The organism is Thalassotalea sp. SU-HH00458 (assembly GCF_040362795.1).
In the GTDB taxonomy this organism is placed as follows: domain Bacteria; phylum Pseudomonadota; class Gammaproteobacteria; order Enterobacterales; family Alteromonadaceae; genus Thalassotalea_H; species Thalassotalea_H castellviae.
On record NZ_BAABWW010000002.1, the window covers coordinates 346,029 to 403,699 of the forward strand.

Below are 57,671 nucleotides of genomic sequence, written 5' to 3' on the forward strand. Positions count from 1 at the left end.
CGTTTTAATATTCCAATTGCTGATGAAGATATTGGCGATTTACCTTATTACAAATTTCCAGAAGATAGTGTTGAATACAAATACATGAAAGAGCGTCGTGAAGCATTAGGTGGTTCATTACCTGCACGTCGTCAACAAGCGGAAGAAACGTTAGAAATTCCACCGCTTAAATCTTTTGATGCGATTTTAAAAGGTTCAGGTGAGCGTGAAGTTTCATCGACGATGACTTTTGTTCGTGTATTAAACAGCTTATTAAAAGATAAGAAAATTGGTAAGCGTATTGTGCCAATTATTCCTGATGAAGCGCGTACTTTTGGTATGGAAGGTTTATTCCGCCAAGTAGGTATTTATGCGAATGAAGGTCAAAAATATATTCCTCAAGATGCCGACCAAGTTGCTTATTATCGAGAAGATAAAAAAGGTCAGGTATTACAAGAAGGGATTAACGAATTAGGAGCGATGGCGTCTTGGGTTGCATCTGGTACTTCATATTCAACTTGTAACGCGACAACGATTCCATTTTATATTTATTACTCAATGTTTGGTTTTCAACGTGTTGGTGACTTAGCTTGGGCGGCAGGTGATTCGCAAGCACGTGGTTTCTTATTAGGGGCAACGGCAGGTCGTACTACGCTAAATGGCGAAGGTTTACAACATCAAGATGGCCACTCACATGTGCAAGCGGGATTAATTCCAAACTGTGTTACCTACGATCCAACATATGGTTATGAAGTGGCGGTTATTGTGCGCGACGGTTTACGTCGTATGTATGAAAACAATGAAAATATTTTCTACTACTTAACGTTAATGAATGAAAATTACCAACATCCTGCTTTCCCTGAAGATAGCAATGTTGCGGATGAAATCATTAAAGGTATTTATAAGCTTGAAACTGTTGCATCTAAAAAATCTGTTGCGAACGTTCAGTTAATGGGCTCAGGTACTATTTTATTACAAGTGCGAGAAGCTGCTCAGATTTTAAGTGCTGATTACAATATCTCAAGTGACGTTTATTCTGTTACTTCATTTAACGAATTAGCGCGTGACGGGCAAGAAGTGACTCGTCAAAACATGCTTAACCCTGAAGCAGAGCAAAAAGTACCTTATATCAGTACCGTTATCACTAAAGAAAATGGTCCTGCTATTGCTGCAACTGATTATGTGAAGTCTTATTCTGATCAAGTTAGAGCATTTATTGATACTGAATATCGTTGTTTAGGAACTGACGGTTTTGGTCGAAGCGATAGCCGTGCTAACTTACGTCGTCATTTTGAAGTTAATGCGGCTTATATTGTGGTAGCGTCATTATTTGAATTAGCCAACCGTGGTGACATTAAGTATTCGGTGGTTACTGAAGCGATCAAACGCTTTAATATTGATACTAACAAACTTAACCCACTTTACGCTTAATAAGGACTAGGAGAATAATTATGTCTGATATTCAACAAATACTAGTCCCAGATGTTGGTGGTGACGAAGTTGAAGTTATTGAAATTTGTTTTGCGGTTGGCGACACCTTAGAAGCTGATGAAGGTATTGTTACCGTTGAAACCGATAAAGCCTCTATGGATATTCCGGCACCCGTTGCCGGAGAACTCACTGCGTTAAATGTTGCCGTTGGCGATAAAATCAAAGAAGGCGACTTAATTGGTGAAATGAAAGTTTCTGGCGGTTCATCACAAGAAGCGCCGGCAGCTGAACCAGAGCCGGCTCCTGCAGTAGAAACGCCTGCTGAACCAGCACCAGCTGCTGAAGCGCCAGCCGAAGCACCTGTTGCTGCTGGCGGTAGTGAAGTGATTGATGTTGTAGTGCCAGATATTGGTGAAGATGGCGAAGTAGATGTCATTGATGTCTTGATTGCTGTGGGTGATGAAATTGCAGAAGAAGACGGTTTAATCACCTTGGAAACTGACAAAGCAACCATGGATGTACCTTCTTCACATGCAGGTATTGTTAAAGAAGTGTTAGTAGCTACTGGCGATAAAGTTAAGCAAGGCTCGTTAGTGATTAAATTAGAGACTAACAGTGGAGCTCCTGCAGCAATTGAACAACCAGCGGCGCCAGCACCTGCTGCACAAGCACCAAAAGCTGAAGTTACCGCGCCGGTGGAAAAGAAAGCCGCGCCAGTACCTCATCATCCTCAATCAGGGGTGAAATCTTCAGGCGCAATTTATACTTCTCCTTCTATTCGTCGATTAGCACGTGAATTTGGTGTTGATTTAACGTTAGTGAAGGGGACAGGTAATAAAAACCGTATCTTAAAAGAAGACGTTCAATCGTATGTTAAATATGAATTGTCTCGTCCTAAAGCGAGTGCTTCTAACTCAGTATCGGGTGGCAGTGGTGGTTTACAAGTAGTGGCGAGTAAACCTGTTGATTTTTCTAAGTTTGGTGAAATTGAAACGAAAGAATTATCACGTATTCAAAAGATATCTGGGCCATTTTTACATAAAAACTGGGTGACTATTCCACATGTAACGCAATTTGATGAAGCTGACATTACTAATGTTGAAGCATTCAGAAAAGAGCAAAATGTAGTTTGTGAAAAGCAAAAGCTTGGTTTTAAAATTACGCCGCTAGTCTTTATATTAAAAGCAGCGGCAGATGCACTGAAAACTTTCCCTACGTTTAACTCAAGTTTGAGTGAAGACGGCGAAAGCTTGATTTTGAAAAAGTATATTCACATTGGTGTAGCGGTTGATACACCGAATGGCTTGGTTGTTCCTGTAGTGCGTGATGTTGATAAAAAAGGCATTCATGAATTATCTCGTGAATTACTTGAAATTAGTATCAAAGCACGTGAAGGAAAATTAAAAGCGGCTGACATGCAAGGTGGCTGTTTTACTATTTCAAGTCTTGGTGGAATTGGTGGTACCGCGTTTACACCAATCGTTAATGCTCCTGAAGTGGCTATTTTAGGTGTTTCTAAATCTGAGATGAAACCTAAATGGAATGGTAAAGAATTTGAGCCTAAACTAATGTTACCTTTATCTATGTCATACGATCATCGTGTAATTGATGGCGCGTTAGCAGCACGATTTACGGTACATTTAGCAGGTGTGATGAGCGATATTCGTAAATTAATTTTGTAAAAGTAGTGATAAAAAAGTGAGAATGAGACAATCTTTCTCACTTTTTACTACTTTGGTCAAAGAAGGTACGATAAAAGATAGCGATTTGGTGCGAGTTTAAGTAAAATTCCGCCCAGAAAAATCATAAAAATTTATATTTGCTGCTTAACGTTGTAATAAAGTGGTGAGTGACAAAACAACAAGTTAATTGAGGTTAGCATGAGTAACGAAATTAAAACTCAAGTAGTCGTTTTAGGTGCAGGTCCAGGTGGTTATTCAGCAGCATTCCGTGCCGCTGATTTAGGTTTAGATGTCGTATTAGTTGAAAGCCGCGCTACGTTAGGTGGTGTTTGTTTAAATGTTGGTTGTATTCCTTCAAAAGCATTACTTCACGTAGCTAAAGTAATTGATGATGCAGCGGCAATGGCGTCTCATGGGGTTACCTTTGGTCAACCTAAAATTGATCTTGATAAAATTCGTAGCTGGAAAGAAGACGTTATTGGTCAATTAACGGGTGGCTTAGGCGGTATGTCTAAAGCGCGTAAAGTTAAAACAGTAACAGGTTATGGTAAATTCACTTCAGATAAAACGGTTGAAGTTGAAGGTGAAGACGGCAAGACTACAATCACATTTGATAATGCGATTATCGCCTGTGGTTCATCAGTTATCGATTTACCATTTATTCCAAATGATGATCCTCGTGTTATTGATTCAACGGGTGCATTAGAGTTAGAAGACGTACCGGGTGAAATGTTAGTACTTGGTGGCGGTATCATTGGTTTAGAAATGGGTACAGTTTATAACGCCTTAGGTTCTAATGTATCTGTGGTAGAATTTGCGGATCAATTAGTACCAGCTGCTGATAAAGATATCGTTAAAATTTATACTAATTTTAATAAGAAAAAATTCAACATCATGTTGTCTACTAAAGTGGTTGCAGTTGAAGCGAAAGATGATGGTTTATACGTAACATTTGAAGGCAAGAATGCGCCTGAAAAACAAGTGCGTTATGACAAAATTTTAGTAGCGGTTGGTCGTAAGCCAAATGGTCATTTAGTGGCTGCTGACAAAGCAGGCGTGAATGTTGACGAGCGTGGTTTTATTAACGTTTCTAACGAATTACGTACAAATGTAAACAATATTTTTGCGATTGGCGATGTGGTAGGTCAACCTATGCTTGCACATAAAGCGGTACACGAAGCACATGTTGCTGCTGAAGTTATTGCGGGTAAGAAACACGTATTTGATCCACGTTGTATCCCTTCAATTGCTTATACTGATCCTGAAATGGCTTGGGTTGGTGTGACTGAGCGTGAAGCGAAAGAGCAAGGTTTAAATATTGAAGTTGCTAACTTCCCATGGGCTGCTTCTGGTCGTGCTATTGCTTCAGCGCGTACCGAAGGTAAAACGAAAATGATCTTCGAAAAAGAAACTGGCCGAGTTCTTGGTGGTGCTATCGTTGGTATCAATGCTGGTGAAATGCTAGGTGAAATTTGTTTAGCAGTTGAAATGGGTGCTGACGCTGAAGATGTGGGTTTAACTATTCATGCTCACCCAACGTTAAACGAATCTATTGGTTTAGCGGCAGAAATTTTTGAAGGTTCAATTACTGATTTACCTAACGCTAAAGCCGTTAAAAAGAAAAAGTAATACGTACTTTATCAATATAAAAATAAAAGCCAGCATAACGCTGGCTTTTTATTTTTATTAACTTTAATATATTTATACATATAAATTATTCATGGAAGAATATGAAACTTATCACATACCTAATCGTAGTGATGGCGTTGATGTCAGCCGTTACGTTTGCAAAAAATCCCCCCCTTACTTATAAAGAATTCGGCCATTTACCTATGCTCGAATCACCTACTGTCTCACCCAATGGTCAGCTTATTGCGTCTGTCTTTAATTCTGAAGATGGTCCTAAAGTTGTGTTAAGTGAGTTTGCTTCAACTGAAATCACTACTTTAGTCCAATTGAGAAAGTCTGAAGATAGAATAGAAGATATTTATTGGGCGAATAATAATAGGCTACTTATTTCAGCAAGCTACTCTGAAAAAATAGTTAACAGATATTTTAGAATGAACCGTATTTTTTCTGTTGGAATAGACGGTAAAGAAATACGTGAATTGAAAACAAAAGTTGTTAAAGAGCTTGCTCCTTGGGAAAAAAGAGCGATGGCTGATATTCATTTAGTGTCATTACTAAAAGATGATAAAGAGCATGTTTTACTTCAAATGTATGATGTTAGAGATGAGGCCCAAGTTGTTTATAAAGTAAATGTATATGATGGTAAGTTTACTAAATTATTTGCGAATAGGTATAACGTTTTCAACTGGGTAGTTAATGAAAACGATACAGTAACCTTCGGTTATGGAGCGATGAAAGAAGATCCTGAAATTCGAACGATTTGGCATCGAAACAATGAGAAAGATGAGTGGCAGTTGTTACATAAACAAAAAGCTTTTGAAGGAGAAACTTTTATACCCATTGCTGTAGAAGGTAATAAATTGATCGTTTTAACGGATCATAAAACTCGACGCACGTCATTATGGGAATACGATATTGTTAGTGGAGAATATACTAAGTTAATTTATGGTCATGAAAAATACGACGTAAATAATGTCATTTATAATACTGGTCGTGATGAAATTATTGGTGTCACGTATTTTGAGCACTTTCGTCAAGATCATTATTTCTCTGAAAAAAATAACCAATTAGCAAAAATTGTAAATAATACGTTCAAAGGCTTTTATACCAATATATACAGTAAAAACAAAGATGATACTAAATTGCTTATTTTCGCTGCAAAAGATAATAGTCCGAGCAAGTTTTTTTGGTTAGATCTCGCAAATAAAAAAGGTGGCTTATGGTTCAGCCAGTTTCCATATCTTGAAAATCAACCTCTTGCTAATGTTATACCGATAAATTTTGACGCTCGTGACGGTGTTCCATTAAGTGGTTATTTGACTATGCCAATTAAGAATATGGCAACTAAACCGCCATTAATAATTTGGCCGCATGGTGGTCCTATAGGTATTCGAGATTACCAATACTTTGATCCTTATGTGCAATTTTTTACTAATAAAGGGTTTGCCGTTTTACAAGTCAATTATAGGGGGTCCGGAGGGTTTGGCTCTGATTTCCAGACTTCTGGCTATCATGAGTGGGGACAGAAAATGCAAGAAGATCTCTATGATGGTATACATTGGTTGCAAACTAAAAATTTAGTTGATGAAGATAATTCATGTTTCGCGGGTTATAGTTATGGCGGTTATGCGGCATTGACTGCTGCTTTTCAACAACCTGATAAATATAAATGTATTATTAGCATTGCAGGGGTAAGTGATTTATTAGAGCTTGCTGAGAAAGATTATAAATGGGAAGGTAGAATTAGAGCTCATATAGTTAACACTATTGGAGACCCCACCAATGATGAAATTGCAAATACTTTAAAAGAAAACTCAGCTATATATCATTTAAATAAAATTAAAGCCCCCATTTTATTGTTGCATGGAACGCACGATACGCAAGTTAGATTAAATCAATCAAAAGAATTTTATGAGAAAGCTAAGTCAGCAGGGTTAAAGGTAAAATATGTTGAATTTAAGCATGGAACTCATTACTTAGACGAGTCTGAAAATAGATTAAAAGCTTTTGGTGAGTTAGATGCCTTTTTATCAAAACATTTATTAAATAAATAAATAAATAAATTAAATCCTGAAAATAAAAGCCAGCATAACGCTGGCTTTTTAATGTCTTAGAAAGTGAGCTTGAATTATCTTTTTATCGCAACTTTCTTAGTCGTTTGTACTTTTGCTTGAATACGTCTGTTTTGAGCATGAGCCGCTGGCGTGTTAGCTTCATTCACTAATTGTGCTTCACCGTGACCAATTGCCGTTAATCGGCTTTGTTCTATAGCAAAGTTATTCACTAATACATCAACGATTGCTTGAGCACGTTTTTCAGAAAGTTGCTGGTTGTAAGCCGCTTCACCAACAGCAGAGGTGTGACCATTGATCGTTAAATCAACATGAGAATATTGCTTCATAAACTCAGCAACTCTAGCAATTTCAGATAAATACTGCTCATCAACATCACTCTTATTGTTAGCAAAGTTAACAATTAAGTTAATGGTTTCTTGTTGCTCTGTAAAAATAGTACAACCGTTAGCATCAACTTTGTCAGTCATTGGAGTATTTGAACATTGATCGTTTGCGTCAAATACACCATCGGCATCTGAATCTTTTGGAGCAGAAACTGCCTTGTTAGTTGGCTGAGCAGCTACTTTTTTAGCGTGTTTAATAGGTGCGGGTTTCGTACCAAAATAATAAACAAAACCAATTTTAGAAGAGTAATCAACATAGTGATCATCGAATTGGTAATGACTTTTTCCTTCAATATAAAGTGCGGTGTTCTCACTTAAGTAATGACGATAGCCCATACCTAAATCAGCAGATAGATTAGAATGATTGATGTCTAAAAAGTCAGCACCGGCAACAAAGTAAAAATTTGCTTTTTTAGGGAAATATAATAAATCAAAGGCGGTACTCGTGCCTGACGGTACATCGAAACCTTTATGACCGGTATCTATGTTTAATTTTGATAATGATAAACGTGCTTCATAAAAAGGGGTGATACGGTAACCGAATTCACCACCAAATCCCGCAGCGCCATCAATAGCTGACTTACTGTCCGAAGTGAATAAACGGTCTAGGTCAGTTTTGAAGTACGTTAAATGTCCACCTAGGTAAGTGTTCCCTACTAATGAATCAGCATCAGGCTGTTCGCTTGCTGAAGCGGTGAAAGATAAGGTTGCAAAACATATGGCTTGGCAAAGCCTTGAAGCATTAAATAGACGCATTAAATATATTCCTTTTTCGTCGTCAAAATGAAGTAAATAATTATGGTGTATTTTACTTTATTCTTTATAGCAAGTGATATAAATATTTCCAAATTGCCGATAAATAGCTGTTAAATTACCGAAAAAGCAGTAGATATTAAGCAATGTGTTATATTCAATGAAGGAAGTTATGAAAACTGAGATTAGTTGAGGAGAGAAAAATGAAGAGAATATTTGTGATAATTTTATGTTTACAAATTTCGTCTTGTACTTTGGTAAAAAATGATTCAAATAACTGGGATTTTGATCATGATTTACAGTTTAATCAACAACAATTATCAGAAAATGTTTACCAAGTCGTGATTCATCGCAAAAAAAATACTCGATTTACTCAGCTTTCCTCTTTTTTACTACGTCATGCTTTAGAGGTGTGTCAGGTGTACGGTTTTAAACTTGAGCTCTTAGAAGGTGTGGAAGGTTTTTATGATAAACAAGTGGCGAAAAGTTACATACAACCGGATTTAAAGGCAATAATAGAGTGCCCTAAAAAATAGCAAAAAAAAGGGTTACTTCTAAATATTTCCAAGAAGTAACCCTTTATTGTTTTTGTAGTGTAAACCTTAGATAAGAGGATTAAACTACTTTAATTGGTACCGCTTGAGCAACGTACTTAGTGCTCATTGCTTGTGTTGGCGGAGCAAAACGTGTCAAATTAATACCTTCAACAGCGGCGAGGTACTCATCCATTGTCGGGAAACGACCTAATACCGATGATAGTACTACAAGCGGTGTAGAGCCTAGTAAAGATTCACCTTTTTTCTCGGTAGTATCTGCCACGACTCGACCTTGGAACAAGCGTGTAGACGTAGCAATAACGGTATCACCTGGTTCAGCTTTTTCTTGGTTACCCATACATAAGTTACAACCTGGGCGTTCTAGATAAAGAATGTTGTCATATTTAGTACGTGCTTCGCCTTTAGGTTTAGCATCATCAAATACAAAACCTGCGTATTTCTCTAAAATATCCCAGTCACCTTCAGCTTTTAACTCGTCAACAATATTATATGTTGGTGGAGCAACCACTAATGGTGCTTTAAATTCAATCGCACCATTTTGTTTCTCAAGATTACGTAACATTTGAGCGATAATTTGCATATCACCTTTGTGAACCATACAAGAGCCCACAAAACCTAAATCAACAGGCTTGCCATTATAGAATGAAACAGGGCGAATCACATCGTGGGTATAACGCTTTGATACATCTTCGTTGTTTACATCAGGATCGGCGATCATCGGCTCATCGATAGCATCTAAATCGACTAATACTTCTGCGTAGTATTTAGCATTATCATCCGGTGATAATGCCGGTTGCTCACCAGACTGAATGCCAGCGATACGCTCATCAGCTAATTTAATAAGTCCTTTCAACATGCCCGCTTCGTTATCCATACCTTTATTGATCATGATTTGAATACGACTTTTTGCAAGTTCAATAGACTTAATTAACGTTTCATCGTTAGAAATACAGATTGAAGCTTTCGCTTTCATTTCTGCTGTCCAGTCTGTGAAAGTAAATGCTTGGTCAGCTAATAAAGTGCCAATATGAACTTCGATGATACGACCTTGGAATACGTTTTCTCCGCCGAACTGCTTAAGCATTTGTGCTTGTGTTGCATGAACAACGTCACGGAAATCCATATGACCTTTCATATCACCTTTAAAAGTAACTTTTACAGATTCTGGGATAGGCATTGCAGACTCACCGGTGGCAAGCGCGATAGCAACCGTACCCGAGTCAGCACCAAAGGCAACACCTTTAGACATACGAGTATGAGAATCACCACCAATAATAATAGCGCGATCATCAATGGTAATATCATTTAATACCTTATGAATAACGTCAGTCATTGCATGGTATTCGCCTTTTGGATCACGAGCTGTGATTAAACCAAATGCATTCATAAAGCTCATTAACTTAGGGATATTCGCTTGTGCTTTGCTATCCCACACTGAAGCGGTATGACAACCAGATTGATAAGCACCGTCTACTAATGGAGAAATAGTCGAAGCAGCCATTGCTTCTAATTCCTGACAAGTCATAGGGCCAGTTGTATCTTGAGAGCCAACGATATTTACCTTAACACGCACGTTTGAACCTGAATGTAGAGGTGTTTCTGAAGCAACTCCCACAGCATTTCGGTTAAATATTTTTTCAACAGCCGTTAAGCCTTGTCCTTCATGTGATATTTCTTTCGAAGGTGCATATACTTGAGGGGCTTCAATTCCTAATGTTTCAGCAGCAAAGGTTTGTAATTTTTTACCAAAAGTAACCGCGTAAGAGCCACCAGCTTTCATGAATTCCACTTTTTGCGGAGTGAATGCTGAAGAAACATCGACTAATTCTTTATCGCCGTTATATAATTTTTTCGCTTTTGTATCGATCGTAAGCACAGTGCCTGTGGCAACTGAATATGCTTCTTCTAATACTGGGTCGCCATTTTCATCTGTAACCGTATTACCGTTCGCGTCTACTTTCTTCACCCAATTTTTAAGGTCAAGACCAATACCGCCCGTGACATCAACGGTAGTTAAGAAAATTGGAGCAATACCGTTAGTACCAGCAACAACCGGTGCGATGTTAATAAAAGGCACATACGGACTTGCTTGCTTACCCGCCCAAAGTGCAACGTTATTGACACCAGACATACGTGATGAACCTACACCCATAGTACCTTTTTCAGCAATAAGCATGACTTTTGCATTTGGGTGCTTGGCTTGTAACGCTTGAATTTCTTCTTGAGCTTCTGGAGTGATCATACATTTACCATGCAATTCACGATCAGCTCGAGAGTGGGCTTGATGACCAGGAGAAAGTAAATCAGTTGAGATGTCACCTTCACCAGCAATGTATGTTACTACATCAATTTTCTCTTCAATATCAGGTAATTTAGTGAAAAACTCTGCTTGAGCAAAGCTTTCTAAAAGTGCTTTAGCAACAAGGTTGCCTGCTTTGAAAGCTGCTTCGATACGCGCCATGTCAGCGTCGTATAAGAATACTTGAGTTTTTAACACGTCAGCAGCTGGGTTTGCAACCGTAGGGTTATCGCTTAAGGCAAGATCAAGTAGTACTTCAATTGAAGGACCGCCTTTCATATGTGAAAGTAATTCAAATGCGAACTCAGGCGTGATTTCGGCTACTGATTCTTGACCTAAGATGATCTCTTTTAGGAATTTTGCTTTGACACCAGCAGCACTGGTTGTGCCTGGTAATGTGTTGTAAATAAAGAAGTTCAGTGAATCTTGGCGATACTGATTTTCTTTATCTTTAATTTGCGTGATAATTTCTGATAATAAATCTGCGCTATCAATTGGTTTAGGAGCTAGGCCTAGCTCATTTTTACGATTTTCAATTTCTTTGATGTATTCCAAATAAAGACTCATTTAATACTCTCTTTAGGATTGATATGCTAATGTAAATTTAACGAGGGGATAATTTATCTCCCTAGTTTACCTTATTTCCTATCTGACATAAATCATTTGCTTTAATACACGCTATTCACGATATTTATATCAATAACAAAATATAGTCATGCAATTTATATACTCTTGACTTTAAAATAAGAATAAAAAGCAGTAATTTTTATCAGTTACTTTGTCATTATTAACTCTTTAGTATTGATGAAAATTGTCTGGGATCAAATAAATCGTACAAAAAATCATCAAGATGTTTTTACTTTAAACGTGACTGTTTGAAAGTGGCTTTAACGTAAGAATATATAAAGGGTTTGAAGCAAGATACCATCAACTTTTTATTGGTCATAAAAAACCACTGATAACAGTGGTTTTATGAAGATAATAAAAAGTACCGATAAAAATTAATCAGTTCTTTTCGTTACTTCGACTAAATGATAACCAAATTGGGTTTTAACGGGTCCTTGTACTTTATTGAGTTCAGCGTTAAATACCACCTCTTCAAATTCTTGCACCATTTGTCCTTTTCCAAATGAACCTAGTGCTCCGCCTTGCATTTTTGATGGACAGTTAGAATGCTCTTTGGCAACTTCAGCAAAATCGCTACCTGATTCTATCTCACTTTTTAATGCTAGACATTGTTCTTCTGTATCGACAAGAATGTGTCGGGCTGATGCTGTTACCATTATTCACCTTTAATTTGAACTAAAATATCGGCTAACAATATCGTATTATTCACGTAAGGAATACTGGTTTTTCATTATAATTTATTCTTTAGTTTGTTTGTTGATTTTTTGTACTAATTAATTGTTATTTATGAACATTATCGGGATTTAGTCAGTTGACTAATCACGTGTTTTTTAATTACTTGATATCTAAATAAAATGTATTCACACTTTTAATCATTAAAATATTTAAAAATTAATGTAAATATTTTCAAACTATTTTCACTTCGTACTCTACTTTAATAATAACGAACAAGTTATTTAACAAAAACAATAGGACATTGCGTGTTTGAACGAAGCGATGAAACGCTAGTAAAGCAAGCGCTTAACGGGAAAAAGTCAGCATGGATAACGCTGGTTAAGCGTTATGAAAAGCATTTATTTAATTACACCTTGCGAATGGTCAGTAATAGAGAAGATGCGATGGATCTGATGCAAGATGTGTTTGTCGCAGTCTTTCGTAATTTGTCATCTTTTCGTGGCGACAGTCCATTTAAAGGTTGGCTCTTTAAAATTGCTCATTACCGCTGTATTGAATTTTATCGCCGGAAAAAACCGATGCAATCTCTTGACGATACACCGGAACAAGAAGAGGTAGATGATAGTACATGCCCAGAGTTTAACTTTTCATCTGGACAACAAGCGCAAGATATTCAAAAAGCGTTACAACATTTACCTTTTAATCAAAAAATAGTGGTTGAGTTAAAGTTTTTTCAACATGCAACATTTGAAGATATTTCATATCAGTTAGGAATTTCGATAAATACCGCTAAATCGCGACTTTATAGCGCGCTAGATAAATTAAAAGATCATTTGGAGTTGGATTATGTCTGAAAATAAAGATACCGACCTTGAACAAAATTTTGCTCAGTGGTTAGCCAGAAAAACGAGCGATAAAAATAAGCAAATCGATGATGTAGAGTTCGAGCAAGATAGCCAATGGCATGACAGAATGGCCACCGTTAATAAGCTTGCGCATTATGTTGATATTGCGAATGAACACAATGTGCCTCATTGGGACAGAGGCTCAACATTTACGTCTGATAAAAAGCCTTGGTGGCAATGGAGTGCTTTACCTGCCATGTCATTTGCTTTTTCGTGTTTTGCCATAGCGTTAGTGTTATTAAAAGTAGAATTAATTGTAAAACCGGAAGGTGTGATGTTGAGCTTTGCCGACAATTACCAAGCAAGTCATCAAGCGAGTCAGGATGAAAGAATTGCTCAACTTGTTGATCAAAAATTGCAGGCATTTGCCAGCGAACAACAAGTGATTCTTGCGAATTATGCTGCGGATATCAAGGTAAAGCAGCAAGAGAGTAATTTACAATTGGCCAGTTATGTTATTGGCGCATCGCGTCAGGAACGTAAAGAAGATCTGTCTGATTTTATTAAATATATAAACGAGCAACGTGCTGACGAGCAATTTCAGCAAAAAATGAAATTTAAAGAGTTAGAGCAAACGATTAACTATCGCACAACTCAATTAGATAAGCGTTTAGATAGAAATTTACCAAATTTAGGTTTGCAGTCGACACCTGCAGACTGGACAACAGAGGAATGATCATTATGAAAAAATTAACACCCTTAGTTTCCGCGTTAGTTCTAGCTTTTTCTGGCAATGTAATTGCTAGTGAATTTGACACTATGCACAAACAACTCAATATTATGAGCAAGATTATTACCTCATCAGTTGCAGTTCAAGAAGGACGGAAAAGTTCGAAAATAAACAGTGTAGAAAGTACTTATTTGAAAGGCCAGGGCGTTGTTTTTACCATAAACTCAAGCTCACGTTCAAATAACTGGGGCAACTATAAATTTGATTTTGTCATGCCTGATCTACCGCCGGTAGCGCCATTACCACCTACGGCTGAAATTGCGAATTCCGTGATAGTTGAAATGTCACATGACGAAGAGTTTCAAGAAAATATCAGTGAACAGGTTTCAAATGCCATGGAAATAGCGGCAGAAAGTTATGAACGTGCCATTGATTCACTAAATAACGATAGAGAGCTTTCCCGAGAATTACGAGATCAGCAACGTGATTTAGCTTATCAAGTAAGAGATCTTGAACGTGAAAAGCGTGACTTGGAATATCAGATGCGTCGAGCTGATGAAAATTCTAAAGAAGAGTTAGCCGAAAAAGTGAAAACGCTAAAAGCAATGGAAAAAGAAATCGAGAAAGAGCGTTTGAAGTTGACTGAAAAATCCAATGCTTTAAGCAAAAAACAAAAGGAAAAGAAATTAGCGCAAGAGCAAGAACGTGTTAAATATTATCAAGGATTAACCGCTTCTTTAGTCGATACTTTTTGTTTATACGGGAATGGTTTAAGGGCTGTACCAAAAAATGAAAACGTCAGTTTGATTATTAAATCAGCGGGTGATAAAGAAGCTCGTCGTTATAAAGATAAAATTTATGTATTTAGTAAACAAGACATAAGTGATTGTGCTGCGGATAAGATCAACGTGGCAAAATTGCTAGAAAAGGGCAAAGGATATCAATTTTAAATCAACAGGTTAATTTAAGAATCTGAAGTAAAAAGCCGTTCATTGAACGGCTTTTTTAGTATTCGATTTTGTGAATCTAGGCGACATAAAAATTAACAGTGTTAATAAATTCGAACGTTATTGTTGATATTTAAATCATCCGTTGAATCTTTTTTTTCGGCGATGGGATAGTCTTTAGCATTATCAATATACGATAAAAACATCTGTAACTTATCGTTAAATATGGCAGAAAGTTCGTAAAGTTCGTTTTTCTTCTTTGACTGACAGCTTTTATAGGTGACTTTTTTCGATGAAATACTCGGTAAAATAAAGTTTTTATGAGTATACGCTATTTTTTTTGTTGCAATTTCTACTGATTTTTTAGCGTTGTTTTCTACGTTTACCACAAACATGAGTAAATCGTCTTGTTGAATAATTTTCTCGTTCACCGTAGTTATTTTATGGTTTGTTGCATTGGCAACAGTACATGCAAGCGTAAATACGCCAGTTATCAGTAGAGTTTTCCCCAGTGATATCATTGTTCCATCCTCGCCCAAGTTTCACTATCTATTGCTACATTTATTTAACATATGAAACAACAGTAGTTGCATTTTAACTGTAAATGCAAATTGATGCTATTGCTATTTTTATGGGATAAGAGGTCAGTTTTATGGGATTAAATGCTTATAACGATGTCTTTCTTCAGCTAAAAAGCGTGGATTGATATGTTTATAGAGTGTTAATTATAGATTTACTTTGACATCACAAAATGTAAAAAATCCGTTTTTTACATTTTGAAAGTCAGTTGGTCAGCTGTTATATCGAATTGCTTTGCTTTTTCTTTAGTCTAAATTGATGTAACAGAGGCTCTGTGTAGCCGTTAGGTTGAATTTCACCTTTAAAAACTAAGTCACAGGCTGCTTGAAAAGCAATGCTGTTGTCTAAATCGTCAGACATCTTAGTATATAGAGGATCTGTACTATTTTGTTCATCAACGATTTTTGCCATTTTGCTAAGGCTCGCCAAGACCATTTCTTTGCTACATATATTATGTTTTAACCAATTAGCCATATGTTGACTTGAGATCCGAAGTGTTGCTCTATCTTCCATTAAACCAACATCGTTTATATCTGGCACTTTTGAACAACCAACACCTTGGTCTATCCATCGTACAACATAACCTAGAATGCCTTGGGAGTTATTATCTAGTTCATGTTGAATTTCACTAGTAGACCAGTGGGTATCTTTGGCTAAAGGTATAGTTAAAATATCATCGACATTGGCAGGTGTACGTTTTTGAATCTTTTTCTGTAAATCAAATACATTAACCCGATGGTAATGCAGTGCATGAAGCGTTGCTGCTGTCGGTGAAGGAACCCAAGCAGTATTTGCACCAGCTTCAACATGATTAATTTTCGTCGCTAACATATTTGCCATTTGATCTGGTATTGGCCACATACCTTTACCTATTTGGGCTTTGCCACTAAAACCGCAGGCTAAACCTACATCAACATTATTATCTTCGTATGCATTGATCCAAGGTGTTAGCTTTATGTCGGCTTTACGTTCCATAGCACCGGCAGACATAGACGTATGTATTTCATCTCCTGTTCTATCTAAAAAGCCTGTATTAATAAATACCACTCTTTCTTTTGCGGCAAATATACAAGCTTTTAAATTCACACTGGTACGTCTTTCTTCATCCATAATGCCAATTTTTATGGTGTTTTTGGCTAAAGATAAAGCTTGTTCAACTTGTTCAAATAGTAAGTTTGCAAAGGCAACTTCTTCAGGGCCGTGCATTTTAGGTTTAACAATATAGATTGATTGTTCGGCACTATTGCTTAATTGAGTTTTTTCTTGAATATCGTAAAGGGCGATTAATGAAGTGATCATCGCGTCTAGAATACCTTCAGGTACTTCTTCGCCAGTTGATGTTAAAATGGCATTATTCGTCATTAAATGGCCAACGTTTCGAATAAACATTAAGCTTCGACCTTTTAACTTCAGCTCGTTGCCGTCAGTTGTTTTGTAGTAACGATCTGGCGCCATGGCACGAATAAAACTTTGACCGTTTTTAGAGATGTTTTCAGTTAACTCACCTTTGTTTAAACCTAGCCAGTTTTTGTAGGCAAGTACTTTATCTTCGGCATCAACCGCTGCAACTGAGTCTTCACAATCCATAATGGTGGTTAACGCAGATTCTAAAGTAATATCACTGATTCTTGCTTTATCACTTTGGCCAATAACACTTTCTTTATTGAAATTTATTTCAAAATGCAGGCCGTTATTCATAAATAACAGGCATGAAGGATCACTGGCTTCTCCTTGAAAAGCTAGGTATTGTTGAGCTGATTGTAGGAGAGTTTCATCACCATTATCTAAGGTAATGGTTAACGTGTTATTCTTTAAACCATAATGTTTAGCTTGATGATGTGAGCCAGATTGTAATGGTAAATGTGTGTCAAGAAAGTCGCGTGCGAAAGCAATCACTTTAGTGCCGCGAACCGGATTATAATTGCCTTGTCGCTCTGCACCATCGTCTTCTGAAATGATGTCTGTACCATATAAAGCATCATATAAACTTCCCCAACGCGCGTTCACGGCATTGAGTGCAAACCTTGCATTCATTATAGGTACGACTAATTGTGGTCCTGCCATGGTTGCTAATTCTTTATCAACATTTTCTGTTGAGATGTGAAAATCTTCTACCTGAGGTACTAAGTAACCAATTTCAGAAAGGAAGGCTTTATATTCTGAAAAATTAAATGCTGGCCCTTGATGTGACTGATGCCATTGATCAATTTGTAATTGCAATGTATCTCGTGTGGTAAGCAATTTTTTATTTACCGGCATTAAGTTTTCTATAATCTTGGCAAAATTGTGCCAAAAGTTATTAGAATCAATAGATAAACCAACCAGTACGTCTTGCTCAATAAAATCATAAAGGCATTGTGCTACTTGTAAATTGGCTATGTTTTTTCTTTGAGACATAAATAATTCCTTTAATGATTTGAATTGGAAAGTTTTCATTATTCGTTACAGTTTCTAGCGATGAATGTAAAAATTTTCTGGCAAACAAGCAATAGCTCTAACTAGTCAAAAAAAATTATAATGAGTATTTCCAAGTAAGTGATTTTTTAAAGTGTGTATAACTTATTGTAAAATATGTGTTTATCTTTGGTGTTTTTATTTTTTGTGCTTCATTGAGCATTGTATTGTCATTTTCAATATCTACTATTGATTTTGTGAATATTGATGGTTTTAACGGTTTTTCATATGAATATGAGTTTTAAGAAAGGGATAAATTAGAACAACAATAAATCAAGCTGATGGATCAATGAAGGAGAAACGATAGCTGTGATTGTTGCTGAAATAATTAACGCTAACGAACTATAAGCGGCATGTTGATAACTTAATTGACTAACGGTTGCTGTACCTAGAGCGTGACTTGCCGTTCCTATCGCTAATCCTTGTGCTTTTGGAGAAGATACCTTGATAAATGTTAACCATTTTATGCCAAAAATAGCGCCAAAAAGCCCGGCTAAAATTATTGCAAATGCGGTGATCGCCGAGTTGCCATTGAGCTGTTCTGTTAAAGCTATACCTACAGGTGTAGTTATAGATTTGAATGATAATGACACGGCGATTGACGGTGATTTTATCAATAGCATGGTCAATATATAGCTTATAGAGAGTAATAAACTGATTGATATGGTTAAAAAACTGACTATTTGTTTCCATTGTGACTTCATCGAATTTAAGTGTTGATAAAGTGGAAAACCAAGGGCAATTACAGCAGGTTCTAATAAATTACTCAAAATACTGGTGGATTGGCGATATTGTTGAAAATCTATTTCAAAGGAAGTGATCATGAAAATAAGCACAAATATACATAACAACATGGGGTTTAGCCATATTTTTCCGGTTTTCTGTTGCAGTCGAACAAAGCTGTGATACACCGCTAATGTAAGGCCACTATATAGAAGTACATCAGTGAGTAATGATAAATTAATCAACTGCATTGCCTTTATTTTCAAGGTGTTGAAATAACAATCCAACGAAAGTTAATACCATCAAGGTGCCGATAAAAGTAATGGTGACTAGCATCAAACCATGAGTTTTTATTAATTGATAATGGTTGATAATACCTACCCCTGCCGGGACAAAGCATACCCCCATATTTTTAATGCCCCAGGCAATTGATGCTTTAACTCGACTGGCTTCACAGACACGAAAATGTAGCAATAAAGTAAAAACTACCATGCCATATAAACTGGCCGGTAAACCGCCTAAAAGATGATTAAGGAAATAACCAATTATTAGACAAATTGAAATGCATAATATTGTATAAATAGAGTTCAGCATAAGTAGGCGCTAACTATTTTCATGTTCTTTAGCCGCTTCTATCACTAACTGTCTGAACCAGATATGACTAGCATCGTGATGTAATAAAGGGCTCCAAATCATTTTTAATTCGATATCTGGGATCTCAAAAGGAGGCTTTAAAATAGTGTAATTTACATCATCTTTATGCAACATGGCGGCTTTGGTGGGTAACGTGGCTACTAACCCGTCTTCGTGGGCAAGCTTCATCGCAACATGGTAATTACGCGTAAAAACTTTAATATCACGTTTTTTACCTAAGCGTGCTAAGGCTTCATCTACCCAACCAAGTTTTTGAATATCTTTGGGATCCATACCAACGCCAATGCCAAAACCAGTTTTAGACACCCACACATGTTTAGACGCTAAGTAACTATTAAGGTTAAACTTAGTTACTACTTCATTATCAGCACTGAGTAAGCAAGCAAAAGTATCGCGCCAAATTGTTTTCTGATGAAAAGACTGGGGTAAATCATCAAAACGATTAATGGCCATATCAATTTTTCCCGCCTCTACGTCATGAAAATTAACATCACTTGGCGTCATAATATCGATGATCACATTTGGGGCTACCTGATTTATTTTTCTTAATAAGCCAGGTAGAAGCGTTGATGCCGCGTAATCACTGGCCATGATTCTAAAGACACGTTGACTGTGTTGTTCATTAAATTCTTCTTCGCCTTGCAGGGCTTCTTCTAACTCTAATAGAATTTTTCTGATGATAGGTGATAAAGCACGCGCACGTTCGGTAGGAACCATGCCATCTGACGTTCTAACCAAAATAGGATCATTAAAAAGCGTTCTTAAACGTTTTAAGCCATTACTCATGGCCGGTTGAGTAATATTCAGTTGGCTAGCTGCACGGGTAACATTTTTTTCTCTTAATAAAACATCCAAATAAATCAAGAGGTTTAAATCGATCTTAGATATATTCATGTACTAAATGCTCTTCATAAAAATCATAAATTTAGTATATGTCATTGTTGGCTGACGTTTGCAAGTAGAAATTAGTACTAGAGGGGACTAATTGAGGTAAATTAAATTTTTTTAAATACTAATTGTGTTTATTACTTATTGAATTAAAAGCATTAAATTAGCATTGTTAACCTCACTATTTATGTTGTGAATACTGGCGATAGGAAATATATATTTCATTAATGTTGTTTAGATCGATTAACCTTTTTGTTGTTCGGTATGACAACTTACCAATCGAATTACAAAAACTGGAAAGCTTATTGATAGCGCACTGAAGTGCCGGGAGAAATGAAATGACTAATTATCGCGAAGAAATAGCAACAATAGAAAACCAAATTAATTCACAAAATAACTGGCAAGCCATTGACGCTGAATCAGTAGCGCGTATGCGTTTACAGAATCAATTTAAAACCGGTTTAGACATTGCAAAGTATACTGCGGCAATCATGCGTAAAGATATGGACGCCTATGATAAAGATTCGAGTAAATACACGCAATCACTTGGTTGCTGGCACGGTTTTATTGGTCAACAAAAAATGATTTCTATTAAGAAGCATTTTGAAAATACTGATCGTCGCTATTTATATCTTTCCGGTTGGATGGTCGCCGCATTACGTTCTGAGTTTGGTCCATTACCTGATCAATCAATGCATGAAAAAACATCGGTTGCGTCACTTATTGAAGAATTATATACCTTTTTACGTCAAGCAGATGCTCGTGAATTAGGCGGTTTATTTAGAGAATTAGATGCCGCTAAAGAAGCGGGTGATCAAGTAAAAGAAGCGGAAGTGCAAAGTAAAATTGATGGTTATGTAACACATGTTGTGCCAATTATTGCTGATATTGATGCCGGTTTTGGTAACGCAGAAGCAACATATTTGATGGCCAAACAAATGATTGAAGCGGGCGCTTGTTGTATTCAAATTGAAAACCAAGTGTCTGACGAAAAACAATGTGGTCATCAAGACGGTAAAGTAACGGTGCCTCATGCTGACTTTTTAGCAAAAATTAATGCTGTACGTTATGCCTTTATGGAGCTTGGTATTGATGATGGTGTTATTGTAGCTCGTACTGATTCTTTAGGAGCCGGATTAACCAAGCAAATCGCTGTTACTAAAGAGCCAGGTGACTTAGGTGATCAATATAATAGCTTTTTAGATTGTGATGAAGTCTCTGAAAGTGAGTTAGGAAATGGCGATGTAGTTATTAAGCAAAATGGTAAGTTAGTTCGTCCTAAACGTTTACCAAGTAACTTATTCCAATTTAAAAAAGGAACCGGTGAAGCACGTTGTATTCTTGACAGTATCACTTCTTTACAAAACGGTGCTGATTTAATTTGGATCGAAACAGAGAAGCCTCATATTGGTCAAATTGGCGGCATGATTGACGAAATTAAAAAAGTAGTGCCGAATGCTAAACTCGTTTATAACAATTCACCTTCATTTAACTGGACGTTAAACTTCCGTCAGCAAGTATTTGATGCCATGGCAGAAGCAGGAAAAGATGTGTCTTCTTACGATCGTGACCGTTTAATGAGTGAAGAGTATGATAATACAGAATTAGCGAAAACCGCCGATGAAAAAATTCGTACTTTCCAAGCGGATGCAGCTAAAGATGCAGGAATTTTCCATCATTTAATTACCTTACCTACTTATCATACTGCAGCATTATCAACCGATAATTTAGCCAAAGAGTATTTTGGTGACCAAGGCATGTTAGGTTATGTGGCAGGTGTTCAGCGTAAAGAGATACGTCAAGGGATTGCATGTGTTAAACATCAAAACATGGCGGGCTCAGATATGGGAGATGATCATAAAGGTTACTTTGCTGGCGAAGCAGCTTTAAAAGCTGGCGGTAAAGACAATACAATGAATCAATTTGCCAATATTGCTTAATTGAAAATTAACCAAAATAAAAAGGAAATACACCTTTTTTGATAAAGAACTTTGTTCTTTTTAATGGTCACTTGTTCTCTTTAAAGTCGATTGAATATAAATTCAATCGACTTTTTTATTATCATGGCTTTTCAATACATGAGACTTAACCATCAAAAAACTTTACCGTTTTAATAATTTTTTATTGTATTTATGTATAAAAGAATCTGAAAAATCGCGTTAAATCAAATACAAAAAATATCATAGATGCTATGTTAATTATGTGGATGTTAATTTATCTACCCACCTTTCATATTTACCAGCTTGTTTAATTTTGTATACAACAATTATTCTTCATTTAGGGATGAATCATGGCGCTTTCAGATGTTTCTTTTAAAAATAAAATTCTATTATTACTTGCTTTACCGTTAATTGGTTTTGTTTGGTTAAGTATTTCTTCAATTTCACAAAGTTATTATGTGAACAAGGAAATGGCACAACTTTCACAATTAACTGAGTTATCAGTAACCTACAGTAAATTGGTCCATGAGTTACAGAAAGAGCGGGGCATGACGGCAGGTTTTCTTGGCTCAAATGGATCGAAATTCACTTCAGAGATAAAAAGCCAGCGCATTGAAACTGATAATAAACATGCTATTACTCAACAATTTCTCAATAAGAATGAGTTTGAGCAAGCTGGGGTGATTCAGTTAAATCAACACATTCAAACCGAATTAAATCAACTGAATCGGATCAGACAACAGGTAAGTAGTTTAAATATAGCTGTTGGCGATGCGATTGGCTTTTATACTGGTTTAAATGCAAAGTTATTAAAAGTGGCTAGTTTAATTGCTGAGTCGAGTTCCGATGCCGATGTGACAAAATCAATCACAGCCTATTATAATTTTTTACAAGGTAAAGAAAGAGCGGGTATAGAAAGAGCAGTATTGAGTAACACTTTTGCAAAGGATGAATTTTTACCAGGAATGTTTGTTAAATTTATTGCTTTAGTGACCCAACAAGATACTTACTTTGCTAATTTTATTGCTTTTTCAAACGCAGAAGAGATTGCACTGTACGAGCAAAAGTTAGCACATTCTTCCGTGTCTGAAGTGGATAGAATAAGAGAGGTTGCGAAGAAAACACAAAGCAATTTTTCTATCGATGCACTCTATTGGTTTAAACAGTCAACCCAGCGTATTGGTCAACTTAAACAAGTAGAAGAAGGGTTAACAAACCGCTTGTTAACCATGAAAAAAATGAAAAAAACAGATGCCTTTAATACTTTAATTATCAATATATTATTCAGCTTTTTATTAATTACTTTTGCCGCAATTATCAGTTTTTTTACTATTAAAGACTTATCGTCAAGAGTTAGCGCTTTAACGCAGGTCATGACGAAAGTGAGAGTTGATAATGATTTAACGGCACGAGTTGACGGTGAAAGTGACAGCGAGTTAGGACGAATTGCTTCAGGGTTAAACTTAACCTTAAGTACATTTTCTGGGGCAATTAATGAAATATCTACATCAAGTTTAACCTTAGCCTCTGCTGCCGAAGAAACGTCACAAACTTGTGAATATAACTCTGCATCTATGTTAGATCAGCAAGAAAGAATTGGACTTATCGCCACTGCGGTAGAAGAATTATCCGCGTCAGTAAAAGAGGTGGCAAGTAATACTCAACTAACGGCTGATTCCGCGCGAGATGCAGATTCCCAAGCACAAAGTGGCTTGGCGGTTGTGCAACAGTCGTATCACTCTATTGAAGATCTAGCGCTTGAAATTGACGGTTTAGCGAAACAGATCACCAGTTTACATGAGAGTAGTAAAAATATAACTAACGTGGTTGATGTCATAAAATCTGTTGCTGAACAAACGAATTTACTGGCATTAAATGCTGCTATTGAAGCGGCAAGGGCTGGCGAGCAAGGACGAGGTTTTGCCGTTGTTGCGGACGAAGTAAGAACCCTTGCCCAACGTACTCAACAATCAACTGCTGAAATTGAAGGTTTCATCACTTCACTACAATCAGACGCAAATGCCGCCTTTAATGTTATCGAACACAGTCAGCAAAAAGCAGCTGATGCGGTTGAAAACTCTAAAAATGTTGAACATACCTTAGAGGGAATTTCCGAAGCGGTTAGTCATATTTTCACTATGACAGAACAAGTGGCGACGGCGATAGAAGAGCAATCGGTGGTGACTGAAGATGTCGCGCAAAATGTTGTTTCAATTGAAGAAAAGTCAACAGAAACGACAACAGGTGCTGCTCAAATTGCTGCAACAGCCAAAGAGCAGGCGTTACTAGCCACAACCTTACAAGATATTGCGAAAACCTTTAAAGTTTAATTGCTAACCTTTAACTAGTTTTACTTACATAGTGAAAGGGAGTCATCAGTAAATTTTATTAACCTTGTTTACGTATTAATTTAAAAATTATGAGCATGTGACGTTTTGGAGTATTACGAGAATGATATACTCTTAAACGTTAAACGCTATTTAGATTATTTCATATGAGTGAAGTGACGACAAAAAATATACCTGATGGGAAATTTAGTGCCCATGGGCGAGTTTCATTAGAAGTGATAAACAGTAACATTATTGTGTATCACTCAAAGGGGCCATTTAATCTAGAGCTACTAACAGCTTTAGAAGAAGTGGAACAAAATACCTTACAAGATTTAAAAAACAATGCGATAAATTGGTGCGAGATTGTAGTGTTTGAAGAATCATGTATGGCTTTAGACGAAGTCATTTTAGGCCTTACTGATTATTTAAAGGAGTTAAAGGCTAATCGTTTATCTCCATTAGCTTCGGCATTTGTTATTTCAGAAGGTGTTGAGGGCGAATACGTGATGAAAGATAAATATGAAGCATGTTATCGTGAAGCTAACATTGACTTCACTGTGTTTAATACTATACCTGACGCGATGCAATGGGTAGGTAAGTATTTAGAAAAACACTAAACAGTGATAGTGTGGCACTGTGATATTTAGGCTCAGTTTCGCTGCTATTCAGCCGTTAATCAAATAATATAATGTTAACTTACTTTTAAAGGGATAGGGAGTTAACTAAGCATGGAGTGCAAATGAAAAATAGTTGGACAATGATAGCGCTTTCGTTATTGGGCTTGTTTGCTTGTGGTGGCTCTGAAGAAGACTCTGAAACTGGGGCCTCGATAGACAACTCTAAAACATCGTTATTTAATACATACCGGGAAAAAGGTTGCTCCCCATACAATAAACTTGCAAGTGACGAATTAAAAGATGCTTGGAACGTAAAAATTGAACTGAGTATAGACTCTTCACTGAAAGCAACATACCGAACAGAGTACTTCCATCCCACTGATAAAACATGTGACTTAATGATGTTTGATACGCTGGATATGTCAAAATTTGATATTAAGGGGAAAGTAACAACTGATGAAGGCATTAAAGTTAACGCGTTAAATGAGACGTTTACTTATAATTCAGATAATCGAGATCTTCCGCCGAATTATACGTTAATTTACATTGCGAGTGAGAAATTATATTTTGGTTATCAGACGCCAGAAAATTCAGGTGAAACGCTTAAAAAAAGGCATTCGTCTATCTCTCTTGAAAATTATTTCAGACAAGTTTTAAAGTAATAATTAACACGAGCATGAGGCAGGGCGAAAGCAATTTGCTGTATTGGATTTTCAATCGTTTCAAACTATTATAATTTTTCGGTACTGATAGCTTTTTGTATAAGGAAATAGCTATGTTTAAGTGTATCCTAATAATGTTCTCTATATTGCTGTGTTCTTGCACTTCATTAACTTTTATGAATGAAGCAGGTGTAATTACAGTCGAAAAAGAAAAACCGTTTTGCGATATTAAGAAAGTTGACCCTAATTGTAAGCTTGAAAAGGAAGTAAAATAGACTCGCTCATCATTTATCATACTGTCAAAATTAGTTAAGTCTGTCTGATTTAGCTAAACCTTGATAGCTAAACCACCAACTCAACCTTGATTTCATGTATCTTTATTTGTTCATATATGTCGCATATTTCTCAATGTTTTCTCCAGATCATTAAATAGTTTCATACTTTAGACTGAGGTTGTTATACGGTAGAATCACGGTTAACTAATGTGCAATATTTTTGTGGCAATGATGAACCAAGCGTTTAATTTTCAAATCAATAATCAATTTACCCTTCAATTGCCTGCAGATACACAACAGCAGGTATTTCCTCGTCAAGTTGAAGGGGCAGCTTTTTCATATGTTTTACCACAAAAAACGCAGCACCCGTCACTTGTTTCACTGAATGAACCTTTAGCATTGGCATTAGGGTTTACCTCAAAAGATTTATCTAATAACGAGATTGCCGAAGTATTAACGGGCAATAAAATTATTGATGGTATGCAGCCTTATGCGATGAATTATGGTGGCCACCAGTTTGGTCAGTGGGCAGGTCAATTAGGTGATGGCAGAGCGATTAACTTAGGGCAAATTCAAACAGACAATAGTGGTTTACAAACGTTACAATTAAAAGGCGCAGGAAAAACCCCTTATTCTCGCCATGCTGATGGTTTAGCTGTGCTTCGTTCGTCCATTCGTGAATATTTATGCTCTGAAGCTATGTTTCATTTAGGCATACCAACCACTCGTGCATTAAGTTTGTGTTTAACGGGGGATAAAGTAACCCGAGATATGTTTTATGATGGTAATCCTCAAGAAGAGCTAGGTGCTGTGGTTTGTCGAGTATCGTCTTCATTTATGCGCTTTGGCAGCTTTCAATTGCCTGCAATGCGAGGGGATAAAACGTTATTAAAACAAATGGTTGATTTCTCTATTAAACAAAATTTTCCACATTTAGGAGAACCTTGTTCTAAGGTTTACATAAAATGGTACCAAGAAATTAGTGAAAGAACTTGCCAATTAATTGTTGATTGGATGCGAGTTGGCTTTGTTCATGGAGTAATGAATACTGACAATATGTCAATTATTGGCGAAACCATTGATTATGGGCCATATGGTTGGATTGATGCGTTTGATTTAACTTGGACACCAAACACCACCGATGCTCAAGGTAAACGCTACAGTTTTGGTCGCCAACCTGAAATTGGTCAATGGAATTTATTTCAATTAGGAAATGCAATTTATACCTTAATTGATGATGCCGAACCACTGAATAAAATTTTAAATGATTATGCGGTAAAGTATCAAAGGTTGTGGCTAGAAATGATGCAAGCCAAATTGGGACTTGATAAGTTAATTGAGGAAAGCGACGCGCCATTATTTAATCGCTTAGAAAAACTCATGATGAGTATTGACGTTGATATGACGCTATTTTATCGGGCCTTGTCATCTCTGCCTCAACATGCTCATTTATGGCAAGCTCATTTTTTAGATTGTTTTTATCAAGATGAACCTTTAGTTGAACATTATTTTGAGCCATTTTCATTGTGGTTAAGCGATTATCAACAACGACTGACATTAAATAGCAGCACACAACAAGAACGCCAGCAGGCGATGAATTCGGTAAACCCTAAGTTTGTATTGAGAAACTACTTAGCTCAGCAGGCAATTGAAAAAGCCGAGCAAGGTGATTACTCGATGATTGAAGAGTTGTTACAAGTATTACAACGACCTTATGACGAACAAAAATCATACGAACAATATGCTGTAAAACGTCCAACATGGGCGAAGAATAAAGCTGGCTGTTCAATGCTATCGTGTAGTTCTTAATAGGTAATTGTGTTTAATTGTGTTGATTTGCTAATTTCATACGATATTGCAAAGCAATGATCTTAATAATGTCACGCCATGAAATAATGCCGATAGGCCGAAAGTGATCATCAACAATCGGTAAACATGAAATGTGATGATCATGAAACAATAACACCGCATCATTTAAGCTGGTGTTTTCTTTTGCGGTGATTAACTCTCTACTCATGATCAAGTTAATTTTTTTACTGAGTAAGAAGGTATCTTTGGGAGTTTCTTTTTTTGTACCAATATTTGGACTTAAATGTTTATACAAATCTCGATCTGTGATGATACCTGAAAGCTCTTTACCGTTTTTTATCAAAATATGGTGGATATTATATTTATCGAAAGCTTGTTTCGCTTTCGATAAATTATCATCAATTTCTAGCGAAATAATTTCTTTTGTCATAAATGCGCTTAACGACATAATTCACCTCAAATATATTGACGGTTTTATATCATTTAACGATAAACAAATTTTTGCTATTAAACAATAACCTCCGTAATCATCGAGCAAACTTTGCTTTTATCTTGCCGGAAATATTGATGGAAAAAATACGCTGTCACAAAAGTGTCACATAACTGTCTTATACTTGCGCCAATTGGATAATTTCTATCTTTTAAGGTGTTTATCAGTGTCAATCGCGCTTCAATCAGTCGGCATACGTCAGGTTAAGAATTCATTAGCCAAATGGTTAATAACACTCGGTGGTATTAGTGTGTTATTTACGTTAGTGCTGATTTTTATGTACTTACTTTATGTAATAAAACCAGTTTTTGAATCAGCCAAAATCTCACCGGTTGTATCTTTTGCTATAGAAGATCAGCAACAAGTACTCGCTACTGGTTTAGATGAATTACAGGAGTTAGCTTATACCATAACGACCAATGGTAAGATTAATTACTACCCATTAAAACCAGCACATCAGTCAGTTACGGGTGATAAAAAGGTTGCTCGAACTTTTCAAGAATCGGTAATTGACAGCAAAATAAAGCATGTGATTAAAGCGAGTGAAAATTATAAACTGTTACTCGATGAAAATAATCATGTCTTTTTAATTTCGCCTAAATTTCAATCCAGTTATGACTCGGGAGTAAGAGAAGTTATCCCGCATATTAGCTATCCGTTAGGTGAAGCGTTTATTGCCGTTGATGAGCAAGGCGCTGAATTTACACATTTATCATTTGCCATGAATGATGAACGAGCGGTGTTTGTTGGTTTTACAAAAGATAAACGATTAATTAAAACCATCTTAGTTGCTGAAGATGATTTTAACTATGATCCTGCTTATGAAATTGAATACCAAGCGATCGATCTTTCGACAAATCAAGTCGATGAAATTCTTGTCACGCCTGATCTTTCCATGGCATTTATTCAAAGTGGCGATCAAGTCTTAGTTTTTGATTTATCAGATGACAGTGAAGTCACGTTAAAAGCGACAATTATTCCACAGCTTGCTCAAGGTAGAGAAAACCCTATGCATATTACTGCCATGGCATTATTGTCAGGCGGAAGTTCAGTGCTGTTGGGTGACAGTAATGGTGTTGTGAGTCAATGGTTTGAAGTGGCTACAGATAATGGTCGTCAGTTTAAACAAATCAGAACTTTTAATGTCAGTGATTCGGAAGCTGTTCGGCAAATTCACACGGAACAATATCGAAAAAGTTTTTATACCCTGACCGATTCTGGCGAAATGGGCACTTTTTATACCACCAGTGAAGCCGATTTATGGCGTGGCAATTTAACAAATAATATTCCTGATGCTTTGGTCATTTCACCAAGATCTGACGGATTATTAATGTTTACGGATAATCAATTTCAATTATTTTCGGTTGTAAATGAACATCCAGAAGTGACATGGCAGGCTCTTTGGCAAGAAGTTTGGTATGAGGGTTATCCTGAAGCCGAATATATTTGGCAATCAACCTCAGGTTCAGATGATTTTGAAGGCAAATTTTCGTTAGTACCAATCTCTTTTGGTACCATGAAAGCAGCACTCTACGCGATGTTATTTGCGGTACCTATTGCCTTAACTGCGGCAATTTATACAGCGTATTTTATGACCCCAGGTTTACGTAAAAAAGTGAAACCTACTATTGAATTAATGGAAGCTTTACCAACTGTTATTCTTGGGTTTTTAGCTGGTTTATGGCTTGCACCAATCATTGAAACGAATTTACCTGCGATTGCGCTATTGTTTATTATGTTGCCCATTTCTGTGTTTATTACAGCGTTTGCTTGGCATAACTTACCTAAAGAAATAAAGTCTCGAGTACCTGAAACTTGGGCTCCAATCATTTTAATACCCGTATTAATTTTAGTGGCATATCTTGCATTCTCGTTATCGCCTGTCATGGAAACGTATTTTTTTGGTGGTGATATTCGACAATTTATTACTAATGATTTAGGGATTAATTTTGATCAACGAAATGCTTTAGTCGTTGGTATCGCAATGGGTTTTGCTGTTATTCCAACTATTTTTTCGATGGCTGAAGATGCTATTTTTAGTGTTCCTAAACATTTAACCAGTGGCTCTTTAGCTTTAGGTGCTACCCAATGGCAAACTTTAATAAAAGTCGTGTTGTTAACTGCCAGTCCTGGGATTTTCTCTGCAGTAATGATGGGGTTAGGTCGGGCTGTAGGCGAAACAATGATAGTGTTAATGGCAACAGGTAACACACCTATTTTAGATTGGAGTATTTTTCAGGGAATGCGTACTTTAGCGGCGAACATTGCGGTTGAAATGCCTGAATCTGAAGTTGGTAGTTCTCATTATAGAATTTTGTTCTTGGCAGCATTTGTCTTATTTGTATTTACTTTTGTGTTTAACACGCTCGCTGAATTTATACGTCAGCGTTTACGTGAAAAATATAGTTCGTTATAGGTTGAGGTCTGAAAAATGAATAAATGGTTTAAATCAGGCTCACCCTGGATATGGTTATCAGCGGGTGGTGTAAGTTTAAGTTTAATCTCAGTTTTGGGATTGTTATGGCTAATCGCCTCTCGTGGTCTGTCGTATTTTTGGCCTGCACAAGTGCATCAGTTTGAATTGATGGATAAACAAGGGAATGCAAGTATAGTTATTGGTGAGATTTATGATCGAGAACATATTCCAACTCAACAACTTGTACATTTAGACTTGGATTTAGATCCTAGCGAAGAAACGGTTGAGCGATTATTAATTAAAACCGGTAATCGTGAGCTTGTTAGCTTAGATTTTCGTTGGATATTAGTCCCAGAAATTACTCAGCAATCAACCCCTGAAAAGCTGGTTGTGGTTGAACGAAGAACCAATGGTAATTTTTATGGTTATATCGAATCTGTGATCCAAGACGGAAATGTCGTATCAACAGATAAATTGCCGGAACTATTAACGCGTGTTATCGAAATTCAAGATAAAATCGAAACGCTTCAAAAAGTAGAGATTGGTGCCGTAAATTACCAACTTGAACGGTTACGATTACGCGAGCGTAAACATAGGTTACAAGAAACGTTAACGCCGGATAAAGCACAAGATATAGCGAAAGAAGTCGCAGGCTTACAAACTAAGTATCAAGCGCTGGAAAAAACGTTATTAGCATTACGCGATAAAACTGAGCGTGATCAAATTACACTACGTGCAATGGATGATCAGGTTGTTACAGTGAGTTTTGCCGATATTTTAAAAGTCACCAATAATAATCAGATGAACTTTTTTGAAAAGTTAATGATGTTTTTCAGTCAAATTGCTGTGTTTGTTAGTGATGATCCCAGAGAAGCAAATACAGAAGGAGGCGTTTTTCCTGCTATTTTTGGTACTGTTTTAATGGTGTTACTAATGACAATCATTGTTTCTCCGATGGGGGTGATTGCGGCGATATACCTACATGAATATGCTGGAAATAATGCCTTAACTAAACTGCTAAGAATAGCGGTGATTAATTTAGCAGGTGTACCTTCTATTGTTTATGGTGTTTTCGGATTAGGCTTTTTTGTATATATGGTCGGGGGGAGTTTAGATCAGATCTTTTACCCTGAAACTTTACCAAGCCCAACCTTTGGTACACCAGGTGTTATGTGGTCTGCGATAACGTTAGCGATATTAACTTTACCTGTGGTGATTGTATCTACTGAAGAAGGTTTATCGCGTATACCGGCTGCTATGCGACACGGGAGTTTGGCTTTAGGGGCGACCAAAGTTGAAACCCTTTGGCGGATCATTTTACCGATTGCAAGCCCTGCGATCATGACAGGTATTATTTTGGCTATTGCCCGCGCTGCAGGTGAAGTTGCTCCTTTAATGCTCGTTGGAGTAGTTAAAATGGCGCCGAATTTACCGCTTGATGGAAACTTTCCATTCTTACATTTAGATAGAAAGTTTATGCATTTAGGCTTTCATATTTACGATGTTGGTTTTCAAAGCCCGAATGTTGAAGCTGCAAGACCATTGGTATACGCAACGGCATTATTATTAGTGACAATTATCATTTCATTAAATATGACCGCAGTATCCATTCGAAATAAATTACGTGAAAAGTATCGAATGTTGGAACATTAAACTGATTCAAACATGTTACTTCGAGTCGATTAACGATCAAATGAAACGATTAAAAAATAATGAATAGTAGAGAAAAATATGATTTCTGTTAGCCCTAAAACAATATTAGATACCACAACTAAGATTGATTTAAATAATATGTCTGCAGAGCAAAAAGCGCTAGATATTAAAAATTTAGATTTATACTACGGTGATAAACAAGCGTTACAAGATATCACTATGTCTATTCCTAAAGGACAAGTGACAGCCTTTATCGGGCCTAGTGGTTGTGGTAAATCAACCTTACTTCGCTGTATTAATCGCATGAATGATCTAGTTGATCATTGTCGGATTGAAGGCGAGATCAACCTACATGGTGAAAACATATATAACAAACATATCGATGTTGCTGCGCTTAGAAGAAAAGTAGGTATGGTGTTTCAACGACCTAACCCGTTTCCGAAAAGCATTTATGAAAATGTTGTATATGGTTTACGTATTATGGGTGAAAATAATCGCCGAGTTCTCGATGAAGCGGTTGAAACGGCGTTAAAAAGTGCTGCGCTGTGGAATGAAGTAAAAGATCGATTACATGACAGTGCTTTAGGTTTGTCAGGTGGTCAGCAGCAACGTTTAGTTATTGCCAGAGCAATAGCGATAAAGCCAGAAGTTTTGTTATTAGATGAGCCAACATCAGCGCTTGATCCTATTTCAACGTTGACCATTGAAGAATTAATTAATGATTTGAAGAAACAATTTACGGTCGTGATTGTTACGCATAATATGCAACAGGCTGCTAGGGTTTCAGATCAAACGGCGTTTATGTATATGGGGGAACTGATAGAATATAGTGACACCAATACCTTATTTACTACCCCCGTTAAAAAGAAAACCGAAGACTATATTACTGGGCGTTACGGCTAATTAAAGCGTTAGGAGAATTATATGGATAACATGAATATTGGCCGTCACATTTCCGGGCAATTTAATGAAGATTTAGAGCGTGTGATAAATCATGTCATGCAAATGGGTGGTTTAGTTGAAAAACAATTAAACGATGCATTAACCTCAGTTTGTGATGCTGATGAAGATCTTGCTAAGAAAGTATTAAAAAGTGATGAACCAATCAATGAGTTAGAAGTAAGCATTGATGATGAATGTACCCGTATTATTGCAAAACGTCAGCCAGCAGCTGGTGATTTGCGATTAATAATGGCCATTGTTAAAACTATCGCGGATCTAGAGCGGATAGGTGATGAAGCTCAGAAAATTGCGCAAGTTGCGTTAGAAAGTTTAACTAAAGATCATAAAGAATTACTTCTGAATTTAGATAATTTAGGCCGCCGAGTATTAGAATATCTTCAGTTAACACTTGACGCATTTACACGAATGGATGTTGAAGCGGCTATAAAAGCGCACAAAACCGATGATAAAATTGACCGTGAATATGAAGCAATAATGCGGCAATTAATGACATATATGATGGAAGATCCACGTTCTATCCCTCAAATTATGAGTGTTATTTGGTCTGCTCGTGCGCTAGAGAGAATTGGTGATCGTTGTCAGAATATTTGTGAATACATTATTTATTTTGTCAAAGGAAAGGTGGTTCGACATTCGGCTCCCGAATAACTAGTAAACTTATCGTATAACTTTTAATCAAAATCCTGCTTGAGCGTTTGTCTTCTTTGTGTTTTGATTAGAAAGTTTTAAAGAAAAAGGCTATGTTTTATACATGAGTGTACATAGCCTTTTTTATATGCGGAAATAAATATCAAATTCGTCATTATTTCTTTTGTTAATTCTGAGAAATGAGTTAATATCCGCGCGAATAATAACAAAGAGCGAAATTGCTCCTGGAAAACTATTATGGCCAGAAATTCAATTCTTGGTGTTTTTGCAAAATCACCACTAAAACCATTAGAAAAACATATTCGAATGGTTTCAAAATGTTCTAAACAACTTGTTCCATTCTTTGAAGCAGTAACCGAAGAAAACTGGAGCACAGCGGGAAAAATTAGAACAAAAATATCAAAATATGAGCGTGATGCTGATGATCTAAAGCGACAACTTCGTTTAGAGTTACCCGGCGGACTATTTATGCCGGTGGATCGAGCTGATTTATTAGAGCTACTTTCACAACAAGATAAAATTGCCAATAAAGCGAAAGATATTGCTGGGCGTATTTTAGGGCGTAAACTTATTTTGCCTGAAGTACTTCATGAAGAATTTAAGCAATATGTCAAACGATGTATCGATGCTATTGAAAAAGCCGCAGAAGCAATTAATGAGTTAGATGATTTACTTGAAACTGGTTTTAAAGGCCGAGAAGTAGAGTATGTTGAGAAAATGATCAGACAATTAGATACGATTGAAGATGATACTGACGCCTTACAAATTACTATTCGCAAAAACTTACTGGCAATTGAAGACGATTTAAAACCCGTTGACGTAATGTTTTTATATCAAATTATCGATTGGGTAGGAGACCTAGCAGATTTAGCCGAAAGAGTCGGTGCTCGATTAGAAATTTTATTGGCTAGAAAATAAGGCTCAGTCATGGATATTTTAGTACAACATGGTTCAATATTAGTCATGCTCGCCGCTGTAGTCGGTTTTTTTATGGCTTGGGGTATTGGTGCAAATGACGTTGCAAATGCAATGGGCACCTCAGTTGGTTCAAAAGCATTAACAATTAAACAAGCGATTATTATCGCAATGATTTTCGAATTTGCAGGTGCATATTTAGCGGGTGGAGAAGTAACTTCTACTATTCGTAAAGGCATTATCGATCCTGGTTTATTCGTTGATATTCCTGAATTACTAGTTTTCGGTATGATCTCGGCACTGTTTGCCGCGGCAACGTGGCTATTGGTTGCGTCAATATTAGGTTGGCCGGTTTCAACAACACATTCTATTGTCGGCGCTATCATTGGTTTTGCTGCAATTGGCATAAGCCCTGAAACGGTTGCTTGGGGAAAAGTCGGCGGTATTGTTGGTAGTTGGATTATTACACCGCTTATTTCAGGTGTTATTGCTTTTATTATCTTTAATAGTGCTCAAAAACTTATTTTTGATACGGATAAACCTTTAGATCAAGCAAAACGTTATGTGCCTTTTTATATGTTTTTAGCGGGCTTTGTTTTATCGTTGGTAACTATTAAAAAAGGCTTGAAACATATAGGTTTAGAGAATGTAAACTTTGGTTTTTATAATTTTGAAATTAAAGGTGCTGGTGGTTATTACTTAGCAATTCTTGTCGCCATCTTAGTCTCTTTGATTGGTAAATATTTCATTACTAAAATAAAGTTCGATGAAAAAGCCGATAAAAATACTCAATATGGAAATGTTGAGAAAGTATTCGCTATATTAATGGTTGTTACCGCTTGTTGTATGGCTTTTGCCCATGGTTCAAATGATGTTGCAAACGCGATAGGTCCATTAGCAGCCGTCGTAAGTATTGTTGATAATGGTGGCGAAATAGCGAAGAAAGCAAGCTTGGTTTGGTGGATATTACCTTTAGGTGGCTTAGGTATTGTTGCTGGTTTGGCTTTATTTGGTCATCGAGTAATCGCTACTATAGGGAATGGCATAACACATTTAACGCCAAGTCGAGGATTTGCGGCTGAGCTTGCAGCTGCTTGTACTGTGGTTATTTCCTCAGGCGCTGGTTTACCTATTTCAACGACACAAACCTTAGTTGGTGCTGTTTTAGGGGTAGGGATGGCGCGTGGTATTGCAGCAATTAATTTAGGTGTAGTACGAAATATTGTTATTTCTTGGGTAATCACTTTACCAGTAGGTGCTGGACTTTCAATTGTCTTCTTCTGGATAATGAAAGCGATATTTTCATAATCTTTATTGTGGAATTTAAATGAAAAAACCAGCAATTTTGCTGGTTTTTTCTGTTTTAAAATAGAGGAATGTTCAATTTTATATTTTATTTACCAAGTTTTTTCAGAACTTTTTTCATGTGTTCTTGAAAGCTTTTATCAAATTTAGATTTACCACAATTAAAACCTTCAACTGATTTAACCCCTTCAATACCGACTGCGGTTAAGTCTCTTACTATGGTGCATCGTCCGTCATCTCCTTTCGTGATAAGGATGTCACTACTGATTTGTTGACTGTTATTTTTCTTAATTTCATCATCGTTTAATTGTTTTGTTGAATGGGGCACTAGGCTTGGCGTGCCATCTAAAATTGATGCTGACTTTTTTTGGCTATAACGATAACTTTCTTGCTCTATTATTTTGTTTTTTAGCTTGTTTTGCAGGTTATTCAGTTGGCCAAAGGCAGAAAAATTTCGTGGCAGTTGGCCGGTTTGACTGCTTTGAGAATTATTATCATTGCTTTTTGTTGTTGTCTTTTCAGGTACTATTTGGGGTAACTCTTCAAGTTCAACAGATTTTTCCGCTATGATGTTTTTTGGTATTTCTTCCTGAATAATAACGCTTGGTTCAGTTTCTTTTGGCTCAGTTGCTTGAGTTTTACTGTCAGCTTTTTTCTGCTCTATGTTGCTTTCTTGCTGAGGTGGAACGTAGAGAAAGCTTTTGATGGCTTGTGGGGAAGTTTTATGTGAAATCGACGGGACGGTTGTTGTTAAACTGAGCAAATAAAAAATAGCAATATGTACAACCAGTGAGAATAATATTGTTTTGTAATATCCCTTTAGCACAACTATTTTTCCAAATGATGAAGCAATAACTTTCTGATGTTTGATAGACCATAGAAAGTATTATTTGTTCAAATGAATTAATTATTGTCTCTAATAGCTTGAATATCACCATTTTTTATAAGTTGATTTTGCATAAGAGAAAATTGTTCAATTTCATTAATAAAAGTGGATTTCTTTGAAAATGCAATATACCCATCTACGGATTTATTATATAAATAATCAGCGAGTTTAATTTTTTGTTTATAATCAACATGGTCAATCCAAGGCTTTACAGACTCTTCTCGTTCTAAGAACGTATCAATACGATCTTTTAACAGCATTTGTATTAATTGATTATAATTGACCACTTCTACCTTATTTAACGATTGGTCATGATCAAAACGATCAAAGTAGGTTGCAGCCCTTAAGGTACCTATACGCAATTTTGCCAAATCTGAATAATTAGCAATATGTAGATCGCTGTCTTGACGGATATAAAACTGTAAAGGAAAGGTTTGTGTACTAATGGGTTGATCTAAATAAGTTAAATATTGAAGTCTTTCAGTTGTCTTTCTAATGCCAATAATAACGTCAGCTTGGCCATTTTCTAAAAAAGATAAACATCGTGCAAAGGGGCATTGAACAAATTTGACTTGCTTGTTTAACTTTTCCGCTAATAGGGTGATAATTTTGACGTGAATGCCTGCAAATTCATCATCAATATAATAAGAATAAGGCGGTTCAATGTAGGTTGCCACAATAAGGGGGGCTTTATTTTCAGCAGACGCTGAAAACGCGATGACGATTAAACACAGTCCCCTTATTAAAATATATTTCACTAAAGCTCCCACCTTTGCGTCTTGTCTAATACATTATAATTTAAATTCAATAATCTGGCGAAACTATGTTGATTTAAGTCACTTCACTCGCCATTTTCTTCTATAATTAAAGCTGAACAATCATTTTATTACTGTGTTCTATCGTATATTTTTCTGAGGTGTTTATGGAATACGAATTTATTCATGATGCAATAACTGGTGGCGCTAAAGCCAAATTTTCATTAGAACATCAAATAGTAGGTCCTTGGTTAGAAATTGAATTAGGACAAAATACAGCTAAACTTGAAGAAATTTTGACTGCGATTGACCAAGTAGAGTCAGGAAAGTGCCAAGAAAAATTGATCACTGGTCATGAGTATTCCTTGGTGGTAAATCAAGATGACGTTCATATTCAGGCAAATGCTTTACTCAATGGTGAGGCTAATTTGCCCGAAGAGTTTAGCGAAGATGGAATGAACTTTGATGGTCAAGATAGCTCCTCTTGTGGGGTTGAAGATTTCCGTACCTTGTTATTATCGTGGGCAAAATTTACTAAAATTTAACGAAGATAAGCGGTTGTTTGTTATGTAACAACGCTGATACTGTTACGCTGGTTATAGTTGCCAAAAACCTATTAAACCTAATGAAAGAATTAAATTAATGTTTATAAAAGCTAACCAATTGAGTTGTTTATTTTTAACAATGGCAGTGATTACTTGTAGCTTATTTGTTGGTTCAAGTTTTTCCTTCGATTCACATCCTTTAAATACTTCTCGATTTTCTGAGCAATATCGATTAGTAGAAGTAAGTCATGGCTTTGATATTCCTTGGGCTATGGTGCAGTTGCCCAATCAGGATATTTTAGTTTCAGAACGTCGTGGTGAACTGCGCGTTATTCGCCAAGGGCAATTACTTAAACAACCGATCAGTGGCTTGCCGACTATAGACAATAATGGCCAAGGTGGTTTGTTAGATTTAGCCTTAGATCCTGATTTTGTTAACAACTCTTGGTTATATTTTACCTACGCAGATGGTTCCGGCCCTGGCAGAGGCAGTAATACAGCATTAATGCGAGCTAAACTCAATATTGCAACCATGTCGTTATCTAATCAAACACGTTTATATAAAGGTAAAGTTAACGCTTCTAAAGGACAACATTACGGCAGTCGTATTGCTTTTGATCAAAAGGGCTATGTTTATTTTTCTATTGGTGACAGAGGGAGTCGAGATGAAAACCCTCAAAATTTAAATAAAGATGGTGGAAAAATATATCGTTTACATAAAGACGGAAAAATTCCTGCGGATAATCCGTTTTTGAATGACAAAGGGGAGAAATCTGCCGTATTTTCATATGGCCATCGCAATCCTCAAGGCTTAGCGTTTGATAGTTCGACAGGAGTATTGTGGTCGCATGAACATGGCCCTAAAGGTGGTGATGAAATAAATGTCATTACTGCAGGGAAAAATTACGGTTGGCCAGTTGTCAGTTATGGAGTGAACTATAGTGGTACTTCATTTACAGAATTAACTGAAAAGCAAGGTATGGAAAACCCTGTATTGTATTGGCTTCCTTCAATAGCACCGTCGGCAATGGTTTATGTTACTTCAGATAAATACCCAAAATTGAAAGGGAAATTTTTATTAGGTTCAATGAAGTTTGGTTATATTGTTGCCGTGAGTATTAATGGCAAAACAGTAGACCAACAATACAAGTTATTCAATAACTTAGGGCGGGTACGCAGCTTGATGCAAGGGATTGATGGTTTCATTTATGTAGGTTTAGACGGCGGAGGGATTAAAAAAATATTACCGATTAACTCTTAAACCTTGCTTGGCTAGTTTTACTCATAGCTCGACAAATTGACGAGCTAGTTTGTACAGCTTAATTGTTTTGCCTAATTCAGCGCTTCATTCGTTAAGAAATTACTCATTAATCTTGAAAATCAGCACTGTCTTCAAGTAAATCTTGATAATCTTCTTCGTCGATATCTAATAAAGTAAAAATTGAATCTTGTAGGTAAGCCCAGTCAGATGCATCCCGAAAGTGCTTATGGTTATGAACAATATTTTCTGCCATTTTAAGGGTAGCAAAGTAATATTGTTCACTTTGATTGGTTAAGATATTTAGAAATGTTCGGTCATGATGACAGAGAATTAACTGACAAATATCTTTTGGTAATCGCCATGATGAAGCAACATAATAACCTAATGTGGCATGATTAACTTGATAAATACTTTCCTCGATGGATGTTAATGTTTCACTAGGCGTTTTCATCGCATGTTCATAGGTTTCAGTGTAATCATCATATTTCATTGCCATGACAGGGATCCCGCAATCATGAAATAATCCGATGGAAAATAACTTATCTGAAGAAAGTGGCTGTTTAATTGATTTGCCAATAAAGACATTGGTATTAGCGATATTACTGGCATTTGTCCAAAATTCTTCTAAAGCAATCCCGCAGTCGTTTTGTTTAAAACTACGCTTGATTAATGTATTTGTCACTAATGAGAGAATACCGTTTACACCAATATAACGAGCGGCTTTGTGAATATCAGCAATTGAACGGGCTAAACCATAGACGGGTGAGTTGATGGTTTTAAGTACCGTCGCAGAAACGGCAACATCCTGAGCGATAGTATCTGCTATCACATTAATATCTGGATCATCCTCTGCCATAAGTGATTGTAATTTTAACAACAACTCAGGCTGTGCTGGCACTGAGAATCCGCGTCCGATATCTGCAATTACTTTGTCATCAATAGTTAGCATTTTTAAGGGGTATTATTTTAAGTTTATTAACTTACTGGGAAAATCAATGTATTAACTATCGCTTAAATCTTGCCAACATACAATGATAACCGCGGTTTATCATTACCATAAGCTTATTTTAAAGCACTAGATTTTTACCGTTCGTATAAAGTAATAAGCTTGTTATTTACGTAAAATTGTTGAATAGTAAAATGGTTTATAATTCATAAAAAATTTTCTATATGTTAAAAAAATCAACAACTAACCGGTTTAAAAGTTATTTCGGTTTGCCATTTCTACTGGCAATCATGTTTATGGGGATTGCTCAATCAGCATCAGCGACAATGTCGATTGATTTACCTCAATGGCAATATATCACAATGAAAGGCAGTCCTTCACTTCGTGGCAGCGCTATGATTGATCATTCATACTGGGTAACTGGTAGCAATAATAGTATTTTTGTTAGCCAAGACGGAGGTAAGACATGGCAAAATAAATCTGTTGACTCAACCATGAAAACAGATTTTAGAGATATTGCTTTATTTGACTATCAAACTGCAATCATTATGGGGGTAGGCAATGGTCAATCTTCGATGTTATATAAAACAGTTGATGGGGGAGAAAATTGGCAGTTACTTTATCAAAATACTGATGAACAGGGCTTTTTTGATTCAATAGCTTTTTGGGATCACAATACAGGATTGTTACTTGGCGATCCTGTTGATGGTTACTATGTGATTAAAAAAACGCTTGATGGTGGAAAAACATGGCGAAGAATAGCCAAACATAAGCTTCCGCCGATATTGGATAAAGAAGCTGCATTTGCTGCCAGTGGCAACACTTTGATTGTGGGAGAAAAGGGCAAAGCTTATTTTACCACTGGGGGATATTCAGCATCAGTTTATGTGAGCGAAGACTTTGGTGAATCTTGGCAACGTCAGGCGGTGCCATTGTATCAAGAAACACAAACGGCAGGCGGCTACGGTTTAGCACTAAATCATAAACAAAAACCTTTTGTTTTAGGTGGAGATTATCTACAACGACCTAAACAATATGCCAATATGGCAAGCTTCGATAATAACGTTTGGGTTACAGTGAATTCAGGTGAAAATGGTTTAAGGACAGCCATGAGTTGCCAAGGTAATATTTGTATAACTACAGGTAAAACAGGGATTGATGTCTCTTTTACTGCGGGGCAACATTGGCAGGTTTATCCTGGTCAAAATACCACAGAAGGTGATAACGGCTTTTATACGATAACTTCGGATAAGTTTGTATTTCTTGCTGCTGGTGCTGATGGAAAAGTAGGGATTTTGTCGTTTCAACGTTAATAAAAAACAAATGTTAAAATAAAAAACGCTAGAAAGTTACTTACTAGCGTTCCATATTTAAATGCTATTTTATTAAAAATAGTTTTTATTATTTTATTTTTCTGCGACGTGATGCTACTAAACCTAACGTCGCTAAACCAAATAATGCGATTGTTGAAGGTTCTGGAACCGTTGCGGTACGTAAATCCCAACCAATAACATCAAATGCCAATAAATCGTAACCAGTGACATCTACAAATTCACCTGGTGCCGCGGTTGGATCTAATGCGCCAATATCCAAATGATCTTTCCAATGACTTGCTTGATTGCCATCACCCGTAACTATGCCGGTAGACATTGGTGCTAAGTTTGTTGCGCCACCATCAATCGAGAAATAGCTATTTCCTCCCGCTCGAAAATCTTTAACGCCCGCACTTACTTGATAGCTTTCCTCTGAGTAACGGAATAAGTCTAAAGTAGCGGCAATCGCATAGTTATCTAAATCGAAAGCATAATCTGAGTTTGGATCGTTATCGTTATATCTATCATATACATCCACACCACTTACAAATCCTAATGCATGGCCAATCTCATGGATTGCTACGCCAACAAAATCCCATTTATCCGAATCAATACCGTCAGAAGGGTCAAAATCAAATGCAAAAGTGTTACTAAAGACAATATAAGCATCAGAGTTTGAGAAAGGATTGCCAAAAAGATCGGTTGTGAAACCTAATGCCTTAGCATTTGCTTGGGTCATATCTAAAAAAAAGTTATCGTTAGAGCCGTCTGCATCATGCTCTGTGATATCATTGCCATTAATATCTTGCTCAGTATCTAAAAAAGTCATCCCGCACATTGGTTCGCCTTGTGGGGCACATTGTAGGTTATTAGTGGCAATTTGATCTCCTACAGATGTAGCATCGTCAATCATTTTATAGGCAGTATCGTGGTACGATTGCAGCGAATATGTTGAACTAGTACCACCTAAAGTGGTTTCTCCAAGAGAATCAAAGGCAATTGTTAAATTAACAGTCACACTGTCGGTAAACATACTTTCCCAAAATGATGCTGCTTGCTGGAAGCCAGCTAAGGCTTGTTGCCCTTTGGTGTCAGCAAATTGACTAGGCTCATAGTCTAAAGCAATGGTAGTCGCATTAGCCGTGGAAGTTGCTAACATTGCGCTTAAAACTGCGCCGGTAAGTAATGAAGTTTTTGACGTAAACATATATCGTATCTCTAAAGTTATTATTTTGATTATTACGGTCTGAAAATGTTAATTTTTTGTTAAGGTAGATGTATGCGATTTTTGTTCCAACATATTTTATTCTTTAAAAACAGGTTGTTAGCATGATGTTGAAATATTGGATTTTAATGTTGTAAAAAAACTCGACACTTAATTGTGATATTTCAGTTACATGTAGAATGCTTTTTATATTCGTTTAACTCAATATCTATAGGTTTTATCGGTTATTTATTCTTTGTTGGTAGTAAAAAGTGAAGAATACATACCACTAATAGAAAATGAACTAAAATTGGCGTAATAATCCAGTAAGAATATTGCGCTAACAAGTCAGCTAAAAACTCATAGATAGATCTCCTGATACAATTCCAGAAATTGCTCAAATATAATTTAGGAAAAATTGTTTCCTAAGCTTACTAATGTTTGATCTTGGATAATTTTGGAATCGGAATTTTGCGAGATAAAAATGAAGGTTCAGTGTCTCTATGTGAAGCATTAAAAGTCACATTGTCGGATACCAACATGAGTTTGTCGGTTAAGTGTATGAGACAGAGTAAGAAATAAAGTATGATTTGTTTATCTTTATAATTTTGAAAAAATTAAATTCAATTATGGTGTTACTGCGGACATTTTTACTTTTTTTCTTCATCTATTCGACCTCATCAGGTGCGCAATTATTACCTAACCCTAATTACATCAGCTATAACATTGAAGATGGGTTATCCAATAGTATGGTATACACCATTAGTCAAGACGATGATGGTTATATGTGGTTCGGTACTGAAGATGGACTGAACCGTTTTGATGGTAAGAATTTCAAGGTTTACCGTTATGATCCGACTGATAGTAAAAGTTTGGCAGGGAATAGTATTAATCAGGTTTACTTGGCGCCTGATAATTCGCTATGGATCGCGACCCACAATGGGATTAGTCAATATGATAAGAAAATGGACAGTTTTAACAACTTCAGTGTTTCTAACGGCTTGTCTCACAATAACATTCAATCAGTGCTTAAAGTTGGTAAAGAGCTATGGTTAGGTACCGATAATGGTTTAAATGTTGTCAACCTAATAACACAAGAAGTGACCGTTTTTCCTATTAATGATAACGGTCAAGGTACGAGCCATAAATGGATACGCTCACTCGCGCATCAAGGAAATTACGTTTGGATTGCTACATGGGGAGGCGGCTTAAATCGCTATGATCTTAGGTTAAAGCGTTTTGACTACTTTCGTCATGATTTGCATGATAATAGGAGCCTAAGTGCCGATACTGTATATTCTGTATTTAATGCGGCTCAGAATGAAATTTGGCTTGGCACGGTCCAAGGGGGCTTAAGTCGTTTTATCGCAAATTGTCAGTGTTTTGAACGATTAAACCCAAGTCAAGGCTATCAACAGGTAACAGTCCCTGATTTGGCTGAAGGTGCTAATTCGTTATGGGTTGCAACGAATAATGGTTTGAGTCAATTTTCATTTGAAACACAAACATTCAATCATTACTCAATGCTTAAACCTTTTGAGCTTGGCAATATCACCCGTGATATTCGCTCAGTATTTATAAGTCGTGATGGCACTATTTGGCTAGGTAGTTATCAAGGCGGTGTACTTGCTATTCCGGCGAATGGCTTTGCCATTCAAACCTATCAATATTCTGAACAGGCTCATAATAGCCTTATTTCTGACGATATAAATTCATTAATATTCAAAAATGGTTATCTTTGGACAGGTGCCGTTGGTGGTTTATTTCGCTATCCAATCAGTGATAGCGGAGCGTTAGGTAAAGCCGAGTTAGTGCTTGATGCCTTCACCTTAAAAATAGAACCATCCAGTGATGGCAGCTTTTGGTTGGCGACAAATAATGGTTTATATCACCTTGATGCAGAACTTAACACTATCTCATTCAATGATCATACCAAGCTAATACCCGACAAAGCAGGAGAAGGAGCCGTTTTAGATGTAGTTGAAACTGCCCAAGGTCAGATTTTCGTAGCGAATTGGCGTGGTGGATTAACAACACTGCTGGATGAATATCAGGGGGAGTTTAAGCAAGTGGGTGTTAATGGTGATGCACGTGGAATCAAAGCAAACTCTAATATTTATGCGCTTGCAGAAGACTTGAATAACCAACTTTGGATTGGCACGATGGACGGGGTGAATCGTTATGATATTGTAAATGATGAAATCTACCACTACCCATTACAATTAAGCGGTAACCAACCTCCAGTGACTGTGTATTATGTATATGTAGAAGGTGCAGAGCTATATCTTGGCACTAGCAACGGGGTTTATCAATATCAAACCTCTTCAGACACCTTTAAGCACTACCCCCTTCCTCTAAAAAGTCACTATATACAAGCAATAGCCAAAGAATCACAAAGCATTTTTTGGCTGTCGACATTCAATGGACTGTATCGTTGGGATAAATCAACCAATCAATTAAAAGCATTTTATAAACGTGATGGCTTACAAAGTAGTGAATTTAATACTAAAGGCGTTGCTATTGGAGATGATGGAAATCTTTATTTTTCTGGTATCGATGGTGTTTCGAGAATTCGTTCCGAACGATTATTGCAAAGTAATTCTGCTGCTAGTTTAAAGTGGATTTCACCCGTTAGCCAAACTTTAGTTAGTGATACCCTAAATTTAGAACTCACTCAATCAAAAAACACCATTTCGCTTGAGTACTTCGTCGATGATTTTTTTCAACCAGAACAACGCCAATTTAGATATCGTTTAAATGAAGGTAGATGGATAAATAATGGAAATGCTAGCAGTATACAACTTGGTGGTTTAGCAAACGGTTTATATCGTATTGAGCTGCAATATTCACGCGATAGCGAAGAATGGCAAAACGCACAAAGCAATGTACAAATATTAATAAGCCCCCCTTATTATCAATCAAATGTTGCCCTAGCTTTTTACTTCTTGCTCTTCATATTAATGGGGTATGGCTATTATCGTTATAGAACAAGCTTTCTGTTAAGGAAAAAAGCGCAACTTCAGAAAACAGTAAATGAAAAAACGGCTGAACTAGCCGCTACGTTGGAGCAAAAAAATCAGCTGTTTGCCAATATCTCTCACGAACTTAGAACACCAATTACGTTAATAAATGCCCCAATTGAACAATTAGCTCAACAACCTAATTTAACTGAGCAGCAAAAAAAGCTTATTTACTTGGCTCAAAATAATGGCAAACGATTATTTGGTTTGGTTGAACGGATATTGCATCTTAGTAAAGTTGAACAAAAAGAAAAGCAAGTTGAGCCCATTAATATTGATGATCTGCTTATTCGTTATGTCATTGCTTTTAATCCTTTGATGCAGCAGAAGAAGATTGAACTGCAACAGCAGCTTAGTAGCAATGCAATTATAGAAGCTGATAGAGAAGATCTGGTCTCCATACTGGAGAATCTACTTTCTAATGCGTTGAAATACACCCAAGCTGGTGGTTGGGTAAAACTCAACTCAACGCTGAACGCAGGAAATTATCAGCTTAGTGTTGAGAACAAGCATTCAGGATTAACAACTAAGCAAATCGACAAAATATTTGAGCGATTTGAGCGCTTAGGCCAATCCGATTCAGAGCAAGGCTTTGGTTTGGGTTTATCACTCGTAAGAGATATTTGCCGTCAAAATGGTTGGAATATAAAATGCTTAAGTAAAACTGGCTCTGTCATTTTTATTTTAACTATTGATGATTTTTGCATAGAGAGCAATCAAAGCACTCCAGCTCAAAGGCAAATCGTAGAGCTGGGCGCTAATAAAGCTGCATCAAGTAAACAAGAGCGACAATCATTATTGATTGTCGAAGACAATGATGAACTTCGTGGCTTTTTGGTTGATTTGCTATCAAGAGATTATAAAGTTACCAGTGAAGACAACGGTTCTAAAGGAGTAGAGGCTGCTATAGAGCAGATCCCTGACTTAATTATTTCAGATGTGATGATGCCTGAATTGAATGGTTTCTCGCTGGTTAAAGCCCTTGCTGAGCATGACAATACCAGCCATATCCCTACTATATTATTAACAGCAAAAGCGGATGAAGAAAGCGAATTAACAGGGCTCGAAGTGGGGGCGGTTGACTATATAACAAAACCTTTTGAAGCTCGTCAATTGCTCTTAAAAGTCAAAAATACACTAGAGCGTCAGAAACTAAAATTTAATGTTAAACAAAGTCAATATGAACCTATCGAAACCATTATGAATGAACGCGATCAACACTTCATTGAGCGTTTAAATCAAATCGTCGAACAAAGTTATGCGAATAATGAATTTACTGTAGAGAAGCTGGTTGATGCAGTGGCAATGAGTGAAAGGCAGCTACAACGGAAACTGAAGGCATTATTTAACCAAACGCCAGCCGAGTACATTAGAAATTATCGATTGCTAAAAGCAAAAGAATTATTGCTTGAAGGTAAATCCATTTCACTGACGTCTGATTTTGTGGGATTTAATTCTTCAAGTTATTTTAGCCGAAGTTTTAAAAGCGCTTTCGGACTATCACCAAAAGAATTCATAACAAAGCATACTAAATAAAATATAGCTGACACTGAAAAAGTCGGCTTTGTACACTTATCTGTCGGATTAGTTCACCTCCAAATAACTGAATTTACTTACCTTTATTATTATTCCCTTTTAACTTGAACAAAGGCAATTGAATGAGAACGTTACAATACTTTCTAATAACACTTTTATTTTCTATATCATCAGCTTATGGTACGGATTTCGCAAATTTTACAGATAATGATGATGTATATGCTTTATCATTAACACCCTCATCTAAATTAAGCACTGCAATAACTGAAAACCTCGATGGCAGTTATGATTATCAATGGGATAACTTGATTGTTTGTTACAGTCCGGCACTTGGCGGTCATGAAGAACAAGAGATGCTCAATAAAAGCGTGAAGTGGTTCTCTAAAACTAAAGTCACCCCTTTCTTCGAACCTATTCAATATGCGAGAAACATAGAACAAATCATTGAAACAATTGAAAATATTAATGAATATAAAAAAGAATTCTCTTTATCGAAAAATAAAAAGGTACTTGAGTGGATATCGCATAATCAACTAGGGTTAGAGAAATTATTTAGTATTAAAGATGATATGTCAGCTCAAATTAAAGGCAAATATATAAACTTAAATAACAAAGGAAGAATAAAATTAGGTTATGAATTTCAGGAAAGCCACTTTGCATTTCCCCAAAATTCTGATTTTGTCTTGGATGGTATTAGAGGTTTATATGGTCGGGTAAACTCTAAAAAATGCGATCGAATTCTTTTTACCGGAAATGAACTTGTCCTTTTAGTGTTAAATGAAATGAAAAAAGGTACAGATAAATTTGCAACAAAATATAGGACATATGGTTCCAAACACCTACTTAATGGTTACAAAAAATTTGTTACCGCGAAATCTTCATATCTGAATCAAGGTGACATCTACTACGATAATTTCGATGATGTGTTAGCTGACGCCAAGGTAATGTGGCAGTCTTCAGATATCTATAAGAGACAAAAAGTAAGTCCTTTGTCCTTAGAAAAAATTTTAGAGGCTGAAACCGGGTATTCATACTTTGATGAACTATCTCAAAATTTAGATAAAAAAATTAGTAATTTGACTGAAGTATACGATTCAGGTGAGGGGTACTTTTTAGGAAAAAGAGATAGATACAATGTCGATTATGAGTTTTGTAGTATCAAGTATATGGAAAATGAAGAAACGGGTTTTGCAGTATCAAGTCAATTGTTTCAGGGTGAACCTAAATCAAGTTATATTGCTCGAGACTTGAAAGCTTTATTTAATCACGTAATTAAGGATCTAAACCATTGTGGAATTATTTTAGCAAAAAACTCGGATCTAAAACTGCTAGAAAAGCCTTTTGAAAGAAAAAATATAAAATTCGAACTGCTACCTGTTTATAAAACCATCGAAGAATACGAGTTAGTAGATAAAAAAATTACTCAAGAAAAATTACAACGGAAAATATGGGAACAAGAACTAGCTACCCAGCAACGAGAAGTTATGTGCGGAACCTATTTAAAAGCATTACAAGCGGCATGTGCTGTAAATGGGGAAAACTGTTTACGATGGCAATATGTCAAAAATAGTTGTAATTAATTGCTGCTTGAAAATTGCAAAACTATAACTGCGATATATCTGATTGGACTTCCCAGACTTTGCTAGACACCAAATGAGTTACATTGTAACTTCAATTAGAGGTGTTTATGAGCAAAGGCAAACGGTATACCCAAGAATTCAAAATCGAAGCAGTGAAGCAAATCACTGAACGAGGTTATTCAGTTACAGAAGTGTCTGAACGATTAGGTATTTGTACCAAAACGTTATATCACTGGCGAAGTCAGTTATCAGAGAAACCTAAGCAAACCAAGTCATCAGATGAACAACTCAGGATCGCTAAACTTGAGGCTGAGTTAAAACGTGTCACGGAGGAACGGGACATTCTAAAAAAGGCCGCAAGGTACTTTGCCAGCAACCACGAGTAAATTACGGCTTCATCCGAGATCATCAAGATGAGTTTTCTGTCGTGGCTATGTGTCGCCTTTTCAAGCTGAACCGCAGCGGCTTCTATGCATGGTTAAAAAAGCCCTTAAGTGACAGAGCGATCGAAGATAATCGTTTGCTCAAGCTTATTAAAGAGTTCTATGTGGCCAGTGGCGGTACTTACGGCAGTCCTTGGATACACGCAGATTTACGTGAAACTGGTGAGCAATGCAGTGTTAATCGAGTAGCTAAGATCATGCGCCAGCATAAACTCAAAGCGCAAATAGGCTATAAACGTCGCCATATTAAAGGCGGTAAAACATCACGCATTGCAGATAACTTACTAGCTCGCCAGTTTAATCCTCCTGCGCCCAATCAAACGTGGGTGAGTGACATTACCTATGTGAGAACCTATGAAGGCTTCTTGTATGTAGCAACTGTCATGGATTTATTCTCAAGGCGTATTGTTGGTTGGTCGATGGATAAGAACATGGACAAACACCTGGTAATTAAAGCATTACTCATGGCTGTTTATCAACGACAACCCAAAGCTGAAGTGATGGTACATAGTGATCAAGGCAGCCAATATGGTAGTGCTGATTACTTAGCGTTTATGAAAGAACATAATCTTGTGCCATCAATGAGTCGGGCAGGAAATTGTCATGATAATGCGGTTGCTGAGAGTTTTTTTGCTACGATTAAAAAACGGATAATTAAACGCAAGATATACTCAACACGTAATGATGCGAAAGCTGAGATATTTAATTTTATAGAAATGTTTTACAATCCTAAAAAGCGTCACTCACATACAGGCGGTGTTTCACCTGCTAAATTTGAGGAAGCGTATTTTTCTGAACTAGAAACTGTCTAGTGAAATCTGGGAAGTCCAGTGTGCTCTCAACATTTTCAGTCAATAGCCCTTTAAACTTTACAAACTTATTCAATACTTCAGTAACGGTATAAATAGGTATTTCTATACACTTACTTAAATGAGCATCAGTATAAAACTCTTGACCATTTTTATTTTCCATATCGCCCTCACGTTTCTACATAAATTCACTAAGCCAAAAGTTGGTAGGTAATCAACTTCTTTCGGGAGCTACCCTAGACTTAGTAAAACTAGATAACGGCTTTTAAGCCTTTATTAGATTTATTAAGCATTCCATTTTGCGCATTTGATATATGCGCAGACCACCAATACATTAATTTGCGTCTGCGTTCTAAATATTCGGCGCGGTTATATGCGCGCCTTACTTCATTTTTATCCACGTGTGCTAATGCTGCTTCGATAACATCAGGATCAAAGCCTTGTTCATTTAATGTAGTACTGGCTAGTGCGCGTAAACCATGAGAAACCAATTCGCCAGCAAAGCCCATACGTTTTAATGCCATATTTACACTTTGGCTATTAGCGTGTTTGGTTGGGTCGCGGTGATTGGTAAAAAGATATTCTTTACCGTCAGACATTGAGCGGATAGTTTCTAATAGTAAAAGTGTTTGTTCAGTCAACGGTATGGTGTGTGGCTTTTTCATTTTCATCTGTTCGGCAGGGATAACCCAAACTTTGTTTTCAAGGTCTATATCATGCCAACGTGCGGTTGCTGCTTCTATTGGTCGTGTCATGGTATGAAGTTGCCACAGCACTAAACAACGAGTAGTGCGTAATAAATTAGCTTCTCGGATCGCTGCCATTAATTCGGGTAATCGTTCAGGCTTAATGGTAGCCATGTTTGTTTTTTTTGCGGCTGGAAAGAGCTTGGTAATATCAGCTAAGTAGTTAACCTCTATAATGCCTTGCGCAACCCCTAATCGCATTACTTCGTTAATGTTACGGCATAGTCGTTTAACTGTTTCTAAGCTGCCTTTATTAGCGATAGGAGTTAGTAGGGTGATAACGGTTTTAGGCTTTATTTTATCAAGTGGCATATTAGCTAGAGTAGGTAATACATGCCTTTCTAATCCTCGCCAGGCATGATTAGCGGTTTCTTCTTTTACTTGGGTAAGTTTTAAATCAAACCATTTTAGCGCTAATACGCCAAAGGTGTTTTCTATCGCTTCTTTTTTTAATAATGATTGTTCTTCTTTATGGATTTTGGGATCAATATCTTGGGCAAGTAATTCGCGCGCTTCTTTCCTTTTGTTTCTAGCTTGGGCCAGTGTTACTTCAGGATATTTACCTAATCCTAAGTTAGTACGCTTTTTTGTATAAGGTTGAGAATATTTAAGTACCCATAGCTTTGAACCATTAGGGCGCACTCTAAGTTGTAAGCCGTTACCATCGGCTAGGGTATATTCTTTTTCCCTAGCTTTGGCTTGTTTTACCTGTGTAGGGCTTAATGGGGTGATTATTTTAGCCATAATGTACCAATAAAATTCATCAAAAAAGCTGTTGGTACTATTGATGGTACATCAAATCCTGAGTTTTACAAATCGTCTTTGAGTCTTATTGATACATAAAAATAGGCGGTGTAGCCGTATTTACTGAATTTCAGACACAAAAAAAGACGCTAATGTGCGTCTTTAATCGTCTAAATGGTGGCCCCTCCCTGACTTGAACAGGGGACCTGCCGATTATGAGTCGGATGCTCTAACCAACTGAGCTAAGGGGCCATTTAGATTTGAAGTGTTATACAAAGCGGATTTGTAAAACGGCGTGCAGTATAAGCATTTTTTATTTTGTTGTCACTATCACTTAAATAAAAAATGATAATTTTAATGCTGTTAGCTCATTTGTTAAGCAACTAGCGCTGAAGTTACGCTAGTTGCTCTATATACTCACATTTATTGTGTTTTACTTAATCATTTAAATTGGCTATTTCGAAAACTTCTGAAAGGAAATATAAACATTAAACTAAGTAGTGTTAGCCATGTTGTGCTGCCTCCACCACTGCTTTTTTGCGGTGTCACTGTGATCACTTCTGTAGGCGCTACCACTGAAATGGTGATTGAGGCCGTCGTCGCAGCACCTCGGTAGTCTGTAGCGGTGAAATTAAACACTAATGAGTCTGCAGTAGTAGGAGCGATAAAACTTGCTGTTAAACTATCCGCGTTTGTTAATGTGATACTTGTACCAGAGGTTTGTTCCCATAAATAGGTCATTTCATCGTCGTTACTATCTGAGGCTTCTGCGCTAAGTTCTACCGTTTGTTCGGTGTTTACCTGAAAACTCTCGCCTAGGGTAACTGTTGGCGCTTCGTTTTTATCATCATCTGTGATAGTAAATAAAATTTCACCATGTGTGCCAACACGTGCATTATCGATAGCACTTAAACTAAGTACAAATGTTTCATTTTCTTCTTCTATTTCGTCGTTAATAATTGCGAGCGTGATCTCTTTGCTGGTACTGTCGCCATCAGCCCATGAAATCTCACCTGATATATCTTCAACATCACTGCCTAATGTGGCACTAGATGCGGTTAGTTGATAATTAAAAGTAAGCTCACCTGAGGTGCTACCGATGCGATTGACTTCAACGACATATTCACCAGTATTTTCACTTAAAGTTACTGCGGTTTCAGTAAATGTCCCCGAACCTGAATCGACGATTCCAATGATATTTACTGTCGCATAACTGTTCTCACCTAATACCGCACCATTAATAGGGTTGTATAAACGAATAAAGAAACTTTCTTGAAATTCACTAGCCGTTAAATCGTCTTTAATTTCAATGTTAATTGTTTTATCGGCATTATCATTAGCTGCCCATGTGAGTGTATCGTTTGCTACCACAAAATCAGAGCCGGCTTGAGCACTGCCTTGAATGATTTGATAACTTACTGCCACAGCTTCATTGGTTTCAGTGCCATTTCGTTGTACATCAATGGATAAATTGACGCCTTGTTCCGTTGTGAATGTATTCTTAGTAAAAGCAAATTTACCTTTAGCTGAGGTTTTAGCATTGTCTTTGAGTACGTATAGGCCACTGTTTATATCACTGACGAGGATATTACCCGATGGTAAAAATGGATAAACCCCCCATGCTCCGTTAAAGTTTGCACTATTGCTTGGTGTGTAAGTATCAAAAAAACCTACTTGTGTTGGCGAGGTAGGATCTGTGATATCTAATATAGTTAAACCGCGCTCATAATTAGACATGTAATATCTATTGCCACGAACAAAACCATTGTGGTCTATTGCTCTTGTTGGGCCTGTCCATTGTCCTACTTGTATTGGTGAAGTTAAGTTTTCGATAGAAAATATTCTTACCGTGGTATTTAATCCGCCGCGATTTTCGTCAAATTCGTCGTGTAATAATACAAATTGCTTATCTTCAGTGCCCCAACCAGAGTGGACATATTGATTACTTTTCGCAACATCGTTGTACTCTGCGCTACCTAATTGTGTCGCGTTTTCTGGGTCGGTGATATTCCATAGTTTCATTTCTTTTTCGTTAAAATCAACAAAAACCGTACAACTACCTGAAAGTAGCGCACAGTCATTAACTGCACGTTGGTCATCAACCACTAAAGACGTGCCATCGTGGGTATAGCCATTTCCATAGTTTTTAGCACTGCTTAAATTGAGTGTTGTTGGTGTGGCTAACGAGTAATTTTGAAATGCGCCACTTCTAGTGTTGGCACCAACAAGTTGTAAACTGGCGGTTTGATCAGGTAAGGGGATATTTAAAGAGTAATCTACATTACTGATATAGATATTATGGGAAGTACTGACGACGTTGTTTTTTTCAATTAAGCTAACGGAATGCGGTAAGTTATTTAAATCAATAATTGAAACGCCGCCATTATAACCTTCTGTTGTAACATAAGCATAGGCCTGCCATAAGTTTATGCTTTCATCGAAGTGTTGATACACTTTGACATCGCGCCAAGATGAATTAACTCCTGAAATGGTGCCAACTTCAACAGGTTCACTTGGATTAGACACATCCACAATGATCACACCGTTGTTTATGGTCATTAAGGCAAATTCATTGCCGGTATTTAAGTCGACATGTCCCCAAATATCACTGCCTGAACCAGGTTTACTCGACATTTGTGTTAATGGAAGATGCGCAAGTAAATCAATATTTTCACAATCAAAAATATCGGCTTTACCGTCAACACAGCTGGCATCTTTTTGACTTTCACTCAATTGTTGATAACTTGCTAGTTTTGTTTTTAACTGTTTGTCGTTTGCAAAAGATTTACCATCAGCGATGATATGAAATCCCTTTTTTCGCAATGTTTCTGTCATATCATAAGGGACATTTTTCAACGTAGTTACATTTGATTGTGGACTTTGCGATTGAAAATGATCAAAGCGATTATAGCCTCCATAAATTGGCACTAAGGCGCTTTTCAAATAAAACAATTCATCACTTGAGGTGATTTGGAATTCTCCAGCGGAAAGCAAAATTTTATCGCCTTTATTGGCTTGGCTCACTGCGTATGAAATAGATTTACAAGGTCTTAACACGTTGTCGCATCGGCTATTGTCTGTGCCATTAGGAGATACAAATCGAGACTTATCATGCTCAGAGTGACTGTAAGCACTGATACTGATAGATAACAGCCCAGTTAGGGATAAAAGCGTAAAAAACTTATTCATGTAAATTCCTTTTTCATTGCTCTGAAAATGAAATAATCAACAGGGCAGGTGAAAACTTATTTAACTTAAGTAAGGTTGTGGTTAACTTAAATGGTTTAACGATAATTATAACTTAGCATTAACGTCTCATATTTTGAATGTTTGCTCTGTTTTAAATGTTAATTTATTGTAAAATAAAATGTGCATCAACGAAGTGTCTAGGAATTTTGATGATAAGAAAATATACAGTCTATCTGTTTGTCATGTTGGTTATATGTGGCTGTAGCGAACAAAACAGCCAGGCAAAATTAGTGTTTGAGCCTTCATATAATGGGCAAGCTATTGCATGTAATAATACGATTAATCATCAAAATAATGAGTGGTCTGTTAATCAATTGCAATTTTTTATTAGCCAAATTCAGTTGCAAAATAAACAAGGCACATGGCAATACATGTCGCTAGCGAAAACAGCTAAACAAACTGAAAAAATCGCGTTAATTGGCAGTACTTGCCAAAAGACAGAGTTTGAACAGTGGCAATTAATCTTCAATGATGTGTTTGATATTACTGATTTTCAAGCGCTACGTTTTTCATTAGGCGTACCTTTTGAGCAAAACCATGTTAACCCTCTGGAACAACCGAGCCCGCTTAATGATTCTGCTATGTTTTGGGTGTGGCAAACGGGTCATAAATTTCTTCGACTTGAACTAAGTAGTGGGGCTGACAATTGGCTATTTCATTTAGGCTCAACAGGTTGTCGCTCGCAAAGTGTGATGCGAGCGCCTCGCGAGGCGTGTCTTTATCCCAATTTTTTTCAATTTGAACTGCCCTTGGATGATTCAAATACAATTGGTTTTGAGCTCAGTAAATTAATTGATGGATTAGAGCTTACAATGGAGACAAGTTGCCAATCTGAACATGATAACTTAGCGTGTCAGACATTATTTTCACGGTTAAATGAAAGTGGCGAACAAGCGGTATTTCGAGTTCCAGTTAATGATTAATCGATGCGGTTTATTATTAAAAGGATCATTGACGACGGCTACCTTGATGATAGTCATGTTGACTCTTGTGAGTTGTGGCGAAAATAAAAAATCAACAGCTCAATATCAATGGTCAATTCCACAAGGTTTTCCAAAGCCGCAAGTGCCAAGCAATAATGAAATGTCTACTGAGAAAGTCGCATTAGGTAAACGACTTTTTTATGATAAAAATTTATCATTTAATCGGCAGCAATCATGTGAAAGTTGCCACCAACAAGCGTTCGCCTTTGCTGAGCCTAAAGTAACTTCGGTGGGAACAAGTGGTGAAACTCATCGACGAAACGCCCCCGCACTTGTCAATATTGCTTATAATAAAACCTTAACTTGGGCGCATGATGGTTTAACCTCGTTAGAGCAACAAATTCTGATCCCTATGTTTGGAGAATCTCCAATAGAACTGGGGATTACTCATCATGATTCCGAGGTGTTAGCTCGTTTTAACACCGCAGAATATAAGCCACTGTTTAGCGCTGCGTTTCCAGGGCAAACGATAAGTTTTGATTTAATGGTTAAAGCATTAGCGAGTTTTGTGCGAAGTCTAATCTCGTTGAATGCGCCATTTGATCAATATGCTTATCAGGGCGATGATAGTGCGATTTCAACATCAGCGTTACGTGGTATGAATTTGTTTTTTTCGGAAAAGCTAGAATGTCACCATTGTCATGGAGGTTTTAATTTTACCCAATCAACTAGCCATGAAAAGCAATTAATTGACCGTCGACCTTTTCACAATACAGGTTTATATAATGTAAAGATTGGAAATAACGTTATCGGTTACCCTGAAATAGATGTCGGACTGGCCGAAATTTCTACGCTCGCTCGTGATAATGGTCGTTTTAGAGCGCCAACGCTACGCAATGTTGAAGTAACTGCACCTTATATGCATGACGGTAGCATTAGTACCTTGTCGCAAGTGTTAGACTTTTATGCCAGAGGCGGGCGTAAAGTTTCTGAAGGTAGCTATCAAGGAGATGGTCGGGAAAACTCATTGAAATCTCCTTTTATTAAAGGTTTTGAGATGAGCGCACAAGACAAAACTGATTTGATCAACTTCTTGAAAACACTAACTGATCAATCTTTTTTAGTAAACGCTGAATTTGCAAAACCGGTAGTAAGAAGCCAATGATATCTACAAAGTACTAAGTATCGCTTTAATTTAGAATCGGTTTATTTTAATGAAAAAAAACTCCAGCTAATAAGCTGGAGTTTTTAAAATATATCACATAACGGATTTTATTTATTCACCGTCTAAGAAACTTTTCAGTTGTTCAGAACGAGAAGGGTGACGCAGTTTACGTAAGGCTTTCGCTTCAATTTGACGAATACGTTCACGTGTTACATCAAATTGTTTACCTACTTCTTCAAGCGTGTGGTCAGTATTCATGTCAATACCAAAACGCATTCTTAACACTTTCGCTTCACGGGCAGTTAAGCCTGCTAATACTTCATGAGTCGCATCTTTTAAGTTTTCAGATGTTGCCGAGTCAACTGGTAATTCACCGCTGCCATCTTCTATAAAGTCACCTAAATGTGAATCTTCATCATCACCGATAGGCGTTTCCATTGAAATTGGCTCTTTAGCTATTTTTAATACCTTACGAATTTTATCTTCAGGCATGATCATACGTTCAGCTAATTCTTCTGGTGTTGGCTCACGTCCCATTTCTTGCAACATTTGACGTGAAATACGATTTAATTTGTTAATCGTTTCAATCATATGTACAGGAATACGTATGGTT

Annotated in this window: 43 protein-coding genes and 1 tRNA gene (2 of these 44 cut by a window edge); 27 read left to right on the plus strand and 17 right to left on the minus strand. The window is 36.8% G+C overall.

All coding sequences use genetic code 11. From position 1 onward, the window contains the following. From aceE to ABXH06_RS04480, 4 genes are all read left to right on the plus strand, one after another. A protein-coding gene (gene aceE / locus ABXH06_RS04465; RefSeq protein ID WP_311579443.1) for a pyruvate dehydrogenase (acetyl-transferring), homodimeric type crosses the window boundary here: on the plus strand, positions 1–1,410 show its 3' portion. 1,266 nt of this gene lie to the left of the window's left edge; the window shows 1,410 of its 2,676 coding nt (coding positions 1,267–2,676); its start codon lies off the left edge, out of view; it ends in the stop codon at positions 1,408–1,410. A 20-nt stretch (positions 1,411–1,430) separates the two neighbouring features. Next, the gene (gene aceF, locus ABXH06_RS04470; protein ID WP_311579446.1) at positions 1,431–3,092 is read left to right on the plus strand and encodes a dihydrolipoyllysine-residue acetyltransferase; all 1,662 of its coding nucleotides are present in this window, start codon (positions 1,431–1,433) and stop codon (positions 3,090–3,092) included. A gap of 198 nt (positions 3,093–3,290) precedes the next feature. Continuing rightward, positions 3,291–4,721 (plus strand): dihydrolipoyl dehydrogenase, encoded by a 1,431-nt coding sequence (lpdA, locus tag ABXH06_RS04475; protein WP_311579449.1) that lies wholly within the window; start codon positions 3,291–3,293, stop codon positions 4,719–4,721. Between the two features lie 101 nt (positions 4,722–4,822). Beyond that, positions 4,823–6,775 carry an alpha/beta hydrolase family protein gene (locus ABXH06_RS04480; protein ID WP_311579452.1) on the plus strand — a complete coding sequence of 651 codons (1,953 nt, stop codon included), beginning with the start codon at positions 4,823–4,825 and terminating at the stop codon, positions 6,773–6,775. A 74-nt stretch (positions 6,776–6,849) separates the two neighbouring features. On the opposite strand, the gene ABXH06_RS04485 is transcribed toward ABXH06_RS04480, so the two are convergent. After that, a complete protein-coding gene (locus ABXH06_RS04485; RefSeq protein WP_353517425.1) occupies positions 6,850–7,935 on the minus strand; it encodes an OmpA family protein in 1,086 nt (361 codons plus the stop codon). Positions 7,936–8,135: 200 nt separating this feature from the next. On the opposite strand from ABXH06_RS04485, the gene ABXH06_RS04490 reads away from it, so the two are divergent. Then, the gene (locus ABXH06_RS04490; RefSeq protein ID WP_311579457.1) at positions 8,136–8,468 is read left to right on the plus strand and encodes a hypothetical protein; all 333 of its coding nucleotides are present in this window, start codon (positions 8,136–8,138) and stop codon (positions 8,466–8,468) included. 79 nt (positions 8,469–8,547) lie between these two features. On the opposite strand, the gene ABXH06_RS04495 is transcribed toward ABXH06_RS04490, so the two are convergent. Together ABXH06_RS04495 and ABXH06_RS04500 are read right to left on the minus strand one after the other, a co-directional pair. Beyond that, positions 8,548–11,355 (minus strand): bifunctional aconitate hydratase 2/2-methylisocitrate dehydratase, encoded by a 2,808-nt coding sequence (locus tag ABXH06_RS04495; protein ID WP_353517426.1) that lies wholly within the window; start codon positions 11,353–11,355, stop codon positions 8,548–8,550. Between the two features lie 434 nt (positions 11,356–11,789). Continuing rightward, positions 11,790–12,071: a peptidylprolyl isomerase gene (locus ABXH06_RS04500; RefSeq protein WP_353517427.1), complete on the minus strand. Its 282-nt coding sequence runs from the start codon at positions 12,069–12,071 to the stop codon at positions 11,790–11,792. 324 nt (positions 12,072–12,395) lie between these two features. Between ABXH06_RS04500 and ABXH06_RS04505 the strand changes: the two genes are divergently transcribed. From ABXH06_RS04505 to ABXH06_RS04515, 3 genes are read left to right on the plus strand one after another with little or no spacing between them, the layout of a single operon-like run. Next, the gene (locus tag ABXH06_RS04505) at positions 12,396–12,944 is read left to right on the plus strand and encodes an RNA polymerase sigma factor (RefSeq protein ID WP_311579465.1); all 549 of its coding nucleotides are present in this window, start codon (positions 12,396–12,398) and stop codon (positions 12,942–12,944) included. Further along, positions 12,937–13,671: a hypothetical protein gene (locus ABXH06_RS04510; RefSeq protein ID WP_353517428.1), complete on the plus strand. Its 735-nt coding sequence runs from the start codon at positions 12,937–12,939 to the stop codon at positions 13,669–13,671. The genes ABXH06_RS04505 and ABXH06_RS04510 overlap by 8 nt, the downstream gene beginning before the upstream one ends. A 5-nt stretch (positions 13,672–13,676) precedes the next feature. After that, entirely contained in the window at positions 13,677–14,615 is a 939-nt protein-coding gene (locus ABXH06_RS04515; RefSeq protein ID WP_353517429.1) for a hypothetical protein, read from the plus strand. A 101-nt stretch (positions 14,616–14,716) separates the two neighbouring features. Here the strand turns inward: ABXH06_RS04515 and ABXH06_RS04520 are convergent, their stop codons facing one another. From ABXH06_RS04520 to ABXH06_RS04540, 5 genes are all read right to left on the minus strand, one after another. Next, on the minus strand, positions 14,717–15,133 hold the full coding sequence (locus tag ABXH06_RS04520; protein WP_353517430.1) for a hypothetical protein: 417 nt from the start codon (positions 15,131–15,133) through the stop codon (positions 14,717–14,719). A 277-nt stretch (positions 15,134–15,410) separates the two neighbouring features. Further along, entirely contained in the window at positions 15,411–17,588 is a 2,178-nt protein-coding gene (locus ABXH06_RS04525; protein WP_311579477.1) for a malate synthase G, read from the minus strand. A gap of 314 nt (positions 17,589–17,902) precedes the next feature. Continuing rightward, positions 17,903–18,619 (minus strand): LrgB family protein, encoded by a 717-nt coding sequence (locus ABXH06_RS04530; protein ID WP_353517431.1) that lies wholly within the window; start codon positions 18,617–18,619, stop codon positions 17,903–17,905. After that, a complete protein-coding gene (locus ABXH06_RS04535) occupies positions 18,606–18,962 on the minus strand; it encodes a CidA/LrgA family protein (RefSeq protein WP_353517432.1) in 357 nt (118 codons plus the stop codon). Before ABXH06_RS04535 ends, ABXH06_RS04530 begins: the two co-directional genes overlap by 14 nt. A gap of 9 nt (positions 18,963–18,971) precedes the next feature. Beyond that, complete coding sequence (locus ABXH06_RS04540) at positions 18,972–19,916, minus strand: LysR family transcriptional regulator (protein ID WP_353517433.1); 945 nt, start codon at positions 19,914–19,916, stop codon at positions 18,972–18,974. A 332-nt stretch (positions 19,917–20,248) separates the two neighbouring features. Between ABXH06_RS04540 and ABXH06_RS04545 the strand changes: the two genes are divergently transcribed. From ABXH06_RS04545 to ABXH06_RS04565, 5 genes are all read left to right on the plus strand, one after another. Further along, positions 20,249–21,850, plus strand: a complete 1,602-nt coding sequence (locus tag ABXH06_RS04545; protein WP_311579487.1) for an isocitrate lyase — start codon at positions 20,249–20,251, stop codon at positions 21,848–21,850. Between the two features lie 350 nt (positions 21,851–22,200). After that, positions 22,201–24,180 (plus strand): methyl-accepting chemotaxis protein, encoded by a 1,980-nt coding sequence (locus ABXH06_RS04550; protein WP_353517434.1) that lies wholly within the window; start codon positions 22,201–22,203, stop codon positions 24,178–24,180. Positions 24,181–24,344: 164 nt separating this feature from the next. Continuing rightward, the gene (locus tag ABXH06_RS04555) at positions 24,345–24,797 is read left to right on the plus strand and encodes a hypothetical protein (protein WP_353517435.1); all 453 of its coding nucleotides are present in this window, start codon (positions 24,345–24,347) and stop codon (positions 24,795–24,797) included. A gap of 122 nt (positions 24,798–24,919) precedes the next feature. Beyond that, on the plus strand, positions 24,920–25,459 hold the full coding sequence (locus tag ABXH06_RS04560) for a hypothetical protein (RefSeq protein ID WP_311579492.1): 540 nt from the start codon (positions 24,920–24,922) through the stop codon (positions 25,457–25,459). A gap of 482 nt (positions 25,460–25,941) precedes the next feature. Further along, positions 25,942–27,543, plus strand: coding sequence for a protein adenylyltransferase SelO (locus ABXH06_RS04565; protein WP_353517436.1), 1,602 nt, complete (start codon positions 25,942–25,944; stop codon positions 27,541–27,543). A gap of 13 nt (positions 27,544–27,556) precedes the next feature. Here ABXH06_RS04565 and ABXH06_RS04570 read toward each other — a convergent pair whose 3' ends face one another. After that, entirely contained in the window at positions 27,557–27,991 is a 435-nt protein-coding gene (locus ABXH06_RS04570; RefSeq protein WP_311579496.1) for a CBS domain-containing protein, read from the minus strand. Between the two features lie 319 nt (positions 27,992–28,310). Here ABXH06_RS04570 and ABXH06_RS04575 point away from each other — a divergent pair, with 319 nt between their 5' ends. From ABXH06_RS04575 to ABXH06_RS04600, 6 genes are all read left to right on the plus strand, one after another. Beyond that, positions 28,311–30,449: an ABC transporter permease subunit gene (locus ABXH06_RS04575; protein WP_311580346.1), complete on the plus strand. Its 2,139-nt coding sequence runs from the start codon at positions 28,311–28,313 to the stop codon at positions 30,447–30,449. A gap of 15 nt (positions 30,450–30,464) precedes the next feature. Continuing rightward, positions 30,465–32,102 carry a phosphate ABC transporter permease PstA gene (gene pstA / locus ABXH06_RS04580; RefSeq protein ID WP_353517437.1) on the plus strand — a complete coding sequence of 546 codons (1,638 nt, stop codon included), beginning with the start codon at positions 30,465–30,467 and terminating at the stop codon, positions 32,100–32,102. Positions 32,103–32,180: 78 nt separating this feature from the next. After that, positions 32,181–33,005, plus strand: coding sequence for a phosphate ABC transporter ATP-binding protein PstB (gene pstB, locus ABXH06_RS04585; RefSeq protein ID WP_311579500.1), 825 nt, complete (start codon positions 32,181–32,183; stop codon positions 33,003–33,005). A 21-nt stretch (positions 33,006–33,026) separates the two neighbouring features. Beyond that, positions 33,027–33,713, plus strand: a complete 687-nt coding sequence (gene phoU / locus ABXH06_RS04590) for a phosphate signaling complex protein PhoU (protein ID WP_311579503.1) — start codon at positions 33,027–33,029, stop codon at positions 33,711–33,713. Positions 33,714–33,950: 237 nt separating this feature from the next. Then, a complete protein-coding gene (locus tag ABXH06_RS04595) occupies positions 33,951–34,631 on the plus strand; it encodes a TIGR00153 family protein (RefSeq protein ID WP_311579505.1) in 681 nt (226 codons plus the stop codon). Positions 34,632–34,640: 9 nt separating this feature from the next. Next, entirely contained in the window at positions 34,641–35,936 is a 1,296-nt protein-coding gene (locus ABXH06_RS04600; protein WP_353517438.1) for an inorganic phosphate transporter, read from the plus strand. Positions 35,937–36,021: 85 nt separating this feature from the next. Here ABXH06_RS04600 and ABXH06_RS04605 read toward each other — a convergent pair whose 3' ends face one another. Next, the gene (locus tag ABXH06_RS04605) at positions 36,022–36,759 is read right to left on the minus strand and encodes a hypothetical protein (protein ID WP_353517439.1); all 738 of its coding nucleotides are present in this window, start codon (positions 36,757–36,759) and stop codon (positions 36,022–36,024) included. Positions 36,760–36,836: 77 nt separating this feature from the next. Further along, positions 36,837–37,577, minus strand: a complete 741-nt coding sequence (locus ABXH06_RS04610; protein WP_353517440.1) for a substrate-binding periplasmic protein — start codon at positions 37,575–37,577, stop codon at positions 36,837–36,839. Positions 37,578–37,741: 164 nt separating this feature from the next. Between ABXH06_RS04610 and ABXH06_RS04615 the strand changes: the two genes are divergently transcribed. Both ABXH06_RS04615 and ABXH06_RS04620 read left to right on the plus strand, forming a co-directional pair. After that, a complete protein-coding gene (locus ABXH06_RS04615) occupies positions 37,742–38,119 on the plus strand; it encodes a YacL family protein (protein ID WP_311579514.1) in 378 nt (125 codons plus the stop codon). A gap of 97 nt (positions 38,120–38,216) precedes the next feature. Continuing rightward, positions 38,217–39,380 (plus strand): PQQ-dependent sugar dehydrogenase, encoded by a 1,164-nt coding sequence (locus ABXH06_RS04620; protein WP_353517441.1) that lies wholly within the window; start codon positions 38,217–38,219, stop codon positions 39,378–39,380. A gap of 106 nt (positions 39,381–39,486) precedes the next feature. Here the strand turns inward: ABXH06_RS04620 and ABXH06_RS04625 are convergent, their stop codons facing one another. Beyond that, positions 39,487–40,329, minus strand: coding sequence for an HDOD domain-containing protein (locus tag ABXH06_RS04625; protein WP_311579519.1), 843 nt, complete (start codon positions 40,327–40,329; stop codon positions 39,487–39,489). 221 nt (positions 40,330–40,550) lie between these two features. Between ABXH06_RS04625 and ABXH06_RS04630 the strand changes: the two genes are divergently transcribed. After that, positions 40,551–41,639 carry a WD40/YVTN/BNR-like repeat-containing protein gene (locus tag ABXH06_RS04630; RefSeq protein WP_311579522.1) on the plus strand — a complete coding sequence of 363 codons (1,089 nt, stop codon included), beginning with the start codon at positions 40,551–40,553 and terminating at the stop codon, positions 41,637–41,639. A gap of 88 nt (positions 41,640–41,727) precedes the next feature. Here ABXH06_RS04630 and ABXH06_RS04635 read toward each other — a convergent pair whose 3' ends face one another. Further along, the gene (locus ABXH06_RS04635; protein ID WP_311579525.1) at positions 41,728–42,846 is read right to left on the minus strand and encodes an NF038122 family metalloprotease; all 1,119 of its coding nucleotides are present in this window, start codon (positions 42,844–42,846) and stop codon (positions 41,728–41,730) included. A gap of 605 nt (positions 42,847–43,451) precedes the next feature. Between ABXH06_RS04635 and ABXH06_RS04640 the strand changes: the two genes are divergently transcribed. From ABXH06_RS04640 to ABXH06_RS04650, 3 genes are all read left to right on the plus strand, one after another. After that, the gene (locus ABXH06_RS04640; RefSeq protein WP_353517442.1) at positions 43,452–47,399 is read left to right on the plus strand and encodes a hybrid sensor histidine kinase/response regulator transcription factor; all 3,948 of its coding nucleotides are present in this window, start codon (positions 43,452–43,454) and stop codon (positions 47,397–47,399) included. A gap of 122 nt (positions 47,400–47,521) precedes the next feature. Continuing rightward, a complete protein-coding gene (locus ABXH06_RS04645; RefSeq protein ID WP_353517443.1) occupies positions 47,522–48,979 on the plus strand; it encodes a hypothetical protein in 1,458 nt (485 codons plus the stop codon). Between the two features lie 107 nt (positions 48,980–49,086). Continuing rightward, a protein-coding gene (locus ABXH06_RS04650; RefSeq protein ID WP_353517444.1) for an IS3 family transposase occupies positions 49,087–50,234 on the plus strand; the annotation gives its coding sequence in 2 pieces (ribosomal slippage) (positions 49,087–49,324 and positions 49,324–50,234; 1,149 coding nt in all). A 248-nt stretch (positions 50,235–50,482) separates the two neighbouring features. Here ABXH06_RS04650 and ABXH06_RS04655 read toward each other — a convergent pair. From ABXH06_RS04655 to ABXH06_RS04665, 3 genes are all read right to left on the minus strand, one after another. Beyond that, positions 50,483–51,721, minus strand: a complete 1,239-nt coding sequence (locus ABXH06_RS04655) for an integrase domain-containing protein (protein WP_353517445.1) — start codon at positions 51,719–51,721, stop codon at positions 50,483–50,485. 175 nt (positions 51,722–51,896) lie between these two features. Continuing rightward, positions 51,897–51,973 (minus strand) — tRNA-Ile (locus ABXH06_RS04660). 189 nt (positions 51,974–52,162) lie between these two features. Then, positions 52,163–54,910 (minus strand): choice-of-anchor B family protein, encoded by a 2,748-nt coding sequence (locus ABXH06_RS04665; RefSeq protein WP_353517446.1) that lies wholly within the window; start codon positions 54,908–54,910, stop codon positions 52,163–52,165. A 209-nt stretch (positions 54,911–55,119) separates the two neighbouring features. Here ABXH06_RS04665 and ABXH06_RS04670 point away from each other — a divergent pair, with 209 nt between their 5' ends. Then, positions 55,120–55,893 carry an MbnP family copper-binding protein gene (locus ABXH06_RS04670; RefSeq protein ID WP_353517447.1) on the plus strand — a complete coding sequence of 258 codons (774 nt, stop codon included), beginning with the start codon at positions 55,120–55,122 and terminating at the stop codon, positions 55,891–55,893. Further along, the gene (locus ABXH06_RS04675; RefSeq protein WP_353517448.1) at positions 55,886–57,058 is read left to right on the plus strand and encodes an MbnH family di-heme enzyme; all 1,173 of its coding nucleotides are present in this window, start codon (positions 55,886–55,888) and stop codon (positions 57,056–57,058) included. The genes ABXH06_RS04670 and ABXH06_RS04675 overlap by 8 nt, the downstream gene beginning before the upstream one ends. Before the next feature lie 111 nt (positions 57,059–57,169). On the opposite strand, the gene rpoD is transcribed toward ABXH06_RS04675, so the two are convergent. Further along, positions 57,170–57,671, minus strand: the final stretch of a protein-coding gene (rpoD, locus tag ABXH06_RS04680) for an RNA polymerase sigma factor RpoD (RefSeq protein WP_311579571.1). It continues 1,340 nt past the right edge of the window; only the last 502 of its 1,842 coding nucleotides appear in the window; the start codon falls outside the window, past its right edge; it ends in the stop codon at positions 57,170–57,172.

Bases quoted from the DNA above. Each gene is read 5' to 3' on its own strand.
- aceF (WP_311579446.1), top strand. From the start codon at position 1,431: ATGTCTGATATTCAACAAATACTAGTCCCAGATGTTGGTGGTGACGAA.
- lpdA (WP_311579449.1), top strand. From the start codon at position 3,291: ATGAGTAACGAAATTAAAACTCAAGTAGTCGTTTTAGGTGCAGGTCCA.
- ABXH06_RS04480 (WP_311579452.1), top strand. From the start codon at position 4,823: ATGAAACTTATCACATACCTAATCGTAGTGATGGCGTTGATGTCAGCC.
- ABXH06_RS04485 (WP_353517425.1), bottom strand. From the start codon at position 7,935: ATGCGTCTATTTAATGCTTCAAGGCTTTGCCAAGCCATATGTTTTGCA.
- ABXH06_RS04490 (WP_311579457.1), top strand. From the start codon at position 8,136: ATGAAGAGAATATTTGTGATAATTTTATGTTTACAAATTTCGTCTTGT.
- ABXH06_RS04495 (WP_353517426.1), bottom strand. From the start codon at position 11,355: ATGAGTCTTTATTTGGAATACATCAAAGAAATTGAAAATCGTAAAAAT.
- ABXH06_RS04500 (WP_353517427.1), bottom strand. From the start codon at position 12,071: ATGGTAACAGCATCAGCCCGACACATTCTTGTCGATACAGAAGAACAA.
- ABXH06_RS04510 (WP_353517428.1), top strand. From the start codon at position 12,937: ATGTCTGAAAATAAAGATACCGACCTTGAACAAAATTTTGCTCAGTGG.
- ABXH06_RS04515 (WP_353517429.1), top strand. From the start codon at position 13,677: ATGAAAAAATTAACACCCTTAGTTTCCGCGTTAGTTCTAGCTTTTTCT.
- ABXH06_RS04520 (WP_353517430.1), bottom strand. From the start codon at position 15,133: ATGATATCACTGGGGAAAACTCTACTGATAACTGGCGTATTTACGCTT.
- ABXH06_RS04525 (WP_311579477.1), bottom strand. From the start codon at position 17,588: ATGTCTCAAAGAAAAAACATAGCCAATTTACAAGTAGCACAATGCCTT.
- ABXH06_RS04530 (WP_353517431.1), bottom strand. From the start codon at position 18,619: ATGCAGTTGATTAATTTATCATTACTCACTGATGTACTTCTATATAGT.
- ABXH06_RS04535 (WP_353517432.1), bottom strand. From the start codon at position 18,962: ATGCTGAACTCTATTTATACAATATTATGCATTTCAATTTGTCTAATA.
- ABXH06_RS04540 (WP_353517433.1), bottom strand. From the start codon at position 19,916: ATGAATATATCTAAGATCGATTTAAACCTCTTGATTTATTTGGATGTT.
- ABXH06_RS04545 (WP_311579487.1), top strand. From the start codon at position 20,249: ATGACTAATTATCGCGAAGAAATAGCAACAATAGAAAACCAAATTAAT.
- ABXH06_RS04550 (WP_353517434.1), top strand. From the start codon at position 22,201: ATGGCGCTTTCAGATGTTTCTTTTAAAAATAAAATTCTATTATTACTT.
- ABXH06_RS04555 (WP_353517435.1), top strand. From the start codon at position 24,345: ATGAGTGAAGTGACGACAAAAAATATACCTGATGGGAAATTTAGTGCC.
- ABXH06_RS04560 (WP_311579492.1), top strand. From the start codon at position 24,920: ATGAAAAATAGTTGGACAATGATAGCGCTTTCGTTATTGGGCTTGTTT.
- ABXH06_RS04565 (WP_353517436.1), top strand. From the start codon at position 25,942: ATGTGCAATATTTTTGTGGCAATGATGAACCAAGCGTTTAATTTTCAA.
- ABXH06_RS04570 (WP_311579496.1), bottom strand. From the start codon at position 27,991: ATGTCGTTAAGCGCATTTATGACAAAAGAAATTATTTCGCTAGAAATT.
- ABXH06_RS04575 (WP_311580346.1), top strand. From the start codon at position 28,311: ATGTACTTACTTTATGTAATAAAACCAGTTTTTGAATCAGCCAAAATC.
- pstA (WP_353517437.1), top strand. From the start codon at position 30,465: ATGAATAAATGGTTTAAATCAGGCTCACCCTGGATATGGTTATCAGCG.
- pstB (WP_311579500.1), top strand. From the start codon at position 32,181: ATGATTTCTGTTAGCCCTAAAACAATATTAGATACCACAACTAAGATT.
- phoU (WP_311579503.1), top strand. From the start codon at position 33,027: ATGGATAACATGAATATTGGCCGTCACATTTCCGGGCAATTTAATGAA.
- ABXH06_RS04595 (WP_311579505.1), top strand. From the start codon at position 33,951: ATGGCCAGAAATTCAATTCTTGGTGTTTTTGCAAAATCACCACTAAAA.
- ABXH06_RS04600 (WP_353517438.1), top strand. From the start codon at position 34,641: ATGGATATTTTAGTACAACATGGTTCAATATTAGTCATGCTCGCCGCT.
- ABXH06_RS04615 (WP_311579514.1), top strand. From the start codon at position 37,742: ATGGAATACGAATTTATTCATGATGCAATAACTGGTGGCGCTAAAGCC.
- ABXH06_RS04620 (WP_353517441.1), top strand. From the start codon at position 38,217: ATGTTTATAAAAGCTAACCAATTGAGTTGTTTATTTTTAACAATGGCA.
- ABXH06_RS04625 (WP_311579519.1), bottom strand. From the start codon at position 40,329: ATGCTAACTATTGATGACAAAGTAATTGCAGATATCGGACGCGGATTC.
- ABXH06_RS04630 (WP_311579522.1), top strand. From the start codon at position 40,551: ATGTTAAAAAAATCAACAACTAACCGGTTTAAAAGTTATTTCGGTTTG.
- ABXH06_RS04635 (WP_311579525.1), bottom strand. From the start codon at position 42,846: ATGTTTACGTCAAAAACTTCATTACTTACCGGCGCAGTTTTAAGCGCA.
- ABXH06_RS04645 (WP_353517443.1), top strand. From the start codon at position 47,522: ATGAGAACGTTACAATACTTTCTAATAACACTTTTATTTTCTATATCA.
- ABXH06_RS04655 (WP_353517445.1), bottom strand. From the start codon at position 51,721: ATGGCTAAAATAATCACCCCATTAAGCCCTACACAGGTAAAACAAGCC.
- ABXH06_RS04665 (WP_353517446.1), bottom strand. From the start codon at position 54,910: ATGAATAAGTTTTTTACGCTTTTATCCCTAACTGGGCTGTTATCTATC.
- ABXH06_RS04670 (WP_353517447.1), top strand. From the start codon at position 55,120: ATGATAAGAAAATATACAGTCTATCTGTTTGTCATGTTGGTTATATGT.
- ABXH06_RS04675 (WP_353517448.1), top strand. From the start codon at position 55,886: ATGATTAATCGATGCGGTTTATTATTAAAAGGATCATTGACGACGGCT.